Annotated in this window: 47 protein-coding genes, 4 tRNA genes and 1 pseudogene; 10 read left to right on the forward strand and 42 right to left on the reverse strand. The window is 45.9% G+C overall.

What is annotated here, in order from left to right; all coding sequences use genetic code 11:
* Positions 1 to 122: 122 nt before the first annotated feature.
* From NTW12_02650 to NTW12_02705, 12 genes are all read right to left on the reverse strand, one after another.
* A complete protein-coding gene (locus tag NTW12_02650) occupies positions 123 to 1,253 on the reverse strand; it encodes a DegT/DnrJ/EryC1/StrS family aminotransferase (protein MCX5845246.1) in 1,131 nt (376 codons plus the stop codon).
* A 207-nt stretch (positions 1,254 to 1,460) separates the two neighbouring features.
* Complete coding sequence (locus tag NTW12_02655; protein MCX5845247.1) at positions 1,461 to 2,492, reverse strand: GNAT family N-acetyltransferase; 1,032 nt, start codon at positions 2,490 to 2,492, stop codon at positions 1,461 to 1,463.
* A gap of 123 nt (positions 2,493 to 2,615) precedes the next feature.
* Complete coding sequence (locus NTW12_02660) at positions 2,616 to 2,963, reverse strand: four helix bundle protein (protein ID MCX5845248.1); 348 nt, start codon at positions 2,961 to 2,963, stop codon at positions 2,616 to 2,618.
* A 4-nt stretch (positions 2,964 to 2,967) separates the two neighbouring features.
* Positions 2,968 to 3,471, reverse strand: a complete 504-nt coding sequence (locus NTW12_02665; GenBank protein ID MCX5845249.1) for an acyltransferase — start codon at positions 3,469 to 3,471, stop codon at positions 2,968 to 2,970.
* Positions 3,468 to 4,472 carry a Gfo/Idh/MocA family oxidoreductase gene (locus NTW12_02670; GenBank protein MCX5845250.1) on the reverse strand — a complete coding sequence of 335 codons (1,005 nt, stop codon included), beginning with the start codon at positions 4,470 to 4,472 and terminating at the stop codon, positions 3,468 to 3,470. The genes NTW12_02665 and NTW12_02670 overlap by 4 nt, the downstream gene beginning before the upstream one ends.
* 130 nt (positions 4,473 to 4,602) lie before the next feature.
* Positions 4,603 to 5,736 carry a sugar transferase gene (locus tag NTW12_02675; protein MCX5845251.1) on the reverse strand — a complete coding sequence of 378 codons (1,134 nt, stop codon included), beginning with the start codon at positions 5,734 to 5,736 and terminating at the stop codon, positions 4,603 to 4,605.
* A 176-nt stretch (positions 5,737 to 5,912) separates the two neighbouring features.
* On the reverse strand, positions 5,913 to 6,788 hold the full coding sequence (locus tag NTW12_02680; protein ID MCX5845252.1) for a polysaccharide biosynthesis tyrosine autokinase: 876 nt from the start codon (positions 6,786 to 6,788) through the stop codon (positions 5,913 to 5,915).
* Positions 6,789 to 6,881: 93 nt separating this feature from the next.
* Positions 6,882 to 7,787 (reverse strand): glucose-1-phosphate thymidylyltransferase RfbA, encoded by a 906-nt coding sequence (rfbA, locus tag NTW12_02685; GenBank protein MCX5845253.1) that lies wholly within the window; start codon positions 7,785 to 7,787, stop codon positions 6,882 to 6,884.
* Positions 7,769 to 8,731, reverse strand: a complete 963-nt coding sequence (locus NTW12_02690) for an AAA family ATPase (GenBank protein MCX5845254.1) — start codon at positions 8,729 to 8,731, stop codon at positions 7,769 to 7,771. Before NTW12_02690 ends, rfbA begins: the two co-directional genes overlap by 19 nt.
* A 109-nt stretch (positions 8,732 to 8,840) precedes the next feature.
* Entirely contained in the window at positions 8,841 to 10,316 is a 1,476-nt protein-coding gene (locus tag NTW12_02695; GenBank protein MCX5845255.1) for a Wzz/FepE/Etk N-terminal domain-containing protein, read from the reverse strand.
* Between the two features lie 321 nt (positions 10,317 to 10,637).
* On the reverse strand, positions 10,638 to 11,903 hold the full coding sequence (locus NTW12_02700) for an outer membrane beta-barrel protein (protein MCX5845256.1): 1,266 nt from the start codon (positions 11,901 to 11,903) through the stop codon (positions 10,638 to 10,640).
* 76 nt (positions 11,904 to 11,979) lie between these two features.
* Positions 11,980 to 12,594 carry a polysaccharide biosynthesis/export family protein gene (locus NTW12_02705; GenBank protein ID MCX5845257.1) on the reverse strand — a complete coding sequence of 205 codons (615 nt, stop codon included), beginning with the start codon at positions 12,592 to 12,594 and terminating at the stop codon, positions 11,980 to 11,982.
* 374 nt (positions 12,595 to 12,968) lie between these two features.
* Here NTW12_02705 and NTW12_02710 point away from each other — a divergent pair, with 374 nt between their 5' ends.
* A complete protein-coding gene (locus NTW12_02710; protein ID MCX5845258.1) occupies positions 12,969 to 15,251 on the forward strand; it encodes a tetratricopeptide repeat protein in 2,283 nt (760 codons plus the stop codon).
* A 72-nt stretch (positions 15,252 to 15,323) separates the two neighbouring features.
* Here NTW12_02710 and NTW12_02715 read toward each other — a convergent pair whose 3' ends face one another.
* Positions 15,324 to 16,640 (reverse strand): PAS domain S-box protein, encoded by a 1,317-nt coding sequence (locus tag NTW12_02715; protein ID MCX5845259.1) that lies wholly within the window; start codon positions 16,638 to 16,640, stop codon positions 15,324 to 15,326.
* A 246-nt stretch (positions 16,641 to 16,886) separates the two neighbouring features.
* On the opposite strand from NTW12_02715, the gene NTW12_02720 reads away from it, so the two are divergent.
* A complete protein-coding gene (locus NTW12_02720; protein ID MCX5845260.1) occupies positions 16,887 to 17,633 on the forward strand; it encodes a lytic transglycosylase domain-containing protein in 747 nt (248 codons plus the stop codon).
* A 116-nt stretch (positions 17,634 to 17,749) separates the two neighbouring features.
* Here NTW12_02720 and trmFO read toward each other — a convergent pair whose 3' ends face one another.
* Genes trmFO through dprA form a run of 3 tightly spaced genes read right to left on the reverse strand, consistent with a single transcriptional unit; the run spans position 17,750 to position 22,471 of the window.
* Complete coding sequence (gene trmFO / locus NTW12_02725; protein ID MCX5845261.1) at positions 17,750 to 19,069, reverse strand: methylenetetrahydrofolate--tRNA-(uracil(54)-C(5))-methyltransferase (FADH(2)-oxidizing) TrmFO; 1,320 nt, start codon at positions 19,067 to 19,069, stop codon at positions 17,750 to 17,752.
* 7 nt (positions 19,070 to 19,076) lie between these two features.
* On the reverse strand, positions 19,077 to 21,320 hold the full coding sequence (gene topA, locus NTW12_02730) for a type I DNA topoisomerase (protein MCX5845262.1): 2,244 nt from the start codon (positions 21,318 to 21,320) through the stop codon (positions 19,077 to 19,079).
* A gap of 2 nt (positions 21,321 to 21,322) precedes the next feature.
* Positions 21,323 to 22,471 (reverse strand): DNA-processing protein DprA, encoded by a 1,149-nt coding sequence (gene dprA / locus NTW12_02735; protein ID MCX5845263.1) that lies wholly within the window; start codon positions 22,469 to 22,471, stop codon positions 21,323 to 21,325.
* Between the two features lie 158 nt (positions 22,472 to 22,629).
* Here dprA and NTW12_02740 point away from each other — a divergent pair, with 158 nt between their 5' ends.
* The 5 genes from NTW12_02740 to NTW12_02760 all read left to right on the forward strand — a co-directional run bounded on the left by NTW12_02740 (position 22,630) and on the right by NTW12_02760 (position 25,113).
* Positions 22,630 to 24,345, forward strand: coding sequence for a hypothetical protein (locus tag NTW12_02740; GenBank protein ID MCX5845264.1), 1,716 nt, complete (start codon positions 22,630 to 22,632; stop codon positions 24,343 to 24,345).
* Positions 24,346 to 24,605: 260 nt separating this feature from the next.
* A tRNA-Arg gene (locus NTW12_02745) sits at positions 24,606 to 24,682 on the forward strand.
* A gap of 10 nt (positions 24,683 to 24,692) precedes the next feature.
* Positions 24,693 to 24,769 (forward strand) — tRNA-His (locus NTW12_02750).
* Positions 24,770 to 24,797: 28 nt separating this feature from the next.
* Positions 24,798 to 24,874 (forward strand) — tRNA-Arg (locus tag NTW12_02755).
* 163 nt (positions 24,875 to 25,037) lie between these two features.
* Positions 25,038 to 25,113: transfer RNA gene (locus tag NTW12_02760), tRNA-Lys, on the forward strand.
* 84 nt (positions 25,114 to 25,197) lie between these two features.
* On the opposite strand, the gene NTW12_02765 is transcribed toward NTW12_02760, so the two are convergent.
* The 19 genes and pseudogenes from NTW12_02765 to NTW12_02855 all read right to left on the reverse strand — a co-directional run bounded on the left by NTW12_02765 (position 25,198) and on the right by NTW12_02855 (position 46,427).
* Entirely contained in the window at positions 25,198 to 27,138 is a 1,941-nt protein-coding gene (locus tag NTW12_02765) for an ASKHA domain-containing protein (GenBank protein ID MCX5845265.1), read from the reverse strand.
* Between the two features lie 82 nt (positions 27,139 to 27,220).
* Positions 27,221 to 27,640, reverse strand: coding sequence for a four helix bundle protein (locus NTW12_02770; GenBank protein MCX5845266.1), 420 nt, complete (start codon positions 27,638 to 27,640; stop codon positions 27,221 to 27,223).
* Positions 27,637 to 28,980, reverse strand: coding sequence for an acetyl-CoA decarbonylase/synthase complex subunit gamma (gene acsC, locus NTW12_02775; GenBank protein ID MCX5845267.1), 1,344 nt, complete (start codon positions 28,978 to 28,980; stop codon positions 27,637 to 27,639). The genes NTW12_02770 and acsC overlap by 4 nt, the downstream gene beginning before the upstream one ends.
* Positions 28,981 to 29,046: 66 nt before the next feature.
* Positions 29,047 to 30,195, reverse strand: a complete 1,149-nt coding sequence (locus NTW12_02780; GenBank protein ID MCX5845268.1) for an acetyl-CoA decarbonylase/synthase complex subunit delta — start codon at positions 30,193 to 30,195, stop codon at positions 29,047 to 29,049.
* Positions 30,193 to 32,367: pseudogene (acsB, locus tag NTW12_02785) on the reverse strand (acetyl-CoA decarbonylase/synthase complex subunit alpha/beta). Before acsB ends, NTW12_02780 begins: the two are co-directional and overlap by 3 nt.
* Positions 32,360 to 34,309 carry an anaerobic carbon-monoxide dehydrogenase catalytic subunit gene (cooS, locus tag NTW12_02790; GenBank protein ID MCX5845269.1) on the reverse strand — a complete coding sequence of 650 codons (1,950 nt, stop codon included), beginning with the start codon at positions 34,307 to 34,309 and terminating at the stop codon, positions 32,360 to 32,362. Before cooS ends, acsB begins: the two are co-directional and overlap by 8 nt.
* A 146-nt stretch (positions 34,310 to 34,455) precedes the next feature.
* The gene (locus NTW12_02795; protein MCX5845270.1) at positions 34,456 to 35,214 is read right to left on the reverse strand and encodes an AAA family ATPase; all 759 of its coding nucleotides are present in this window, start codon (positions 35,212 to 35,214) and stop codon (positions 34,456 to 34,458) included.
* On the reverse strand, positions 35,211 to 35,987 hold the full coding sequence (locus NTW12_02800; protein MCX5845271.1) for an AAA family ATPase: 777 nt from the start codon (positions 35,985 to 35,987) through the stop codon (positions 35,211 to 35,213). Before NTW12_02800 ends, NTW12_02795 begins: the two co-directional genes overlap by 4 nt.
* Positions 35,988 to 36,097: 110 nt before the next feature.
* A complete protein-coding gene (locus NTW12_02805) occupies positions 36,098 to 36,787 on the reverse strand; it encodes a hypothetical protein (GenBank protein MCX5845272.1) in 690 nt (229 codons plus the stop codon).
* Positions 36,775 to 37,062: a hypothetical protein gene (locus NTW12_02810; GenBank protein ID MCX5845273.1), complete on the reverse strand. Its 288-nt coding sequence runs from the start codon at positions 37,060 to 37,062 to the stop codon at positions 36,775 to 36,777. Before NTW12_02810 ends, NTW12_02805 begins: the two co-directional genes overlap by 13 nt.
* 158 nt (positions 37,063 to 37,220) lie before the next feature.
* Positions 37,221 to 38,906, reverse strand: coding sequence for a formate--tetrahydrofolate ligase (locus tag NTW12_02815; GenBank protein ID MCX5845274.1), 1,686 nt, complete (start codon positions 38,904 to 38,906; stop codon positions 37,221 to 37,223).
* A 2-nt stretch (positions 38,907 to 38,908) separates the two neighbouring features.
* A complete protein-coding gene (locus NTW12_02820; GenBank protein MCX5845275.1) occupies positions 38,909 to 39,448 on the reverse strand; it encodes an ACT domain-containing protein in 540 nt (179 codons plus the stop codon).
* A 237-nt stretch (positions 39,449 to 39,685) separates the two neighbouring features.
* Positions 39,686 to 40,099, reverse strand: a complete 414-nt coding sequence (locus NTW12_02825; GenBank protein ID MCX5845276.1) for a response regulator — start codon at positions 40,097 to 40,099, stop codon at positions 39,686 to 39,688.
* Positions 40,100 to 40,149: 50 nt separating this feature from the next.
* Entirely contained in the window at positions 40,150 to 41,073 is a 924-nt protein-coding gene (locus NTW12_02830; GenBank protein ID MCX5845277.1) for an ATP-binding protein, read from the reverse strand.
* A 94-nt stretch (positions 41,074 to 41,167) separates the two neighbouring features.
* A complete protein-coding gene (locus tag NTW12_02835) occupies positions 41,168 to 42,490 on the reverse strand; it encodes an ATP-binding protein (GenBank protein ID MCX5845278.1) in 1,323 nt (440 codons plus the stop codon).
* A 177-nt stretch (positions 42,491 to 42,667) separates the two neighbouring features.
* Positions 42,668 to 43,825 carry a prepilin-type N-terminal cleavage/methylation domain-containing protein gene (locus tag NTW12_02840; GenBank protein MCX5845279.1) on the reverse strand — a complete coding sequence of 386 codons (1,158 nt, stop codon included), beginning with the start codon at positions 43,823 to 43,825 and terminating at the stop codon, positions 42,668 to 42,670.
* Between the two features lie 202 nt (positions 43,826 to 44,027).
* On the reverse strand, positions 44,028 to 44,669 hold the full coding sequence (locus NTW12_02845; GenBank protein MCX5845280.1) for a prepilin-type N-terminal cleavage/methylation domain-containing protein: 642 nt from the start codon (positions 44,667 to 44,669) through the stop codon (positions 44,028 to 44,030).
* A 98-nt stretch (positions 44,670 to 44,767) separates the two neighbouring features.
* Positions 44,768 to 45,856: an ATP-binding protein gene (locus tag NTW12_02850; GenBank protein ID MCX5845281.1), complete on the reverse strand. Its 1,089-nt coding sequence runs from the start codon at positions 45,854 to 45,856 to the stop codon at positions 44,768 to 44,770.
* Positions 45,828 to 46,427, reverse strand: coding sequence for a response regulator (locus tag NTW12_02855; protein ID MCX5845282.1), 600 nt, complete (start codon positions 46,425 to 46,427; stop codon positions 45,828 to 45,830). The genes NTW12_02850 and NTW12_02855 overlap by 29 nt, the downstream gene beginning before the upstream one ends.
* A 157-nt stretch (positions 46,428 to 46,584) precedes the next feature.
* Between NTW12_02855 and NTW12_02860 the strand changes: the two genes are divergently transcribed.
* Both NTW12_02860 and NTW12_02865 read left to right on the forward strand, forming a co-directional pair.
* Entirely contained in the window at positions 46,585 to 47,130 is a 546-nt protein-coding gene (locus NTW12_02860; protein ID MCX5845283.1) for a lytic transglycosylase domain-containing protein, read from the forward strand.
* Complete coding sequence (locus NTW12_02865) at positions 47,127 to 48,215, forward strand: tetratricopeptide repeat protein (GenBank protein MCX5845284.1); 1,089 nt, start codon at positions 47,127 to 47,129, stop codon at positions 48,213 to 48,215. The genes NTW12_02860 and NTW12_02865 overlap by 4 nt, the downstream gene beginning before the upstream one ends.
* Positions 48,216 to 48,265: 50 nt before the next feature.
* Here NTW12_02865 and NTW12_02870 read toward each other — a convergent pair whose 3' ends face one another.
* From NTW12_02870 to NTW12_02900, 7 genes are read right to left on the reverse strand one after another with little or no spacing between them, the layout of a single operon-like run.
* On the reverse strand, positions 48,266 to 49,459 hold the full coding sequence (locus tag NTW12_02870) for an AAA family ATPase (protein ID MCX5845285.1): 1,194 nt from the start codon (positions 49,457 to 49,459) through the stop codon (positions 48,266 to 48,268).
* Between the two features lie 9 nt (positions 49,460 to 49,468).
* Positions 49,469 to 50,683, reverse strand: a complete 1,215-nt coding sequence (locus tag NTW12_02875; GenBank protein ID MCX5845286.1) for a type II secretion system F family protein — start codon at positions 50,681 to 50,683, stop codon at positions 49,469 to 49,471.
* Complete coding sequence (locus NTW12_02880) at positions 50,680 to 52,326, reverse strand: GspE/PulE family protein (protein ID MCX5845287.1); 1,647 nt, start codon at positions 52,324 to 52,326, stop codon at positions 50,680 to 50,682. Before NTW12_02880 ends, NTW12_02875 begins: the two co-directional genes overlap by 4 nt.
* Positions 52,327 to 52,366: 40 nt before the next feature.
* Positions 52,367 to 53,827, reverse strand: a complete 1,461-nt coding sequence (gene mshL, locus NTW12_02885) for a pilus (MSHA type) biogenesis protein MshL (protein MCX5845288.1) — start codon at positions 53,825 to 53,827, stop codon at positions 52,367 to 52,369.
* Positions 53,828 to 53,877: 50 nt separating this feature from the next.
* A complete protein-coding gene (locus NTW12_02890; GenBank protein MCX5845289.1) occupies positions 53,878 to 54,324 on the reverse strand; it encodes a hypothetical protein in 447 nt (148 codons plus the stop codon).
* Complete coding sequence (locus tag NTW12_02895) at positions 54,321 to 54,863, reverse strand: hypothetical protein (protein MCX5845290.1); 543 nt, start codon at positions 54,861 to 54,863, stop codon at positions 54,321 to 54,323. The genes NTW12_02890 and NTW12_02895 overlap by 4 nt, the downstream gene beginning before the upstream one ends.
* 19 nt (positions 54,864 to 54,882) lie before the next feature.
* Positions 54,883 to 56,235: a hypothetical protein gene (locus NTW12_02900; protein MCX5845291.1), complete on the reverse strand. Its 1,353-nt coding sequence runs from the start codon at positions 56,233 to 56,235 to the stop codon at positions 54,883 to 54,885.
* A gap of 293 nt (positions 56,236 to 56,528) precedes the next feature.
* Between NTW12_02900 and NTW12_02905 the strand changes: the two genes are divergently transcribed.
* The gene (locus NTW12_02905; GenBank protein ID MCX5845292.1) at positions 56,529 to 57,206 is read left to right on the forward strand and encodes a PilZ domain-containing protein; all 678 of its coding nucleotides are present in this window, start codon (positions 56,529 to 56,531) and stop codon (positions 57,204 to 57,206) included.
* The last annotated feature ends 465 nt before the right edge of the window (positions 57,207 to 57,671 follow it).

Here is a 57,671-nt window from a genome sequence, read left to right on the forward strand (position 1 = left end):
AACTTGCTACGAATATCCTCCAATATGATTTCAAGATGATCGTTTTCCATGATTAACCTCTTTTTAGGGGCAAGGGACACAAAATAGGTGCAAGGGACAAGGGGCAAGGAAAAATAATAGGTTCAAGGTTCAAGGGATACGCTTAGAGTGTTTACTACATAGGTGACCTGGTCGGAGGTTAGTTCAGGGTACATCGGTAGAGAAACAAATTCGGAAGCGCATTTTTCGGCAACAGGGAAGCTGCCTTGACCGAGACCGAGGAATCGATAGGCATCCTGGAGATGAATGGGAACCGGGTAATGGATGCCGCACGAGATTCCCTTCTCTGAAAGGGAGGTCATCAGCCGGTCTCTCTCTTTTATACGAACGGCGTAAATATGGTAGACATGTTTTGCATAGTCTGCAACGTGTGGTTTGATGATGCCATGTAGTGGAGAAAGCAGTTTATCATACTCCTGTGCATGTTTTCTCCGTGCTTCGTTCCACTTGGGCAGGTATTTTAGCTTAACGCTCAGAACGGCACCCTGTATTCCATCCATCCTGGCATTCCAGCCGATCATGCTGTGGTAATATTTCTTCGCCTGACCGTGATCCCGGAATATCCTCATTTTCTCGGCAAGGGAATCATCGTTTGTGACAACAGCTCCCGCCTCACCATAGGCGCCTAAATTCTTTCCCGGATAGAAACTGAAACAGCCCGTATTTCCTATTGATCCTGCTTTATTTCCTTTATACTCCGCGCCGTGTGCCTGACAAGCATCTTCGATTACATACAATCCATGTTTCCTGGCTATTGACATGATGGGGTCCATGTCTGCCGGTTGCCCGAAGAGGTGAACAGGGATGATGGCCTTTGGCCGAGGGGTTAGGGTAGGGGAGAGGCGCTTCTTGAGGCAATCTTCGAGTTTGTTGGGGTCCATGTTGTAGGTTTTCGGATCGATATCGACGAAAACCGGTTGGGCTCCGCAGTATGTGATTGCTTCGGCGGTGGCTATGAAAGTGTTCGGGACGGTAATGACCTCATCACCAGGTCCAATTCCTAAAGCAATGAGGCTCAGCCAGAGGGCATCGGTACCGTTTCCCACACCGATGGCATGCTTGCAGTTGCAAAAGGTGGCAAATTCCTGTTCAAATTTAGCAACAAAAGGTCCTCCGGCAAAGGCGGTATTTTCCATGACTTCGTTAATGGCTTCGTGGATTTCATTCTTTATGGTTTTATACTGGGCTTTCAGGTCTAAGAATGGAACATTCATGGTTTCCTCCAATGAAAATAGGGGCAAGGGGCAAAAAATAGGGTCAAGGGGCGAGGAAATAAAATAGGTTCAAGGGGCAAGGGGCAAGTTATATACAGCTCCGCCCTCTCGATTACATCGAGGAGTAAGGAATAAGGAACAAGGAACGGGTAACGAGTAACAAGTAACAAGTAACAAGGTGCAAGGGTCTAGTAGAACCAATATGAATTAACCCATGTGTTTATATAATAGTGTTCCTAAAACGTTCAGTAGTGGTATCGGCAATTTATTAAAAAACTTATGTTGGGAATCTGATATTTTTGGAGATTCTTTTACAAAGGAATCTTTCCGAAAATCGTATCTGTAATATTTAATAATGTGCTCCTTTGTTCCCCATCCTGATTTAAACTGTCTCAGCCCATCGTTGTCGGTTTCCGTTCTGCCGAAACACAAGCTTTTATAGCCGTTTTCACAACACCATTTTATGGCTTCCCACATGACAAGATTGTTAGCTCTCAGGCGCTGATAAGTCCTGTCTGAGGCGCCATACTTATATATCACTTTTTCTCCAAAAAGGAAGTAAACATTGCTGGCAATTGTAATATTATTAAATGTGGCCTGGGAAATAAATCCTGAATTTTTTGAGATAATCCGGTCATAGATGTTTTTGAAGAAATAATAGGGTTGAGGGGGAAGGCCATGATCCCTCCGGGTTAAAGAGTTGAGGCGGTAGAATTCATTCATTGCGGTTAATGAATGTGCAATTTCCATTTTTACATCTTCTTTTTCAGCCTTTTTTATGTTTCTTTTAGTTGAATCCCGCAAGTGAGAAAATATTTTATCCTGACCATCGGTAAGGTCGAGGGTATGGCCTAAATAGAACATTGATGGTTCTTTTTTTTCTAAGAAGGTTTCGCCACCTCTGATCTCGAAATACTTCCAGCCATGTTTTTTGCCGTAATCAATTACAAAATTGAACAGCGCCTGAAATTGTTCCGGTTTAGAAGTGATTGGTTCACAGTAATCGGTGAAAGGGAGGGAAACACCTCTCTTGCCTGTGAGCAAACTGCTTATTTCCATGACCGGCATTACTGCCGACAGGTTTTTTTGTTCATTCTCCATGAGATAAAGAGGTTTATAGCCGTAGGATTTGTGGAGGATTTCAGCCCAGGTTGAAGAGTGGAAGAAAGAATAGTCGGGAAAGGAAAGGAGCAAACTATCCCAGTTTTCGTGCTCGATTGGATTTGTGATACAGATCATATCAAAATATAGGGGCAAGGGGAAAGGGGCAAGGGACAAGGTTCAAGGACAAGATATAGGTTCAAGGGGCAAGGTTCAAGGTTCAAGGACAAAATATAGGAGCAAGGTTTAAGGTTCATGTTTTTATGTGAATTTGCGACGGGCTTTAATTAAACCATTTAGCATCGATGATATTTCTTGTGCCTCTCTTGACCATTCCTCACCGATTTCTTTGTCAATGTATCCGATATCTATTCCAATGTAAATTTGGGTTCGCAATTCGCCACATGAACCCTTTGCATAGGATAAAAACATTACACTTTCCTTGTGTGATTCTCTTTCGAAACCTTCAGCGATATTGCTTGGTATCGATAGCCCGGAGCGAGTAATTTGATCTTTGAAACCGTAATCTTTGAGATGTTTCAGCCCTCTATAAATATTTGCACTTAAATTGGTTGCACGTTTCCAGACCTCAAGATCCTCAAACCTCATTCCCCTAACCTTGTCCCTTGAACCTTGAACCTTGAACCTTAATTATTCTTAAAATTTTTGCGGGATTGCCGGCAGCGATGGTATTCGGAGGCACATCTTTTGTGATGACGCTTCCCGCGCCTAAAATGGCGTTTTCGCCGATGGTAACATTGGCAAGTATGGTACAGCTGGAGCCGATTGAGGCGCCCTTTTTCACGAGGGTAGGCGCTACAGTCCAGTCGGCCTCGGTTTGCAGTGAGCCGTCCGGTGCTGTCGCACGAGGGTACATATCATTGATAAAGGTGACATTATGTCCGACAAAAACGTCGTCTTCAATAATTACCCCTTCACAGATAAAGGTATGGCTGGATATCTTGCAGTTCTTGCCGACAGAGGCGTTTTTCTGTATCTCGACAAAGGCGCCGATCTTTGTGTTATCGTCAATGGTGCATCCGTAGAGGTTGATGAATTTCGAGAGTTTGACATTCTTGCCAAGCGTTACGTCATCGGCTATACAGAGATAGTTCATAGGTACACCATCTCTCCCTTATTCTTCAAAGATCGGGTAGATGCTTCAAGCAGTTTAACCACTCTAAGTCCTGCCACTCCGTCATTTATGATTCTTCCGCCGTTGCTTATATAGTCGACAAATTTTTCAACCATGAGCTTGAGAGCTTCGGTCTGTTCGACTCTGGGCGCCCACATGTCTCCGGAGCGATAGGAGACCAAGAGATTGTACTTACCTTCTTTGGTTTTTACCTGGACGCCTTTATCGTAAATTTTAATTTTTTCGTCCGGCTCTAAATCGTTCCAGACAAGCATCTTTTTTTGTCCCCCGATCAGGGTGGTTCTCACCTTGACAGGGGAAAGCCAGTTGACATTGATATGCCCGATAATATTGTCTTTAAAGTATACTGTCAGGTAAGCTATATCTTCCAGCCCACGGTTAAAGTGTTCGGCTCCGGTTGCTACAACAGCCTGTGGTTTTTCACCGATCACATATTCCATGATAGAGATATCGTGCGGTGCGAGATCCCACACCACATTGATGTCGTGCTGGAAGAGGCCCAAATTGACCCTGATGGAATCGTAGTAGAAAAGATCACCTAAGACGTGGTCCTCAACAAGTTGTTTTATCTTCCTCACGGAACCTGTGTAGAGGAATGTATGATCCACCATTATTTTCAGGTTCTTTTTCTCGGCTAACTCAATGAGTTCTTCACCTTCAGCGCTGGTGTAGGTGAAGGGTTTTTCGACGAATATATTCTTGCCTTCTTCTAAAGCCTTCTTTGCAAGTTCGTAATGGGTAAAGACCGGTGTTGCAATAGCTACGACGTCGATATCAGGGTCTTTGATCAGCTCATTGAAGTCACTTGTGACCTTGATGCCGGGATACGTCTTCCGGACTTTTTTAAGGGCTTGCTGATTCATGTCGCAAACCATCTCCACCTGAGAACCTTCCGCCGTGCTGAAGTTTCTTACGAGATTGGGTCCCCAGTAACCGTATCCGATTATTCCTACTCTAATCATAATGTGTTTCCTTCAATTTTAAAGGTTCAAGGTACAAGGGTCAAGGGTCAAGGTGCAAGGGTCAAGGGTTAAGGTACAAGGGTCAAGGGTTAAGGTACAAGGTTCAAGGTTCAAGGTTCAAGGTTCAAAGTTAATAGGCTCCCTTACCCGTCAGTATTACCCATGGGGTCTTCAGGAGAAGCTTGATGTCAAGCCACAGCGACCACTCATTTATGTATTTGAGGTCGAGGCGTACCATTTCATCAAACGTGGTACTGCTTCTGCCGGTTACCTGCCACAGCCCTGTAATACCCGGTTTGACAGAGAGTAACCTCCGTCTGTGCCATATATCATAAATTTCGCACTCGTAGGGGATAGGAGGCCGTGGCCCGACAAGCGACATTTCACCCTTCAATACATTAATGAACTGCGGGAGTTCATCAAGACTGGTTTTTCTCAAAAAGTGGCCGATGGCGGTAATCCGGGGGTCGTTATTTAATTTATAGACGCCCGGCGTGTTCGCATCGCCTTTCCCCTTAGCGATATATTTTTTAATGTAATCCTTGTGGCGATTTTGATCGCTGTTCGTATACATGGATCGGAATTTCAGGAATGTGAATATTTCACCGTTGAGCCCCATTCTTTCCTGTTTAAAAAATACAGGTCCGTTAGAGGTCAGTTTGACTGCTGCGGCAATAATCAAAAAGATCGGGAAAAATAACAGAAGGGCAAACAGGCTTCCTGTTATATCTAAAATCTTTTTTAGGGATGATGTTGTCTGTCTGGAGATACTCGGTCTTGAAAGATCGGGATAGAGGGCTATATTGAACAGACTGTTGTTGATTACGGTGTTTCCATTCTCCTCGGGAAATACGTGGAAAGATACTTTGATCTTCTTGACATCCTCCGCATCAAGATTCTCGCCAATTTTGTTTTGCAGCTTGCGGAAAATTTTTTCTATCGAACTTTCTTCAACCGAGGCCATCTCCGTAAATATGGCGCCTATGGTCTTATTGTGTTCGTACCATCCTTGCAAATCCGTTTCTCTTGAACAGGAAACAATGACCGATTTTACTTTCTCATACATGGAAGCATTGCGATTTTTTGTTTTCAACCCTGAGAAGTCAAGGAGGATGAGGAGAAAAGGTTTTTTCGATCGCTCCGTCCTTTTCCGCTCGATCCGGAGCATATGGTGAAAGTGGGGTGCACTGTAAAATGTGTGGTCTCCATCATGTGAAGGTTCCATGGCCGTTTCCGAAGGTTTCACAAGGAAGTTAGCTAACATTTTGCCATTCAACCCAGGTATATTCATGACGACACCTATAGATTTGCTGTTTATAAGGTTTGCGATTAATTAAAAAGTGACCGTCGATAACCTGGACTGAAGTATTTCTTATTTTAAAATACATTTCAAGAGTAAAAGAATTTTACGAATAAAAGGTATTTACAGGTAAAGATGCTTTACGGATTTCTCTTGAAAAATTCTTTCGGTTTTTTCAAACGCGATATAATTTTGTCCTTTAAGTTTTGAGGTTCTTTACTGCTTCTGTAACGATAATCATAATAGTAACGGTGTGTTCCAAAATATCGTGAATGAAGCGCTGATGATTTAAATTGCATATCATTTAACACAACACCGATAATTTTCTCTGTTTTAAGTAATTTAACGGCCTGCTGAACAGATTCTCTGGGTGTTACGCCCGCCCTGACTACAAGGATAATACCATCGACCATTTTATCGAGGACATTCGGTTCCGTTGTAGCCAACACAGGTGAAGAATCAAGAATGATGTAACGGTCACTGTACCGCGATTTTAGTTCCTGAACCAGGGCTTCCATCTTCTGTGAGCCTATCAGCTCGACAGGGTTATCCTGAGAGCTCCCACCACAAAGCAGACTGAGCTTATCGACATGGGTTTTGACCAGGAGTTCAGGTATTTCAATCTCTCCAAGAAGGTAATCGGACAGACCCTTTGCTTCTTGCATTCCAAACCAACGTGAAAGCGTCGGATTGCGGAGGTCACAATCCACGAGCAAGGCATGGCTATGCAATTCGATGGCGATACTGATTGCCAGGTTTATGGCAATGAGGCTTTTGCCTTCTCCACTGAAAGCGCTTGTAACGAGGATCGTCTTCGTTTGATTTTGCAGATCAGGTTTGAAAAGGTATGTTCTCAGTTTGCGAAATTGCTCCGCGACTATGGAGCCAGGCTGAAAAAATGAGACCAACTTATTGTCTAAAACAGCATCGTCGGATGCGGTCTTAACAGAATCTTCCTGAGGTTCCTGTATTCTTTCCTTCTCCGCCTTCTGAAGCGCTTCAAACATTTTACCCATAGTCACTCACACCTTAAATATTCGTAGTTAACATCGGTTCTTTCAAAAAAAACTTGAATGAGCATTGTCCATTCCCCTTGAACCTTGGACCTTTTACCTGTTTTTTATAATTTGTAATAAATACTCCCCATATCCATTTTTTTTCAAAGGTTCGGCAAGACGGCGAACCCGGTCTGCATCGATATAGCCCATTCGAAAGGCAATCTCCTCAACACAAGCGACTTTGAGACCCTGGCGCTTTTCTATAGTCTCGAAAAACATACCTGCTTCAAGAAGCGACTCATGTGTTCCCGTATCGAGCCAGGCGAAACCGCGACCAAGAATTTCAAGCTGGAGTGTTCCTCTTGCAAGGTATTCTTTATTAAGATCCGTAATTTCAAGCTCTCCCCGGGCTGAAGGCTTTAACCTGGACGCGATTTCTATCACGTCATTATCGTAGAAGTATAAACCGGTCACCGCATAGCTGGACTTGGGGTTTGAGGGTTTTTCTTCAATGCTCAGCACTTTTCCCTGCTCATTAAACTCCGCAACACCATATCTTTCCGGGTCCCGGACCCAATATCCGAAAATAAGAGCGCCTTTATCTATTGTCACCGCTCTTTTTAAAATCTCAGGCAGGCCATGGCCATAGAAGATGTTATCCCCCAGGACGAGACAGGCATTGCTGTCACCGATGAAATCTTTTCCAATAGTAAATGCCTGGGCAATGCCTTCAGGTTTCCTTTGTTCGGCGTACGAAAAACTGAGGCCCCACTGTTCGCCATTTCCCAAAAGACTCTCGAATCGTGGGAGATCTTCCGGGGTCGAGATGATCAGAATATTTCTGATTCCTGCCAGCATGAGTACAGAAAGAGGATAATAGATCATGGGCTTGTCATATATGGGCAATAACTGTTTGCTGACCACTTTTGTAATCGGATGGAGTCTGGTACCGGCGCCGCCCGCCAGAATAATACCTTTGTAACTCGATTGATGAAAATTTATTGATGAATAAACCATTTGTTTATGCTCCACGCCTTAAAATTCCATATTTCTGAATGTTCAGGAAAAAGTAAAATTAGAATGATCCCTGCGCACAGAAACAGTATAAAAATAATGAGTAATATGGGTAACAGTTTACTCTTTTTAATCGCGTGTGACCCTTCTAAATCTTTGATCACTTCCTGAATAATTGATTTCCCGATTCGGTCTTCCTCACGTGAAAATCCTGTGAGCAGGGCATTGTCGCATAGAATATTGATCAAACGGGGGATCCCTTTTGAGTATTTATATATTGCCTTTATAGCGCCTTCATCGAATACGGAAAGATTCCGCGCTCCTGCTCTCTTCATCCTGAACAGAATGTATTCTCTCGTATCCGCAAAATTCAGAGTATTTAAATGGTAACGAACGGAAACCCTCTGTTTTAGAGCCCGAAATCTCTCATCGGCAAGAGTCTTGTTCAATTCCGGTTGTCCCAGAAGAATGACGTGGAGAAGTTTGTTCTTCGATGTTTCCAGGTTGGTAAGCAACCGGACTTCTTCAAGAAGTTTCGTATCCAGGCTTTGGGCTTCATCGATAATTAAAAAAACCCGTTCGTTCTGAGTATAGCACGTCAGAAGAAAATTATGCAATAATGTGAGATTCTGTCCCCGTGACTTGACGCCATCTGATTTTAATCCTAAATCTTCGCAAATATAATTGAGGAAGTCATCCGGATCCATGACGGGATTGAAAATGTAAGCCGTTCGCACATTCCCGTCTATTTTATTTAAGAGTGTATGTACAAGTGTCGTTTTGCCGGTACCCACCTCTCCGGTAATGACGGTGAACCCCTTTTCTTCTTTGATGGCATATTTCAGGTGTGCGAGAGCTTCTTTATGATTCTCGCTCAGATATACAAATTTAGGGTCGGGCGTTATATTAAATGGCTTTTCTTTAAAGCCATAAAACTTTTCGTACATAGAGCAATATAATTTCGTTCCCGCGAAAGTGGGAATCTGTCATGCTTTGAAAATACTGGATTCCCGTCTACACGGGAATGACAGATGATTAATTGTATTTTTATAATGGTTACGCCGCTTTTTGCTCGATATTGGGAATAGTTGCCAGCACTCTGAGCCCGAGAGTGACTTCAACATCTCCGGCATCGTGGAATGATCTGTCCATTTGCTCCCGAATAATTGCCGCCCCAAAACTGCAACCTATGCTCACCACAAAACCAATGAGAAGGACTTTCGGTATATCCGGGGAGAATGGCTTTTCAGGGACGCGGGCAGGATCAATTACCCTGAACTGTTCTCCCTTTTGCCGCCGTTCCAGATTTTCCGACTGCTGAGCTTCCTGGCTCTTTTTCAAAAGTTGTTCGTGCGTTTCCTTGGTATTCTGGTATTCCCGGGACAATGATGCCATCTCCTGCTCCCGTGAGGGAACGTTTTCAATACGTGCCCTGTATCTGTTGATCTGAGATCCTATGTTTGTTTCTTCCGTCCGGAATCTCTTTATTTCCATGTCGGTCATTGCCAGTTGATTTTTCAATTCCCTGTATCGTGGGTCGCTTTTGACATTGTAGGTGTCCTTTTTTGTTTCCAGGTCGGCGAGTTTCTTCTTTGTCACAATTACGTCAGGGTGGCTTTCCGTGTATCTTGACCTTAAGTCATCGAGTTGTCTTGTGAGAGAATCCTTCTGAGATTCATAGGTTCCGGCTATCTCAGGGCCTGTAGAGGAATATCCCAGTACGGATGATGAGGTGGACGATCTGCCTGGCGCTCTTGAAGTAACAGTGGTACCTGAGCCGGTTATTGGCAATTCAAGGTCGGAGAGTTGCTTCTGTAGAAATAATTTGCGGTCCTGTGCAGCCCTCAGATTTTCCCCGACCCTCTGGTATTGCATCTGCAATTGTTCTAAAATTTTCAGATTGGTATCCCGTTGCTCAGGCAGTTCACCCATGTGGTGTCTCTTATACTGTGTCACTGCCGCCTCAAGCTCCTCTAACTTTGCCTTCTTAGCAGTAAGTTCACTGGTTAAAAACTCTGTCGTTCCCACTGCCTGCTGCTCCCTCAGTTTCAAATTCTCTTCGATAAAAAGGGAAGCCAGCCGGTTGGCAATGGCGGTAGCCATATTCGGATCTTTGCTGATATAGCCGATCGTAAAATAGCCCTTTTCCTCTTTTTTGGTGGGAAGCTCAACCTTGATGTCCTTCTGCATCTTTTCCACGATCTCTTCCCGGGTGAGATTCTTGCTCTCAGACTTATAAAGGCCGAATTCATTAATAACCTGTTCCAGACGTGTCCTGCTCATTACCTCCTGTGAAATCGATTGAAGGCGCTCTTCGATTCTTGAAGTTACTGTGGAGGGAACAAGCGACTCCGGCACTTTTTGCGGTGTTACGAGAACGAGTGTCGAGGCTTTATAGAGCCGGGGGGCAAACGTTACATAGAGAACGGTTCCAATTATAATTACCAGAAAAGGAATCACGAGATACCAGATTCTTCTGTGTAAGATTTCCAGGTAATCATCAATGTTATAGGATCGTGCAGGATTGATCATAGTTATATTTACTCTTTCAGTAAAACATTTTATCTTGTCATTAATACAAAAATAAATCCATACGGGGTTAGAAAACCCCGTCTATCGATAGGCGGTACATTCCTGTGCCGCCCGTCATGCATAATTTTCATGATTCGTGGCGCCCCACGGGGGCAGGATTAATACGAAAATACCCCCTCCCTTTCATTCCGCCCACCAGGGGAGGGAGAAGAGAGCATAATATCTGGATTCCCGCCGCAGTTTATCCCCGCGAAGGCGGGGACGGGAATGACTATTGTGGGGCGGGAATGACATATTTTAAGGAGCGGGAATGATCAATAATCAGTATGTTGCGGTGATTCTTATAATTCCCCTGTTTTCGGTGTAATCGTTCGCATCTATGTTCGAAGTTCTTTCCCTGTGTGAGATCTCCAATGCCAATGTCAGCCATTTTAACGGCGTGTGAGAGAGTGTGCCGCTCGCTCCCCAAATCCAGTCTTTCCTGTCCTGGTCAAATTCTGCCCGCTCCACGTTGCCGGAAAAACCGACAGACGTTCTCTTTTCCAGGTAGTGTGTTATTGACCCCGTCAACCGGTGGTATCGGTTAAAACCCAGATTTTCTGAAGTAAAATAATCTTCCGTATACCCACCCTGCAAGCTGAGGATGTAGGTTGTCCGGACGTCAAGATTTGTGATACTGGCTTTATAACTTGGGCCGTCTGTTTTCTCGCCGATTTCAGGTTCTTTCCAGAAATATCCAACCTGTGCCGATGCATTGAAGGTTGGACTAAACGCGTATGTTATACCCACAGACGGTTCATGGATGTCGTAATCTGTAGATGGGGGATCAAAATTGCGCTGTGAAAACGTGTATTCTGCAAAGATGGATGATTTTGGACTGATACGATTCGTATAGCGGCCATTTGCCCTGTGACCGGTCATGTCGGGAGTAAGGTTAAAATCCCCGATTGTATAGCCATACTCAAGGTGGATGCCATTTTTCTGGTTAAACCAATAATCGAAAAAAGGATTAATATAATCTTCCCGGCTGTCCTGTCCGACTGTGCTTTCTGTTCTGTAAATGTTATTACGATAGTTGAGGCCCAAACGATTATCCGGCCCGAATTGATATTCAATCGTTGGCGCTACAACGTTTCGCCAGTAAATAGACCTTTCCGTTCGTGTAGAGAGTACATACTTGTTTTCCTCTGTAGTAGTGAAGTATTCCCGTTCTCTCTGCTCGTCAGATCGAATGAAGGATTCCTTCAGATAAAAATTAAAATGCTCTTTTGTGAGGTATTTAACATTTAACGATCCATTATGACTGACATATTTACTATCCGTTTCTTTTCCATAATAGACCAGGCCAAGGTTGTAATCAAAATCCACACCTGACACTTTGTCCATGTTCGTATACTTCAACCCAGGTTTCACCGTCGTAATGTAATCATCCTTTTTATTTGTAGAGGCGAGATTGATGTTATCATTGTATTCTTCCTCAACGGAAATGTAAGGGTGGAAACCGGGTTCAACAGCTCCACTCTGGGCATGAACCGAAACCGGTAAATATATGCACAAGAACGCAACGAAAAAGAAAAATATTTGCATAATTAGCCTCTATAAAATCTTTCGAAAAACCTCAAAAAAATATTTTGACAGGCGGGACGCCTGTCCCACGGATGAATTATGGTACAATCACCAAATCTCCTCGTTTAATAGTGACATCCGGTTCTTTTCCATCGATTATTTTCTTGTAATTGACCGTTATTCTTTTTTCAGCACCTTTTTCTTTTCTGATGATTAAAACTTTTTTCTTGTCGGCCCAATCCGTAAAACCTCCGACCATAGTCATGAGCTGGACGAATGATGTTTCACTGCGAAGCCGGTGAACGCCAGGTTGTTTGACCTCGCCGGAAACGAATACCTTGAAACTGTTTGCCTCCATGACCGTTACGGAAACGGTCGGGTTGTCTATGACGGTCTTCAGTTTTTTGGTCAAAACCTCTTTCAACTGGAGCGGTGTCATATCGGCTGCCTGTATATCATCGATAAGAGGCAGGGATATCTTGCCATCCATTCTGACCGGAACGGTTTTCGACATTTGCTCTTCTCTCCAGACGAAAATGTGAAGGACATCTTCGGGTCCTATTATATACTGGTCGCTGTCGGTGGCAACTTCACCCTGAGTCTTTTGAGGTGGTGTGACATCTTTACTCTTTTGGGGATAAGCCGACGTCGGCAATAACATAAGAAGAAAAAATAATGCCAATATAAAAATCCGCGTTTCCCTTTTTTTCATCTTCCGAAGCTCCTGATTGGAATTTAATAATATTAAGAATATGACAATATATCAAAAAAAAAGTATATGTCGAGATATTTTTATTTATTAGCAGGCTTTGAAGATATATCTTGAAATATACGAAGAACATCGCTATGATGCGTCACCGTATCACCGTTGGAATGAATTTTCTAAAAAAGGTAACGTCAGACATTGTAATTGATAGATAAGGGAAAAAGTCATCTCACATGTTCGATAGAATAAAAAATTCACTTACAGGACGGGATTCTCTTCTTGGGCAAGAGTCAAATGATAACCCACCCGTAGGACAGGCGTCTCGCCTGTCATTTGATTGAATATTGATAGTATGTTTGAAAAAATAAAGGAGATCGGCAATGCAATTTTACAGGAACAACTCATGGGTTTTCGCTTCTCTCATCCTTTTTTGCGCTCTTTTTTTAACGCTCTCGGGGTGTTCGCCAGAGGCAAAGAAAGAGAGGCACATGAAGAAAGGCGAGCAGTATTTCTCGGAAAACAAAATACAGGAAGCTATTTTAGAATATAAGAATGTCATTCAGATAGATCCGAAAGATGCCAAAGCTCATTACAAATTAGGGCAGGCGTATTTAAAATCAGGATTATTCCGGGAGGGATTCGCCGAGCTTTCAAAAACCGTTGAAATTGATCCAGGCATGATGGATGCGCAGCTCCAGTTAGGTAATCTGTATCTTTTATCAGGAAATCGAAAAAAGGCAAAAGAACAGGCTGAGATTGTACTTGCAAAAGAGGCAAACAATTCCTCGGTACACCTTTTACTCAGTAATATCAATATCGCAGAACGGAACCTTGACGGGGCTATTTCAGAGGCGAAAAAAGCCGTTGAAGGGGACAAAAAGCTTGAAGCATACCTGCATCTGGCTAACCTTTATATTATGAAAAAAGATCTTCCCCAGGCAGAGGAGATGCTGAAAGCCGCAGTCAAAGTCGATGAGAAAAACCTCAGGGCACGGTACTCTCTGGCCGAGTTTTATCTTCGAACGGGGAAGAGGGATTTGGCAGAACGTGAGTACCTGGAAGGTGTAAAAATTGCGCCGGAGGATGCAAACGCGTACATGACCCTGGGAAATTTTTATGCCGCCACGAATAGACCTGAAGAGGCGGAGAAGCAATTTTTGAAAAGCACGGAATTATCACCGAAGAACATTCCTATCCGTATCCACCTGGGAAACTTTTACCTGGCATGGGGTAAAAAAGACAAGGCCGAAGCGGTATTTAAAGAGGCTGTTGATAAAGATTCCAAGAATATCCAGGCCCTGGCAAGATTGGCCGATTTTTCCATAAATGAAAAGAAGTACGACGAAGGACTCCAGTTAACGGAAAAAATTATTCAGATTAATCCCAAAAGCCCCGAAGGGCTGCTCTTAAAAGGAAGGATCTATTTAAGCAGAAATCAATTCAATGAAGCTCAAAATCTCTTTCAGGCTTATTTAAAAGACAATCCAAAATTCCCGATGGGGTATTACCTCCTTGCTATGGCTCATTTTGGGAATCGGGACGTTCAACAGGCGAAAGCGGCTCTGGCTGAGGCAACAAAACTGAGCCCCAAATGGCAGGAACCAAGACTTCTTGCTGCCGACATCAATATAAGAGAAGGAGCTTACGATCAGGCCGTAGATGAGGCAAAAGCAATCCTGAAAGACTACCCTAAAAGTATTCAGGCTTATATGGTCATGGGCAATGCATATCTGATGAAGAGAAATATTCCCGGTGCTTCAAAAACCTTTGATGAAGTGATAAAAATTGCGCCTAATAATCCTGTGGGCTATACACAAATGGGCCGGATACTGCTCGTTCAGAAAAAGGAGAAAGATGCCCTTGCAAAGTTCGAGAAGGCTCTATCGCTGCAACCGAATTATATAGAACCCCTGCAGTACATAATAGCAGTCTATATGAACAAGAAAGAATATAGAAAAGCATTCGACAGGGCAGCAAATCAACTTATGATCGCACCCAATAATCCCTTCCTGTATGGCATGCTGGGAGGTCTCTATGAGGCGAACAAGGATGTGGCGAATGCGGAAAATTACCTGAAAAAAGCAATCGAACTGAATGCGAATATACCGGCTCTCCACATTTCTCTTGCAAACTTTTATATGCGTCAGAGGCTGGTCGACAAGGCAAAAAATGCATACATGTCGGCAATTGAAAAGGCCCCTGATTCTCTCGGAGCTCATATGGCTCTGGGAATGATTTATGAGAGCGAGAAAAACTATGATAAGGCAAAAGACCATTATATCAAGGCTCTGAAGGTTAATCCCAATTTCCCGCCTGCCGCGAATAATCTTGCCTATATATATGCAGAGAAGGGTGGAAATATCGATGAGGCGCTCAATTTAGCACAGAAAGCGAAAGAGCAGGTTCCGGACGATCCTCATGTATCGGACACACTGGGATGGATATACTACAAGAAGAATGTTCCGAGCAGGGCCATTGTGTACCTGAAAGAGGCAAACGAGAAGGTTCCGAACCAGCCTATGATAAAGTATCATTTGGGGATGGCGTACTACAAAAACGGGAATTTCGATCTGGCGAAGAAAGAACTCAATGAGGCATTGAAGATAGATCCTAATTTTGAAGGCGCTGAAGAAGCAAAGGCTACACTAAGATCAATTAAGTAATTGAACGGGGGGACAGGCGAGACGCCTATCCTGCGGGTGGTTGTAGTGATATCGGCCTTTTAATGGCCCATGTTACATACGTTTTTCAGCCTGTTTGAGAATATCGGACAAAGAGCATCCTTTTTGACCGGTAGCTACCCCGAAGGACATGACGGGCAGAGGGCCACGGTACTCTTTAGACTGCATTGTGATGGCATCTCTGAGACGGGCTATCGCTGTTTCGCCGATTTTTTCATCCGATAGCGGCAATATGGCGGCAAATTTATTTCCCCCGATTCGTGAAACGACGTCTTCGGTGCGAAAGACCTTAAGCGCCTGAGCAGTACGTTTCAAAAGCTCATTTCCCGCTTCAACTCCATGGCTGACATTGACTGATATAAGGTTGTCCACGGTAATAACAACGATACTGACCGGAAACAGTCTGCCGCGCTCATGTCTGACCATTTCCTCTTCAAAATAGGCACGGTTGTATAGACCGGTAAGCACATCATGAAAACTGAGGTACCAGAGCTTCTCTTCTGTTTCTCTGAACTCGCTGATGTCGATAGATAAACTGATCACGCCTATAATGGAGCCGTCGTCACTACGATAGGGCATTTTGTCGGTCTGTATCCATCGGTGCCCTCGCGCGGATGGGTACATCTCTATAATACCTCTTTTTGATTGGTCTAACGCCATGACGCAGTTGTTGTCTTCATGGTAGTGGGCTACCTGATGCGCGGGAAGGTTGGGGAAGAGTTCTGAAATCGTCTTCCCGAGAATTGATTCAATCGGTCGACCCAGGGATTTAGCAAACGCTTCATTGACCTGGATAAATCGATGATTTTTATCTACGTAGAAAATACTCGTAGGAATAGAGTTTAGAACGAGTTGTAAATCTTTTCGCTCCCTCTGAAGTTCTTCATCGATTCGCTTGCGCATGGTTATATTGCGAAGGATTCCATGAACGGCAATTCCCCATTTATACGGTATAAACAGGAGGGTCGTTTCACATTCTATTTTCCTGCCATCTTTTGTCAGTGCCGCTAATTCAAATTGTTGGGACGAGAATGCTCCGCGGGATCCTTTCTGTATTTGTTCAATTACATAATTACGGCTCTCGGGTGCTATGAGGGTTATCGTGTTAAAGTCGGGGCTGCATACTTCTTCCGCTGTTATACTAAAAAGTTCCTCAAAACGCCGGTTGACAAACTCGAACTTTCTGTCAAAAATAACGAAAATGGCATCAGTCGGCTGGTCTACGAGCGCAAAGTAGTGCCCCATTCTTTCATTGAGATCCATTTGTTCCTGCTTCCAGGTGGCTTCCAACTTTTCCAGTTCAGCCACCCGTCCACGCAGGGAGGATATTTCTTCAATGAGGTCTTCTTTTGTTCTTTTTTTATCTTTCATTGTTTCAGTACCTGCCTTTATTATCACATTAAATCGAGGATTCAAGGATTCGAGGGTTCAAGGGTTCAAGGGTTCAACGGAGATGAACCTAAATTAATAGCTTATTATAATGCAGGGAATGTGAGATAAATATTTTACTTTGTCAAGTGTATTTTATTATTTTTGCAATTAAAGATTGCGACTAACAAATAAAGTTGGCACAGGTTTTGATTGTATATAACGATAATTTATAGTCCGGAGTCAATTATGACTGTTCCCATAAGAAATAACATTGACGTTCTTACATCAACTTCCAGGGACATTCTGGAATACAAATTGAAAATGCAAGGTCAAGCAGGTGGTAAGGATGCCGTTACGTTTGACACTATTTTGAAAGATGCCATGTCTTCCGCGCCGACACTGGATAAAGAGCAAATTAACATGCTCCTGTTCATGATGAAAATGCAGATGAATGAGCGGTTATTTCGTGTTGTCACGGATGATAAAAAGGGTGGTGATCTTCATAGACCATTCTATGGACTGATAAACAAGAATATTGCCGGTCCTCTGCCGGAACCGTCAGCGTCAAAATTACAGCACCAGCCTCAAAAAAATGACAATATTCCACCCAATGGCGATATCGATGCGATTATAAGTCAAGCCGCGGATAGATTCAATCTCGATCCTGATTTGATACGAGGAGTTATAAAGGCTGAAAGTAATTTTAAAATTCACAGCACATCCTCCAAAGGGGCTATGGGTCTTATGCAACTCATGCCGGCCACTGCCAAAGATCTTGGTGTTAAAGATCCTTATGACCCTTATGAAAACGTTATGGGAGGGACGCGCTATTTGAAAGGACTCCTGGATCGATATGATGGTAATGTTGATCGTGCGCTTGCTGCATATAACTGGGGGATGGGCAATGTGGAGAGGTACCCGGACAGGTTACCCCGGGAAACCAGAATGTATATTTCGCGGATCAAACAGTATTTCTTTGAAGCAAAGGCTTAGTCATATTCAGACAGGCGAGAAGCCTGTCCTACGTGATAATTTTTTCCATGCAAAGTGATTTTTATTCTACCGGTAGGGCAGGCGTCTCGCCTGTCACCTTTGAAGAAGAATTCGCATCAGAATCCCATTTCTCCTTTCCATCCTGCGAGTGCTTCAAGGGAGCGTTGCGCAAAAAAGCGTCCCCTGTCTTTTTTCGGGACTTTTTCTGGAAGAGCAGGGAAAAGTCCGAAAGTGATATTCATCGGCTGAAAAGTCCTTTGATCGGCATGAAGTATATAGCGTAGGAGGGCGCCCAGGGCTGTCGTTACGGGTGGCGGCGTCATTCCTTTTCCTGACAGGTAACAAAAAGCACTCAAACCCGCAATAAGACCAATTGCTGAGGATTCGACGTATCCCTCTGCACCCGTAATCTGACCGGCGAAAAAAATGTTGTCATTCGATCGTATTTGAAGTGATTGCCTGAGGAGGGCAGGGGAGTTGATAAATGTGTTGCGATGTATGCTCCCGTATCTCGCGAACTCCGCGCTTTCCAGACCCGGAATCATTCTTAATATACGACGCTGCTCGGGCCATGTCAGTTTCGTCTGAAATCCCACCATATTAAAGAGTATTCCATTCCGGTCCTCCTGCCGTAGTTGCACCACAGCGTATGGTTGTATTCCTGTTTTCGGGTCTATTAATCCTACCGGTTTCATCGGTCCGAAGGTGAGCGTTTGTTTTCCGCTTCCGGCAAGAATCTCAATAGGAAGGCAACCGCTGAAGAATTTCAGTTCTTCAAAAGGTTTCAGAGGAACCTCTTCACCCTCTATCAGTGCCTGCCAGAATCTTTCATATTCATCTCTATCCATGGGACAGTTTAGATAATCACCTTCACCACTGTTGTCATATCTTGATGCCCTGAAAATCTTTGTATAATCGATAGAATCTCCTTCAATGATCGGCGAAATAGCATCATAGAAGGAGAGGTAATTACTGCCCGTCAAAGCGGCAACTTCAGTCGCCAGAGCATCGGACGTTAGGGGACCGGTGGCAATAATGACTATAGCATCACGAGGGATTTCCCGCACTTCTTCCCTTACGACCTTCAGCCGTTTATGGGAGAGGAGTATTTCTTCGATGGTGAGTGAAAAAAGTGTCCTGTCTACGGCTAACGCCTTGCCTGCGGGAACGGCAGTTCTATCTGCCGCCTCTATGATGAGAGAGTTCATGATGCGCATCTCTTCCTTGAGGAGACCCACAGCGTTTTCCGGCATATTGGAGCGAAGTGAATTACTGCATACCAGCTCCGCCAGATGGGGTGATGTATGGGCAGGGGAAAACACAGTGGGTTTCATTTCATAGAGGGTAACCGGGTGGCCCTTTCTCAATAACTGCCATGCTGCCTCACAGCCGGCAAGGCCGCCGCCTATTACAATGATGGGTTTATCAGGAGTCATTTTTTAATTATAGAGTGGCTTTATAACGACAATCCTTGGTGCGGCAGGCTTTATAATTGTCCCCTCGCGAGGAGTGCTTTTCAACAAGAAACGGCGCACCGCACTGGGGGCATGACTCCGGCACAGGTCTGTCCCATATGGCAAATGTACATGAAGGATAGTTGGAGCAACTGAAAAATACTTTCCCTTTTTTTGTCCTTTTTTCACAGAGTGCCCCGGTACATTCTTTTTCCGGACAAGGTATCCCAAGGCTGATTGCCATGGTATTTTTGCATTCGGGGTATCCGGAACATCCTAAAAATTTTCCAAATCTTCCCTGTTTAATGGCCATATTTTTACCGCATTGGGTGCAAAATACATCTTTTTGCAGGGTCTCAGGCCGGCTTGCTTCTTCATGACCACTTTGAGGGATGTTCATAGTGTTTTTACAGGAAGGGTAGTTGGAGCAGGCGATAAACTTGCCGTTTCTTCCCCATTTTATAACCATAGGACTGTTGCATTTGTCGCATATAATGTCAGTAGGGGTTTCTTCACCCTTGATATTTTTCATATGGAGCTTGGCATTGTTAAGTTCATCGGTAAAGGACGCATAGAAATCATCTAATGCATCAAGTTTATTTATTTTTCCTTCCTCAATCATGTCTAACTTATTTTCCAGAGATGCCGTAAATTCAACATCCAGTATTTTAGGGAAATTTTTCACCAGCAACTCTGTCACCAGCGTCCCTAAATCCGTCGGGATAAATCTTCCTTTATCCAGACGGACATATTCTCTATCCTGAATCGTGCTCAAAATAGTCGCGTAAGTGCTCGGCCTGCCGATACCTTTTTCTTCAAGTTCCCTGACCAGTGATGCTTCCGAAAATCGCGGCGGCGGCTGTGTGAATTTCTGCTCCGGTTTCAGGGAGAGAAGTTTCAGGGTTTCACCCACCGAAACTTCGGGAAGAATCTTTGCGAATTCACCTTCACCTTCTCCGTTTTCCTTGCCTTCCGTGTAGACAATCGTAAATCCGGGGAATTTCATAACTGATCCCTGTGCGCGGAAGAGGTATTTTCCGGCTTCACTATCGATTGTCGTCTGGTCGTAGACAGCCGGGTTCATCTGGCTTGCCACGAACCGGTTCCATATGAGCTGGTAGAGTCGAAACTGGTCACTACTGAGATATTGCTTTATATCTTGTGGTTTATAGGCTATGGACGATGGCCGAATTGCTTCGTGGGCATCCTGGGCTGATGCGGTATTTTTATAGGTTCGAACCTTTGCCGGAAGGAATGCGGGATCGTAATTATCTCTTATGTAGTTTCTTATTTCTTTTAAAGCTTCCTCGGCGATGCGGACAGAATCGGTTCTCATATACGTGATCAGCCCTACGGAGCCTTCCGCCCCCAATTCTATTCCTTCATAGAGCTTTTGCGCAACGCTCATGGTTTTCTTTGCAGGGAAACGCAGCCATCGTGAGGCTTCCTGTTGTAGTTTGCTCGTTGTAAATGGCGGCAGGGGAGATCTTTTTATCTCCTTTTTTTCCAGTTTCGCGACGGTAAAGGGGGCTTGCTTTAAAAGCTCTAATATTTCGGACGATTGTAATTCATTACTGATATTAGCCTTTTTCCCGTCAATTTTAATAAGGCGTGCATCAAAGGGAGGGGGATTTGCTCCCTCCAGATGGGCGGTAATATGCCAGTACTCTTCGGGTGCAAACTTCCGGATTTCCTCCTCCCTGTCGCAAATTAACCTCACCGCAACAGACTGCACACGTCCGGCGCTTAACCCCCTTCTTACTTTTTCCCACAGGATCGGGCTTATCTTATATCCCACAAGCCGGTCGAGGATGCGCCGCGTTTGTTGAGCATCGAATTTATTGAGGTCGAGTTCCCGGGGATTGCCCATTGCTTCCAGAATGGTTTTTTCTGTAAGGTCATTAAAGAGAACCCGATAGATGTGTTTATCTTTCGTACGTATTTCTTCAGCAATATGCCATGCAATTGCTTCGCCTTCCCTGTCGGGGTCAGGTGCAAGATAGATGTGTTCGGCACTTTTTGCCGCCTTTTTCAGATGCGCGACAACCTTTTTTTTGGATTCAATGACGTTGTATGTTGCCTCAAACTGCTTGTCCGGATCTATTCCCAGTTTGCTTTTGGGGAGGTCCTTAATGTGTCCCATCGAAGCACAGACTTCAAAATTAGGACCAAGATATTTCTTGATGGTTTTCACCTTTGTTGGCGATTCAACGATGATGAGGGAATCTGGCATTGTTACTCCTTACGTATAAACTTTTTTCCCGGGAGCTGCTTGATAATCCCTCTCAGCTCCAGAGTCAACAGAATATTTAACACATCGGGGGATTTTAACCCCGTAGCGGCGATTATACCGTCAACATTTTCTGCTTTTGAAGATATGACGTTTACTATAGAATTTTCTGTTTCGGTCAATTTTTCAATGAATGGCTGTTCCTGCGTTTTTTTCTCTTCGCGGCTGTTCCGTTTTAATATGTGAGCTTTTGTGGAATGCTCTTTAGATACAATGTCCACCTGGGGAAGGATCTCATCCAGAATATCATAGACATTTTCTATGAGTTTTGCACCTTCCTTGATCAATTTATGTGTCCCACGTGATCCGGCTGAATCAATGCTGCCCGGCACGGCAAATACTTCACGTCCCTGTTCCATGGCCATTCTGGCTGTAATAAGAGATCCGCTCTTTTCATTCGCTTCAACCACGACTACACCCAGGGAGATACCACTGATAATTCTGTTTCTCGCGGGGAAATTTGGTGCGTTCGGAGGTGTGCCAAAAGGGTATTCAGTAATGACGGCGCCATGAGCAATGATTTCCCTATAGATATTTTCGTTTTCGGAAGGATAAACAATATCAAGGCCGCATCCTAAAACAGCAATAGTTCGCCCCCCGCCGGTGAGGGCGCCCCTATGGGCGGCAGAGTCGATTCCTCTGGCCAGGCCGCTTACCACTGTTATGCCATTCAAAACAAGCTCACGGCAGAGCCTTTCTGTTGAAAATTTGCCATATGTGCTCGCCAGCCGGGAACCGACAACAGCAATATTAATATCATCTTCCTTCAAAAGTCCCTTAACGTAGAGAAGAACAGGATAATCATAGATGTTTAAGAGGTATTTTGGATAGTGAGGATCTTGATACGTGATGATGTGAGCATCATGCTTTTTTATTAACTCAATCTCTTCTTCACTTTTTTGCCATGCATTAAACTCCTTAATGTTTCCGGCTGTTTTACGACCGATTCCCGGAACGACCATAAGGGCATGAAAAGATGCATTGAATACATTTCCCGGATTACCGAAAGCGTCAATCAAGTTTTTAAAACCGACATTTCCCACGCCTTCGACAGACTTCAATGCTATCCAGTGTTTCTCGTTATTTTGATTCATCTTTATAAACAAAAGTGCCCTTGGATAAGTTCCAAATAAATTCAACTCGGAAACGATATATCGGATATCAAAGGGGTGTCAAGATTTTTCATTATTAAAATATTGCGTTCCTATCAACTTTAGGTTAGAAAATGGTCTATTATGTTTAGGAGTTATTCATGATCCGTTACTTGTGCATGGTCGTTATCGCAATTTTCATGTTTGTAATGCCGTTTATGAATTCCGATTTGGTGTCCGCCCGGGAAAATTCGTCCAATAGAGAAGTCAAAAAAGAGGTCACTCCTGATCAGGGAAAGGCGAATGCTCAGAGACCCGTACTCACTGTTTCACCGAAAGAAATAGATCTTGGTGTCATTGGGCACGGTGAAGGTATTAAAGGGAATTTTGTTCTCAAAAATGTCGGTTCAGGTAATTTGAATTGGTCTGTTAATGGACCGGAGGGGTGGTCGTTTCTCGATGATAAAAAGATATCATGTGTGCTGAAAAATAGCACAGATAATCTGCGGGTTCACGTCAGTTTTTTAAAAAATGATTTAAACTCAGTGAGTCTGAACACTGAAGGTAAAAATTTAATCCAATTGAGTTTTGAAACGGACAAGCGGATCAATATTTATCGGAAACATTTATCATTCGGAACTCATAGGGAAATGGTGAAATTGATATCAAACGGAGGAACGAGGACCGTTTTTATAAGATTTGAATTAGCTTCCGGACATTCAGAACCTCAGATTGATGCAGATCCTGCCAGAATGGATTTTGGTGTTGTTCTGCCGGGAGAAAGTTTAACGAAAAGGATTAAAGTAACAAACAAAGGGAGAGAAACCCTCCGGTGGCAAGTAGTTGCTCAAAATAGTGCGGTTGATGGTATATCCCCTGTGGCGGGACGATATATTTCGTTCTATAATGAAAACATCAAGGGAAGCGGGGTCTATGTACCACCTTCTCATTTGAAGGAATTTCTAGAAATAACTGATAAATTATCGGAATACAATGGATTTCCCTCAAGCGTTGTGCCGTCGAATGCCATACGATATCGTTTTTCTGGAACGGGTATTGCGGTATTTTTCTTAATGGAAAATGATGAAGCAAACGTGGCCGCTTATGTGGACGAGAAAGATTCAATCAATCATGATTGTCGTGCCGGGCAAAAAGAGATGGCAGGGTGCCAGGTTGCCGAGGGTCTTCCCTATGGTTCGCACGTTCTTACCATCCTTAATAAAGGAGGCCGTTTGGTTGTTGAAGGAGTAAGAGTCTTTGGCAAGGAAGTGAGAAAGGGGAATCCCGGTTGGATAAGTATATTTCCCGATTCAGGTTCAACGACAAAAGAAAATGATTATGTCAATATAATGGTAAATGCGAAAAAGTTAGATCCGGGTTTTTATGGTGAGAATATAATTTTCAATTCAAATGGCGGAACAGCAATCATTGAGGTATCTTTTGAAGTATCGGCAGATAATCTTCCGAAAACTATCGATATTTATCGGTATGCGAGAGGGTATGATTATCTGTATACGGCAAATCCGCAGACAGAAATAAAAATATTACAAAGTAAAGGATATATAAAACAAGGCATCGCATATAGACTGTTCAGTTCTGGAACACCCGGAACAACTCCTTTTTATAGATGGTATAATCCTGAAAAAAGAGATCACTTCTACTCGTACGACATGCATGGAGAAGGAAAATCGCTGAGGGGTTACCTTTATGAGGGATTTATAGGAAATATAGCAACTTCAAGGCTCACAAATACGAGGGAACTGTATCGCTGGTACAATCCTTCCACGGGTTGTCACTTTTATTCAACTGATCCAAACGGAGAAGCCATCATTAAAAAGGGTTATCGTTTTGATGGTATTGCCGGCTATGTCAGATAGTATATTTTATTTGATGTATTGATAGCATTTGATGGTTTTGTAAAAAGCCTGATTAAGTCTTTATTTGTCATTCCCGTGAAAGCGGGAATCCAGTATTTTTATATAGTTACATGTAATGCGGATTCCCGTCACAGTTTATCCCTGCGAAGGCAGGGACGTTTATGACTGCTTTTTGCGAGGGTCTCAGCATTTCGCTTGACAAAATTTTTCAAAGGGGTTATTACGATCAGCCTTATACGGTTTAGATGCAGCTGTATTATGCGCCTGTAGCTCAGCTGGATAGAGCAACGGACTTCTAATCCGTAGGTCCTGGGTTCGAATCCCCGCAGGCGTGCCAGATATAAATGGTGGGTGTAGCTCAGTTGGTTAGAGTGCCGGGTTGTGGCCCCGGAGGTCGAGGGTTCAAGTCCCTTCACTCACCCCATTTTTTGAGATCATTGAAATAAATAAAAGCGCCCGTAGCTCAGTTGGATAGAGTCGCAGACTTCGAATCTGTTGGTCGTACGTTCAAGTCGTACCGGGCGCGCCAGATTATTGGTTGTTATACTGAATATTCAAGTCCCCCTTTGTAAAGGGGGATTCAGGGGGATTTTAATTGCATTTTGTAAAATCTCCCCCAACCCCTCTTTAGAAAAGAGGGAGGTCAAAGTGCTTAAGTCAGTGACATTGAATGAATATTTGAAGAAATGTATGGGCCCTTAGCTCAGCTGGTAGAGCAACTGACTCTTAATCAGTAGGTTGCCGGTTCGATCCCGGCAGGGCTCACCAAGAAAATCAAGGGGTTAGCGATTAACGTTGACCCCTTTTTTAATGATTCGTCTGATTATATCAGCTTGCAATCCGAGCTATATGTCAATCGATATATTTTTGGTGAAAGCAGGACGGATCGGTATGGGGGAGAAACAGGGCCGCGGTGTACTGATTCATATAGGCGGGATCCGTTATGAGTTCCAGATAGGTCATCCGCCGGGCTTGCTCACGCTGTCTTTCCCGGTGTTTGTGTGATACCATGGCCATATGGCTCCCTGCGAGAGAAGAATTACCGATAAAATGAAACCGGTCCCGTGGCAGATCCGGAAGGAGGCCGATCGTTATGGCTGCATCCATGTCCAGAAATCTGCCAAACCCGCCGGCGATATAGACCTTCCTGAGATTGTGAAATTCCATTCCTACCTGTGTCAGCATGAGTGCACAAGCGGCATAGAGCGCCGCTTTGGCGCGGATGATGTTTTCAATATCCTGTTCATTAACAGTGATCGCTTGTCCGGTGGCGCTTTCATTTGCGGAGACTAAGGTATAGGAGGCACGACGACCGGCGATCTGAATTGACTCCGATGATTTTGAACGGTTCAATTTTCCGGCGGCATCGATCCAGCCCGTTTGCAACAGTTGAGCCAGCAGCGAAATCATTCCGGAGCCGCAGATTCCGCGAGGCCTGACCTGGCCGATAGTTCGGAAGATCGACAGGCCAGTTGCCGGATCAACTTCCACTTTTTCGATAGCTCCGGCAGCGGCTCTCATACCGCACTTGATCCCACCGCCTTCAAAGGCCGGTCCGGCAGAGCAGGCACAGGCCAGAAGAAATTCCCGGTTGCCTAAAACTACTTCGCCGTTGGTGCCGATATCCATAAAGAGATGAACATCTTTGCTTTTGTTGCATAGATCAGTGCAGAGGATACCTGCGGTGATATCCCCGCCCACATAGCTTCCCACTGCCGGCGAAATCATAACAGGCGCCGGATCATGGATATCAATGCCGATCTCAGACGCAGTGAAGAAAGGCACGTCGAGGAGCGTCGGTGTATACGGATCGAGCCGGATGTATTCGGGATTCAGGCCCAGCAGCAGATGGGTCATCGTGGTATTGCCCGAAATGACGGCGCATGCAATTTCAAGGGGTTCCACTTGGTTGTGGCATGCCGACTGGCGAATGAGACGGTTGATTGTCTTGAGGACGCGACTACGGAGTTCCTCACGACGGTCCGGCCGGCGGGCATAGTCAATACGGCTGATGATATCGAGTCCGCAGGCGAGTTGGCCGTTGTAATCGGTACAGGTGGAAAGAATCTTCATATTGGACAGATCAACCAGTTGCACTGCCACGGTAGTTGTGCCCACATCAATGGCGATCCCGTAGTGCCTGCCAGTCCCGTCGTTTGCTTCAATGGCCGTGACCCGGTATCTTCTGATTTTTCCGGAAAAATATTCTGAGGTGGACATTTGTCTGGATGGCATTCCATTGGCAACCGTGACGGTTACATTCCCTCCGGCGACCCGTAAGGCATCGGCTACCTGACGGATGACAGCAAACGGAATAATGATCTCTTCTTTACCAAGCCGCTGTTGCAGTGTGCGTATGAGACGGTCCAGGTCTGACAGACCATCGGCTTTTTGCGGGGGCGGCACATAAATGTTTATTTTTTCGGTCAACGGGCGGCAGTCCTCCGGAGTCGGCAGTAAGGCCGGATCGATAAGCTCCATCCCGTCGTCGTCACTGAACTGGCCGCCGAAACGTCCGGCCTGATCGGGCACCTCAATGATAACATCGGTATCCTGGATAGATGTTCGGCAGGTCAGTACAAAGCCCTGATCTATTTCCGACTGAGTCAAAATGCCGAGGCTTTCACAGTCAACCCGGCCGGAGATGATGCGGACGGCGCAGTTACCGCAGGTCCCCTTGCCGCCGCAGGGGGCGTCGATCTCTACACCGGCCCGCCGCGCCACGTCCAGCAGCGTTGTCTTCGCTTGAACCTCGAGAGTGATCCCCAATGGTTGAAAAGTTACAGAAGGCATAATTTAATGCAAAAGTCAAAATGCAAAGTGTAAAATTAAAGATGATGAAACCATTAAAGAATGCAAAAGTCAAAATGCGAAATCAACTACTAAGAATTATTTTGCATTTTGCATTTTGCATTCTTTTCGCTGTTATAATAGATTTCCCTATGATTTTTGATAACTCATTACATTCACATGAAAAACTTTCAATTTTTATTTTTTCACCTAATTCTGCCTTGCAAAGCAACTTTAACCAATATTGAGTTTCTTTCAATTCTTTCAGTACGATCTGAAGCTTATGAACAAAGTCCGCTCTACTTTCTGCACCGCAGGCCTCTTCATAATTAGCGCCGCATGAGGTTACAGAGCGCGTTAGTTGCTTCGCGATATGGGCCTCTGCATACGATATCTTCATTTGCCCGAAAAGTTTAATACCATCAACGGAAAATTGAAGAAATCTCTCCGAGAGGTCACGTTTTATCGAACAATTATCTTCCATACTTGATTTTGCATTTTTCATTTTGCATTTTTCATTTTGATAAAGCTTTCAATATCTGCGGCATCCTGGGGACCGACGAGCACCTTCCAGCCCGGCAGGTTTTCCTCCAGTTCCCCGCTGATCTGGGCGACGTAGCCGGGAATAACGATCTCGCGCGTGGATACCTGGTTCTCCAGGCCTACTTCCTTAACGAATTTGGCGATGGAGGCGCCGGAAAACTTTCCCGCCGCCCATGCTGTAAGCACGCTCATTCCCTCACATTCCGGGACCACCAGCCAGCCGCTTGTCCCGCTGTTTTCGATTTCGCCTGAGACGGTGAAATAAGTGAGTGAGAAGTTGGTCGTCACGAAAACCGGAGAATCGGGCTGGGGGTCGCCGATGGGATAGACCTTCGGCTCCACCTGGATGGGCTTCTGGGGATCGGTGTAGATATTGAGACGGAGCGTCATGAGTGTGGCCATGAGCGCGGGATCAAAGGCGGGCAGGACGCAGATACCGCCGTATTTATTGATTTCCGTGATTGCTCCGGCAGCTATTTCTAATAGATCAATGCTATGATCCAGAAAGCGTAAAAAGGGATACCCGAGGGGCTTGACAGCGTCTTTCAGGGCGGCACGGCGGACAGCAAAGTTCGTCTGGAAGTGTTCGGCCAGAGATGATGTCCGAAACTGGAGAAGGACATCATGGAAGCCCGCCTCCCGGAGCTTCGAGGCACACTGGAACAGGCCGTCCAGGTCGGGGGCTGTCACAGCGAGGACATGGTCATTTCTCTTCGCGGAGTTGCACAGTTCTTCCACCGTTTCCGGCGTAGCAGCGGACAGGACGCTGCGAGAACCTTTCACGGCCACAGAGGCGGCCTCCAACGCCGCCGGGCTGTCGCTTCGGAGCACCAATGGTCGTCCGGTTGTTTCCCATGCTTTTTCAGCAAGAGAAGCAAAACTATCCATGTCCCTGCCCGCATGGGTTACGGCAACCATGTCAATTCGGAATGTTTCGCCAACCCTTTCCAGCCGGTAATCGCGGACGGCCTTCAGCGTTTCTTCGATCATCGCAGAAGGATCGGTATCATTGATATTAACGGCAAGGGCTGTCTGGCGGAAGAAGGTCTTTTCGTGCCGGTAAAGGACTGTTTCCTCACCCAGTATCAGGGTCCGGTCTGGTCCTAGTACAATTGCCCGGACAGGCGGCTCGCTGGCCGCACCGAGCACCCGGATCGCCTCTTCAGAGGCATAAGGGCATTCGGTAATCGCAGCTTTCTTTGCCGCTAATTTCATAGCAAAGGCCATACAGGTATTTGATCCGCATTCTCTGCAATTTGTCTTAGGAAGCAGCTTCTGAATCTGCAAACCGGTCAATGCCATAATAACCTCAAAGAAAATGTAAAATGCAAATTTCAAAATGATTCTTATTCAGTACTTTTGACTTTTTCATTTTTCATTTTGCATTAGTCTAAGGATCGTCTTTTTCAGCGACATCGCTGCTTCGGGATGATACATGATCAGCAGGTCGGCGCCGGCGTACAGGAGGCTCACAGCTGTAGAAAGCTCCCAGAGGGCTGTGCGGTTTTCCAGATTTCCCCAGGCCGGGAAATCGGTTTCCGTTGCCCTGTACTCCTTGATTCTGGCGCATTCCTGTCCGGGTGAGACGATCATCGGTGCAGCCAGCATCATGTCCCCGCCCAGTCCGGTAAGACGAATCCGCTCCATGACGGAGCAGGTATATTCGATCCCGTAACCGGTCGCACCCGTCATGGGATCCATGACGATCCGCTCAGGCTTGACATCCATGTTTGTCAGCAGGATGTTCATCTGCTTGCCGATGTTTACATCGATGGGACTCTGGGCGACGACGCTGTGACCATAAGCTATGGCCGCACCGGCGATGGTGCGGTAGTTGCCCTGTTCCACCCAGTTGAGGAGCAGGTTCTCTCCGGCGCAGGCCTGAGCTAAGGACTTCAGGACTTCGTTGTTCTTTTCGTAATGACTGTGGCCGGTTATAATCAAGGGCACCTCCACAGCATCAAGAACCGCCTTGATGAGGTTGACGGCCTCATCCGGCGTGCGGTTCCCCTTTTCGGGATGGGTTCCGTCGAGACGCACGCTGATGAGATCGGCGCCGTATTTTTCCACACAGAGCCGGGCCATTTCCGCCGGCCGGTACAGCAGTTCTCCATAGATATTTCTGAGGACAGCGGGATATTTCTCGGAGATAACATCAAATACTTCCATGGCCACAAGGGGGCGATTCGGCATTCTGCCTTCCCATAGGTGGAAGGGCATGCAGTCGGCCCCGCCGATGGTCAGGGTATGGCCGCGGGTGCCGCCCGTTTTCTTCGTAGTGCCCAGTGTGACCTGCCAGATGGGGAACTCGCAGGTTTCCCGGCGGATGGGAAAGGAGGTGACGGCGTTCAAACGGTCACTAACAGCGGGCTTGATGGGCGATTCCTCCTTTTCCTCTATTCCCACCGGTAAAGCCGGCTTTTCCAGAGCCTCAACGGGTCGCACCTCAAATACAGGACGCTCTGTCGGGGCTGGGGATGGGCCCGGCGGCGGGGTCGGCAGGGCGTAGACGGCCATGTCTTCCATTTCCAGGGCCGGGTGCTGGACGCTCTCCAGGTATTCCCGGATTGCGTGCGCATCGATACCTACGTTCTCATCGGCTATCTTGTCCAGGAGATCAGGCGCCCCCTGCTCGGCGAAGCGTTTATTCAGATCGAAAGCGAGGAGTTCCTTGAGCGCCTTCGGCATCCAGACGAGTCGCCGATAGCCCCCTTCCGCCGCGAGGAACTTCCGGGAGGTCAGGAAGACCTTGCCCACACCCATGAAGCCGGGGGTTTGCTGGCCGCCGCCAACCGAGCCTGCCAGGCTGGAGAAGGTCATCCCTACAGGCGTTTCGCCCTGGTATTCCCGGTTGACAACCATGACGCCGTTGCATTCGGGAAGATAGGCCAGGATCGCCTCGAAGCAGCCGCAGCTTGTCATGGGCCGGTCCATGAGGGAATAGCAGCAGAACTCCGTCACGGTCTTGTGGCTGTTTGTATAGACGTAGTCGTTTATGCCATGAAAGATGCCCTTTACGGGATCGATGGTTTCGCCTTTTTTTACAGGCTGGTTAGGCCCCGTCTCGTTGATCTCATAGGCCGCCTTGCCGTCCAGCCAGTTGTAGGCCCCGCAGAGCCCCAGCCGCTCCGGTGTAATTATGCAGACGTGATTGGGAGCGAAGGACTGGCAGAGGAGGCACGAGTAGAAGGTATCCACCGCTTCATCCGTCATGGCCTCCAGGCGGCGGTTTCGCTCGTCATAGACGCGGCGGGCGACGGACAGGCGTCGTTCCACCTCTGCCTTGTCGGTGATGAGCATCACTTTCACCTTGTCCACTATGGCCGGGTAGTCGGAGATGAACTTGGTGTGTATGATATCCCCGTAATGGCGAAGCCTGAGCCCCCGTGCGAAGCCGTTCTTTGAGATGCGCGTCCAGACGATGTCCCTTTGTCCCATATGCCAGATACCCTCGGCGCCGTTGACAAGGTGGTGGATCTGCCGCTCGAGGATAGGCTCAAAATCGGCCTGCATCTTCCGGCCCGCCACCTCCACCCAGATGGCAAGGGGCAGGCTGCCACCGGGTGCGACCTGGTCTATGTCGGGTCCGACGACCTCGATCTCTCCGTCGTTGATCTGATCCATGTCCACGCTGGTCACGAATTCAAAAGCAGTAGTCAAGTTTCCGCCAATTTCCACTTGTGCATCGGCCTTGCGGATCAACTCCCCTTCGAAGGCCGGGCCATAGGGGACGGGAATGGGAACTTTTGTGACCTTGATCTTGCATCCCCTAACCTCCAGGGCTTTCTCCACCATTGTTTCATAGGGCACGGAGGAGACGACATGCTCGTACGTGCAGACGCCTGTGGGCAGAATCTGGGGGATGTCCGTATCGGCAATTGTGGGGAAGCCGTAGTTGATGGCCCCGGCGGCAATGGCGTACTTATCAGGTGTCACCTCACCGAAGGCCAGCACAAAGGCAAAGATGCGATTCTTGTTGTACCGGAGATTCCTTTCATAATCGCCGGGCTGAACGCCGCCGAAAGAGAGGGCTACGCGATTGGCGAATCCCAGGGCGTAGATCAGGGCGGAGACGTCCCGGCCAAAGGGGATGAGGCGCGTCGGCCAGCCGAGTTGCACGCCTTCCTCGGCCAACTGTTCAGCAAACTGCCTGCCGTTGGTACTCCCCGCCATGAATACATAGAGGTTTTTCTCTTGGAGCTGCCGGGCGATGGCGACGGCGATCTCATTGTTCGGCGCCGCACCGGTAATGGCGGCAAAGCCGGGGGCCGTCCCGTCAACGAATTCGATACCCCTTTCCCGCAGGATAACGTCATTTGCCGCACCCAGCCATATACCATCCACGGGATCAGGGCCCACGGCGTACTTGCAGGTCTCGATGATCTCACAGGCAAAGAGGGAAGCCACGCCCGCATCCAAAGCGCTCCCCAGATAGGGAAGCCAGACCTCATCTGCAGGACGGAGAGGCAGCAGCTCTTTGGCGTGCCGGAGGATGGGCCGGAGATCGCCCAGTGTCCGAACCTTCTCGCCGGTGAAGGCATAGATAACGGGGAGAAAATAGGCCGTCCCCGGAAAGGCCGCAGGCCACGTCTCGCCCCTTTTGTGGATGGCATGATTCAGGCGGTCGTCGGCTTCGGCGATCCAGTCCCTGGCCCCATCGATGGCGCTCGCGCAGATGATCTTAGACATCGAGTTTCCTCCGATCCTCCATGTCGTAGAGCTTCCGCTCGGTTTTTCTGTTGATTCCGAGGCGCTCGCGTTTCTTATCGAGGAGATCGATCACCATGTCTGCAGCCCGGAGAGGGTCTTCGCAGACATGGAAGGAGGCGTTGAAAAGTTCGGTGGTCTCCTCATTGAGGAAGCGGGTCACATTATCGGATCCGCCGATATGGAAAGGATGTCCCAGCACCACGTCGATCCCCGAGGCTACGAAATAGCAGGCGATGGCCACGGCCTTTTCACTCATCCATTCGGGGGCCACACCCACAGCCGGGATTTGAGACAGATCGTCTCCCAGGCCGCCCTCCAGGACCACTTCCGTTCCCGCTTCCAGGATGCGGGAGTTGTCCACGCAACTTCCCATGTGGAGGACCGGGGGCATCCCGATTGCTTCGCAAACCTCTCGCAGCCCGGCGCCCGCTGCCTCCAGCGCTGCTTCCGGCCGGAGCATTCCTTCTTTCGCCGATGCGATGGCCGCGCAGCCCGTCTTGAGGACCAGTACATTTTGTCCGATCAATGCCCGCGTCAGGGTGTTGATATAGGCGTCCACACGTGTCCGGGGATTGTTGCAGCCTACGATCCCTGCGATGCCCCTGATCCGGCCCTGGATGACTGCATCGTTCAGGGGGCGGAAGGACGCCCGGAAACGGCCGCCTAACATATACTTGATGGCATCCACGCTGAATCCCGCCACGAGCGGCTTTTTGATATCCGGGATAGACGCCTTCTGCGGATCGCGGTTTTTGAAATTGTCGATAGCCCGGCGGATCAGGATTATTGCCGTAGCCAGAGGGTTTTCCCGGTTGAGTGTGATATGCGTCGACCCGATGGTTTTCGCGATATCCGCCGTGGAGATAATTTCCGTATGGTAGCTCCTGGCGACATCGGGCAGGCTCGGCATGCAGCATTGTACATCGACAAGCATCATCTCCACAGCGCCCGTCACTATGGCGAGCTCCTGCTGGAGGAAGCTTCCCGCCACGGGGATGCCGTGCCGCATGAGTATCTCATTCGCCGTGCAGCAGATCCCGGCCAGTGTGATCCCTTCGGCGCCGGCCTCTTTCGCATAAGCCTGGATTGCGGGATCGCGGACGGCGATAGCCAGCATCTCGGATAGTTCCGGCTCATGGCCATGGACGATGATATTGACCGTCTCTTTTCTGAGCACACCGAGGTTGGCGTTACTTCTTACGGGTGAGGGTGTTCCGAAGAGGATATCCGAAACCTGCGTGGCAATCCTTGACCCGCCCCAGCCGTCGGCAAGGGCCGTGCGGAAGGCCTGGAGGAGAATGTTCCGGTAATCGTGATCGACACCCATATGCGTTCGGTGGAGCGATTCGACCACCATCCGGTCAATGCCGAGCGGCGTGACAGCCTGGCTCTGCCAGATGGCCTGCTGCCTGAGCGGTGAGAGGCGGAGCGTCAACAGAGATTCTTCCTGAAGCATGAATTCTTTTAGTAGCAGGTCGGCGAGTTCCAGGGCAACCGCCTCCTTTTTGCGTCCCGCTTCTTCAATACCATAGCGCTTCGCCGTTTGGCGGAGGGCCCTTTCATCCCTGATCACGTAATCGGCGATACGGCCTTCCGCCGCCTTTTTCAGCAGGAGAACGAGATGACGGCCGTGATCGGAATGGGCCGCCGTTCCCCCGGCCACCTCGCGCAGGAAATTGCGTGCCACGATCGTGTCGGCATCGGCCCCGCAAACCCCGCGCGGGGACTTGTTCGTAATCCGGCATGGTCCCATGTAACATATCCGGCAGCAGAGGCCCTCGACGCCGAACCGGCAGGGGTTCTGCTGGGTATCCAGGCGGGTGAAACAGGTATCGACGCAATCCCGCTCCGCCTTGATCAGTGTCAGAATCGACGCCTGGTCCCATACACGGTCTTCGGGTTTTATAGGTTTCTTTGCCATCGAATTCCTTTTAGGTTAACATTATTTTCTATTTCTTCTCCCAGTTAGTTGTAACAAGGGTTCCAGGATTTAAGGAGTCAGGGGTTCAAGCGAACTATTCACTGGAATCCTTGACTCCTCGACCCCTTGAATCCTGAAGATGGTGCTCATTTTATCATGTTCAGCAAGCACTCTATTCCAACAAACACCGGATTGTCCGCTGAAAGAAGTTTCAGATTTCCATTTTGCTCCGATATTGCTAAAATATCTTCATCTTCCGGCAGGCCCACAACCATATTTGCTCCCGTGGCGATTCTGATCTCTTCTGCGATTGCAGGCAACTCTCGCTGCCGGAGGCGGTTGACGACAATGGCAAGGCTGTCGTAGGCAATGTCCATATCGCCGGCCAGGGCATGGAGCCTTCTTACGGTCTCAAAACCGCGGCCCGTCGCATCGGTGACCATGACCAGGAGACTGACTTTATTAACAATGCGTCTGGAGAGGTTCTCCAAACCCGCTTCGTTGTCCAGGATCACATAGGGATATTGTTTGACCATCTCAATAAGAACGGCCTTCAGGACGTTATTGGCATAACAGTAACATCCAGGCCCCTCACATCGCCCCATTGCAATGAGGTCAAAATCATCACTCTCCACGAGGCTCTCGGCGATACGGAGTTGCAGAAAACGCTTTTTGTCCATGCCCCGGACCGTGCCATTCTGGGCGAATTTACGGGCGTCCTCACGAATACCGCCGACGGTCTTCACCACCTTAACCCCCAGGGCCGTATCAAGGCAGGTATTGGGATCGGCATCGACGGCCAGCACGGGACGGCATCCCCGGTGAATGAGGCGCATTACCATGAGCGCCGCCACTGTCGTCTTTCCCACACCGCCTTTTCCTGCAACCGCGATCAGGCGATTCATTGCTGGACCTCAAGCCTGTTCAGGATGTCTTCGAAACAACGAAGTAAATCATCGGGCAGGCCGTCCAGGACAGAGCTACCGTCTCGGTCGGTACGGCGGAGTTCCTCCCGGTAAGGGATAATGCCGAGAAATGTGTTCCCCGGAAAAGCCTCCCGGAGGAACCGTTCATCCTCCAGGCCGTTTATCTTATTAGCCACAAGGCGGATATCCTGCAAGCCGATATCACGAGCGAGTCGCAGGATGCGCCGGGTGCTGTCTACAGCCCTCTGGCCGGGCTCAACTACGATTATCATCCGATCCACGCCGCTGGCCGTGGCCCGTCCCAGATGCTCTACACCGGCCTCCATGTCCATAACCAGGACGTCATCCTTATACAAAATGCAATCCGTAACCAGGGCACGTATAAGCACATTCTCCGGACAGGCACAGCCGCCGCCTCCCCGCTCAACGGCGCCGAGGACGAGGAGTGCCACACCTCGATGATGGTAGGCAAAACTATCTGCAATATCGGAAACCTCCGGATTGAGTTTAAATATCTGCCCGTACTGCTTAACTTTTGCCCCTGTCCTCGCCTCGATCAGTGCCGCCTGACGGGAGATGGGGATGATACTTTCCTGTTCCCGGGCGGGGATCCCCAGGGCAGCCGCAAGATTGGCGTCCGGGTCGGTGTCCACCGCCAGGACCTTCCTGCCCCGGCGAGCCATGAGAAGGATTATCGCGGCTGCCAGCGTCGATTTACCGGCGCCCCCTTTTCCGGAGATCGCAAGCTTCATATAATAATCCATATGGATTTAATGCAAAAGTCTAAATGCAAAGTGTAAAATTAAGGAACAAAAAATCATTTTGAATCTTTCATTTTAAATTTTGAAATTTGCATTTTGCATTATTTGTATTTTTCTTTCATAAAAGCGGAAAGGTTTGCCAGACTGTCGTATACCAGCTCTGCGTCCTCAGGTGACAGGGAGCCGGTGCCGCAGGAGGGCGTTAGAAGGGCCTGATCGGCAATGAGGCGTTTTTCGATGCCCCTGGAAGCCAGGTGATCCATCATGTCTTCGAGGCGCGCCGCGAGGCTCTCCACAGTCTGTTCCCGGATGGCCGTCGAGGTGGGTACAATCCCCCAGGCAAGCGCACCGCCCCGTAACAGATGTGTTTTGACGGCCCCGGCGTACATGGCGATTGTCTCACCGTACTGGAAGGCGTCGAAGCTGATGATATCCACACCGGCATCGATGGGGATGCTCCACTCCGTGTTGCCGCAGCAGTGCATACCGGCGTTGCCGCCTTCGGTATGTACGGCATCGATCATGTCTTTGAGCAAATTGATCACATCATCCCGGCGGACGGACACATAAGTGGAACTGCCGAAAGCAGAAAGGATCGGCTCATCGATAAAGCATATAACATGACCGGCATATGGCTTGAATTTCCGGACCTGCCAGCGGGAGATCATGGCCAGCGTTTTGGCGATCATATCCCGGAATTCTTCATTATAATAAATCGCCCGCTTTTTTTCATCAACGACTGTCAGGGAAAAGCTGCACGGACCTGTAACCTGACATTTTACAAAAGGCATCTTTTTACCCTGCTGCCGCAGTCTCTCTTCCAGTGCGTGAATCCCCCGGGAGAAGGTCGGGCTGACGGCCACCGCCGCACAGTTGCCGTCTCCCTCTTCGGGGTCCATGGCCAGGAGGTAGGTCTCGTAGAATTGGGCAAAAGCCTCAGAGTAATCGCCGGATGTATCGAAATAGAGGCCGGCAGCTTGGATAGGATCAGGTCGACAGCGTAGCCCGGATCATCAAAGGGCATGCTGCCGATGCCGGTCGCCAGAAACTGTGGTTTAACGATCATTGTATGTTAACTCCTCCGCGAATATTTACTAAGAAAAAGTCCCCCTTGGCAAAGGGGGATTTAGGGGGATTTGACAAAGGTTGACGCTCTTTAAAATCCCCCTATGCCCCCTTTATGAAAGGGGGGAAATATTTGAGGGTTAATAAGGTTAATAATGGTCAGGCATTTCCAGGGTTAGAAATGCCGGTGATATTCCCCTCGTCGTCGATATCAATGTGATAAGCCGCCGGTGCTTTCGAAAGTCCCGGCATGCGCAGGATTTCGCCGGTTATGGGAATGAGGAAGCCGGCCCCCGATGCAATCTTGATTTCCCGCACGGTGACAATGAAATCTCTGGGCAGTCCCAGGAGGGCGGGATTATCCGAAAGTGACTGCTGGGTTTTGGCAATGCATATCGGGAGTTTGTCAAAGCCGAATTTCTTGATGATGTCGAGATTTCGCTTTGCCAATGGCTGGTAGTCAATGGAAACAGCGCCGTATATCTTACTGGCAACAGTGAATATCTTGTCTTCCACCGGCTGATCCCATTTGTAGAGCGATCGGTAAGTGCTAGACGACTTTGCGATGAGATTCACCACTTTTTCCGCGAGCTCCAGGCCACCTTCGCCGCCGAGACGGAAAATGTCGGCAGATGCGATATTCATCCCTTCATTTTCCGCCGCACTGATGACGGCCTGTATCTCTTCATCCGTATCGGATGGGAAACGGTTCAACGCGATGATACAGGGGACGTTGAACTTATCAATGTTCTCGTAGTGCTTCCTCAGGTTGGCCATGCCGAGGACCGCCAGACGGGGATTGGGCTCATTGAGAGCCTCGCTGGACACACCGGCATGATATTTCAGGGCGCGAACCGTTGCCACCAGGATAACGATGCGGGGGTTCAAATTTCCGTAAGGCGCCACGATATCGAAGTACTTTTCCGCACCCAGCTCAAAGCCGAATCCCGCCTCGGTCACTACATAATCGGCTAAACGGAGGGCAAGGTCGGTACCTATGATGCTGTTTGTTCCCTGGGCGATGTTGGCAAAGGGACCGCCGTGAATAATGGCGGGCACACCCTCTGTGGTCTGCACCAGATTGGGGAGAAGTGCATGTTTCAGAAGGGCCGTGACGGCGCCCTCGACCTTCAGATCTCCGGTAATGACCGGCTTGTCGTCATACGTAAAGCCCACCAGAATTTTTCGTATCTTGTCCTTCAATTCCGCATACGATCGTGAGAGGCAGAGAATCGCCATAATTTCACTGGAAGGAACGATGTCGAAGCCCGTCTCGCGGGGTACGCCGTTTGTGGAACCGCCGAGACCGATGACGATATCCCGGAGGGAGCGATCGTTCATGTCCATCACGCGGCGCCAGGTGATCTTGCGCGGATCGATGTTCAGGGGGTTGCCGTGGAATATAGTGTTGTCAATAATGGCGGACAGGAGATTGTGGGCGCTCTCCACCGCCGGAAAATCATTCGTAAAGTGGAGATTAATTTCGTCCATGGGCAAAACGCAAGAAAGACCGCCGCCCGTAGCGCCGCCTTTGATGCCGAAAACGGGTCCCAGGGACGGTTCGCGGAGGGCTACAATAGTTGGCTTTCCCAGCCTGGCGAGGGACTGTGCGAGCCCGATGGATACAGTGGTCTTTCCTTCACCGGCAGGCGTTGGGGTCATTGCGGAAACGAGGATCAGGGAGGCATTTGCCCTGCGCTCGAAGCGCTTGATCGCCTCGATCCTGACCTTTGCCTTGTAGCGTCCGTAACATTCCAGATCGTCTTCCGCAAGGCCGATAGAGGCGGCGATTTCGGAGATCGGCCTAATGCCCTTGACGGCGCGTTGTTCTTTTACTTTCCCCATGGCTACTTGTTGATCACCGCATCGAACCGGATATCGATATTGTACTCGTCACTGATACGGGTGATAGCATTCTTGAGGTCGACAATCTTGACGGCCGGCGGCAGAGAAAAATAGCAGATCATTTGAAAAACGTTGGCGCCAGTTATAGGATCATGGTCAACGTTAGTTGAGATATCTTCGATGTTGATTCGTCGCTCATGCAGGACCTTGCAGATTTGATGGATGATTCCCGGACGGTCGATGGATATGGCGATGAGCTTGTAGGGAATCGATGGCATGACCTCTCTGTGGAGGGGCGCCTTTGTCTTCCGGATGTAAATGTCAAGACCGGTTTTTTCACGGAGGATGTCCAGGTCATTAATCAGTTGTTCGACATTATCGTTGTTACCCGATGTCAGGATAACCATGCCGAATTCATTTCCCAGGACGCAGCCGCGCGAGCGCTCGATATTGATGCCGCGCGCCGAAAAAAATTCCGCAATTTCTCTTACCAGACCGGGACGGTCAGGACCCATGGATGAAAAAACGACGTATGATCTCATAAGTCAACTCCATATTTTTTTCGTTCATTAACAATCCACTTCAAACCTGCCGGAAAGTTGCCTTCATAATGATGATAAGGATGCAATGAGAAGCAACGCAGGCATATAGTAACATACCTTGTGGAGCCGATAATGCATCCGAACGAAGGAGCCTTGAGGTCATCATATAGCTGTATTACGATGAAGTGTCAAGAAAAAGAGGGCAGTGAGTTCTCCGTGGATTACCTTATTAGACCCTTATCTCGCATACTTAAAGACTCCGTCTAATTTAGCCATTAATTCTTCGGGTGTTACCGGCTTGGCAATGAAGTTTCTTCCTCCGATAACTCCTTCCTGTGATTGAACTTCTCGTCTCGATGCTATGGCAGTAATAAACAGCACGGGGATGTTTTTTGTTTTTTGATTTTCGAGCAGTAGCTCCGCTACCTTCCCTCCACTGATTTCCGGCATGATAATGTCCAGAAGAATTAAATCAGGTTGTTCCTTCGATGCCATTATTACGCCGCTGGTTCCACTTGTGGTCGTCAGTACTTCAAATCTTCCGGTCTTTTCAAGATTGAGCTTGACAAAAAAGCAGAAATCTTCTTCATCATCAATGAGCAGTATTTTTTTCCTATTAGATGGTACTTCTGTTTTCGTTTCTTCGTTCATGATACCCTCCCCCAGGATGGAATGAAATCGAATATTATTCTCTTTTTATTTTAATGGGGATTGCTTTCAGGCAATCCGATGACGACCTGTGTGCCTTGTCCGGTCTCGCTTTCGATCCGGAGCGTCCCATTATGCTTATCGATGATTCCTTTTGCAATAGAGAGCCCCAGTCCCGCATTACCGGATCCGTCCTTAGTTGTATAAAAAGGATCAAACACCTTTTCAATTTCATCTTTAGGAATTCCATCTCCGGTGTCTGCAAAAATGATCTGAAGATGCCGTTCTCCGGATGTACTCTCTAACGGTTCAGCGCTGATGGTGATTGTTCCGCCATCCCGCATCGCATCAACAGAATTTAAAAGGAGATTGAGAAATACCTGTTTTATCTGGTTTATGTCCATAGTTACCTTCGGCAATCCCGGAGAGAATTGCTTGACAATTTTTATATGTTTGAGTTTAAGCTGATGTTCTATGAATGACAGCGTCTCTTCGACGACGGGTTCAATCTCCACTTGTTCGGCTTGAATCGGCATCTGGCGGGTAAAACTCAAGAGTCCCTTTATTATGGAATCCGCCCTGAAAGCGGATTTCTTAATTCTCTCTACGATATCAATGAGGAGAGCATCAGAACCGGTTGACGTCCGCAGGTATTCTACCCCCTGGATGATGATTGCGAGGGGATTTTTCACCTCATGGGCAATACCGGCAGCTACGATACCCAGAGCAGCCAATTTTTCGGCCTGGATCAGTTGCTTTTGTGTCCTTTCCTTTTCTTCAAGTGCATCCTTGCGGGAGTTAATGAGGGTTTGGGTGAAGATACCGTATATAATAACAAAGAAGGCAATCAATATCCGTGTCAGTACCTGATCGGATGACAGAGAATCAATAATCCAGTATATTAATACCATGAAAAGTGCAATTAAAACCAACCCATTACGTTCTATTTGCTGACGAATCATGTGTTCTTTTTTCATTGTACAGTTCACTCTCTGTTTAGACATAAAGTGCTACATAATGAGGTAGCAGCAACATGACTGTATTTTATGTATGTGTGTTTCCCGGGATCTCCTAAAGGAGGTTTATTACCGGTAATCCAATAATAACCAGCGTTCCCTCTTGAATCTTGCTTTCTATCCGGATTGTGCCGTGATGCTTATCGATGATCCCTTTTGTAATGGAAAGTCCTAAACCCGCATTTCCACGCTTATCCTTTGTTGTGAAAAAAGGATCAAACACCTTTTTGATTTTATCCTCGGACATTCCATACCTCGTATCGGCAAAAGATATCTGTAAATACTGTTGATTGGATTCACTTTTTATCTTCTCGATGCCGATTGTTACAATTCCAGAATCCTCCATGGCCTCGACCGAGTTCAAGAGTATATTAATAAATACCTGTTTGATCTGGTTGCTGTCAATATTTATCATTGGTACGTCCGAGGGGTATTGTCTGACTACAGTAATATGTTTGGAGTTAAACTGATGTTCTATAAACGACAGAGTCTCCTCAATAATGGGGATAATCTCCGCCTTCTCTGTTTCAATCGGCATCTGGCGTGTGAAACTCAGAAGCCCTTTCACTATGGAATCTGCCCTCAGAGCGGATTTCTTGACTCTCTCCACAACGTCAACAAGGAGAGGGTCGGAACCGGTGCACGTTTTTAAATATTCAATTCCCTGGATAATGATGGCAAGAGGATTTTTCACCTCATGGGCAATACCGGCGGCGCATGCACCCACTGCGGCCAATTTTTCAGCCTGCATGAGTTCCTCGTGAAGTATTTCCTGAATTTCTTCCGCCCGTTTCCTTTCAGCAATTTCCTGCTCCAATTTGATATTGCGCTCTTCTACGTCTTTTATATAATCCGTGATTTGTGATTGAAGGAGCGCATTTTCCAGGGTTAATCGTATCTCAACAAGCATAGTTGATAGAATATTTTCATCACTTGTGTCAAAAGTTCCTCCTGCTTTTTTATGAGACAGGTTCAAGACAGCGGTAACATCGCCCTTTTGTCCCATATAAACGGGCATACTGAGAAATGAGGGGGACCCATATTTGGGGTTGTTTTTTTTCTGTATTCTCGGGTCTTTTTCGATGTCTTTGACAAGAAGCGGCTTTTTATCAGCTATTACATGCTTTATTAGAGAGTCATCAAGATTAATGTAAGTTCCCTTTTCCATGCCTTCGATACCCCTCGATCCAATGAGACGAAGGCGATTTGATTCGGAATCAACCACAAATGATGATCCGATTTGCGCATTCGTCAAGGCAAGGGCCTTGTCGAGTAAATTGTTGAGCAGCTCTTCAATATCTTTGTTCAGAAAATTAATTTTGGTGATATCTTTCATGGAGTCGGATTCACCAGTTCTTTTATGTAAATTATTATCCATAGAACATTGCTCTTGCCAGTGAATTAATAATGACTGTTTTTAGCTTAAAATGATGCGAGACGCAAAGTATTTTGTAAAAAATATTTCCGTAGTAGAGCAAATATTGTAATAATTATCAAAAACGGGGGAATGGTTCGAAGGAAGGATATATCCGGAGTGAATTAAGCATTATCGGGCTTATGGGGTAGGTGATGTATTATCTCTTAATGCACATGGGCTTGGTACGTTTGTTATTTGAACCCTACCATCCCTGGCTATTCCCCCCGGGACACTCCAGTCCGTTGTCCCAGCATCAACAGAAATCGGTGGATTATTGGGCGACATGTTGAAGGTGATAGGAGTACCGCATTGATTTGTTGTACACTGAGGAGTAGGTAGGAGTTGATAATCATAAAAAATAAGTGTACTTCCCTGGTAAATTTCAACATAACTTCCATTATTTATAGGTATTGATGGCCCACTTGATATGCTAACACACTTCGTCAATGTCGTATAGTTCTGTATCCTGATCTTTGTTTTCTGTGTCGTGCATACCTTATTGTATAAGTCACCGTACGTGAGTTCGCCAACCAAATCTCCATATGCAGTGCCATTTTGTCTGGTGGCCATTTCATATTCGCGTGGTGAACCTGCAACGTTCTTACCGCTCAATCCGGGCGGAGCATTGAAGACGTTGTCGACGGATGTCTGGCTGATGACACTGGCGGCAACACCGTAGCCCTGACCTGCTGCACCGATCTGGCCGTTATCCGCGGCGTCGTTCTGGTTCGTAACGCAAGGCACCCTCAGGACACCTGTATCCGTCGCATGATTCAAATATTCAAACAAAGCACCGCAAAATGTATCCAGTGTAGTGTTAGTCAGCCCCCCCTGTGCTCCTCCCACGGTGTCGTAACTGACATCGTAGAAAAATACGTTGCCGAAGGAATCCTTGCCTCCCGGCAACTGGAGCTGCAGGGTCTGATAAGGCAAGAAGCATGGCGGGTTTGCGCAGGTATTGCAACTGCAATTCGTGCCACAAGTCGCAGGGTCAGGGTTTGATACACCTGTGTTGTTCGGAGGGATTGTTATATCGGGACAGGGGAGCCTGCCGTTTGCTATGGCAAAATATATGACGGAATTTTTGATATTATCCAGGTTGGTTTTCGTCGCAGATAATCTTGCACTTCCGATGGAAGATCGCCAGATTGTAACACTCGCCCCCAGGATCAATCCGATGATGACCAGGACTATGGAAATCTCGACTAATGAAAACCCTTTTTTCTCCCGGAACAACCGCGACAAAGCATACACTTTGGTGATGGTAAGGATTTTGTGAAACACTGCAGTTGTCATTATAGCTCCACAACGATCATTAAACAGTTATTATATTAACCTCAGAAGGTTAACAAAGTCAAAGAAATATCATTATAAAAAAAGGGAAGACGAATCTTCCCTTTTTAATTTCATGAGGAATAAAGAGTTTAAGTCTCTGTCTTTAGACTTGAAATGTTTACAGCTTTAATCCTATCTGAAAGAAATCTGTCGTTACAGCAATTTAGAGCTTGAAAAACTCACTCATAGTGGTTTCAGTTACCGGCGCCGCAAAAGCTTGGAGACAACGAATCGATCCGGTTAATGCATCTCCGTCATCATTTTGTACATCAAGGATTTGCGCTACGTTTTCAGGGGTTCTGGAAACTCCAATCCAGTTCACCGTCAGGCCCTGGACGGCGACATTGGCTGCACCAATGGTTCCGCCGTATGGGTGAGTTGGATTCAAACGGCTTGTACCGGCAACAGCCGGTCCGGAAAGTATTTGGGAAAGTCTTAAATGCTCCCATATAGCGCAGGTTTCAGATGCAGTTCCGGCAGCACAGGTAAACATTGTGCCGGGAGCTGGATTTGTTCCCACGGCGCCGCCATCAATAAGGCCGTTTCCGTTTCCGTTAAATGTTCCCGGCCATCTGGTTGTCGCCGTATTATCATCGCCCGGATACTTTTGATACCTATCGTAATAAGTATAAATGGCGGCTGCAATTTCCTTTTGAGAATTGTACAACCTTTTCATTTTCGCGTTGTTGATAAGTTCCTGGCCTTTGATGACACCTGCAAGAATGAGCCCGATGATCACCAGTACGATAGCCAGTTCAACAAGGGTAAACCCCCTGTCATTCCTGAGTTTTCTAAAATTGAACATTATTCGTCTCCTTTTTTTCTTTTGTTATATATCGGCGGTTATATTTTATTGCTTTAATTTTAAGTCGTTAAAGATGACTTTTCAAGAGTAAAAGAATTTTACATCTCTTCATGTGTGGGGAGAACAACCTCAAACGCCGCGCCGATTGCCTGAGGAAGAACATGGATGTCCCCCTTCATGGCATGAGCCATGTTTTTTGCCTGAAACAGGCCGATACCAAGCCCTCCTCCCTTTGTGGAGTAGAAGGGTTCAAATAAACGGGTACTGTCTTTTATAGAACTTCCCGTATCCGAGATCATGATTTTTACATTATTTCCGTCCGCAGTAATATCGATATAGCAGTTTAGATCAGGCTCCTCGAGAGATTTATCATAGATATTCTTAAGAAGGTTATCGAAAATAGAGATGACCTTGTATTCCTCGGCAGTGATTGACCCTTCTCCTTTTATCGTACAGGTGAGATGGTAGTGTTTTGTGAGATTTTCCAGCAGGGCTTTTACGTCAATTGATATTTTATCGGATTTCTCGATATCGGTTTCCTTTTTCATTTCCAGAAGGCTGATAATCTTAGCCCCACGCCGGGACTGCGCGGGAAGGGTTTCCCTCAGATAAGAAATAAAGCGTTCCTGTCTCTGGGGAGTTTCTAAATGCTGCACGTTGTACGACAGAAACTCGATGAACTGAGCGATGTTTTTAACGTCATGGAGAATAAAAGTTTGGAGTTGTGAAAATTTATAAAAGGCTTCATGAATAACTTTAATCTTAATGAGGACATCCATTTCTATGAGGAAAGAGAGTATTTCAAGGATAATCATATTCAGAAAATATTGTTCGCCCTGTGAATGACGCGGGACGATTCCTATCATTATCCGGTAATCACCTCTCTCAATGTTTTTCTTCATTGAATCATTGCTCAAGGTTGCCTTGTGCGTAAGAGAAGCATTCAGGTAGTGGATATCATAAAATATATCGTCAATTTTTATTTTTTTTAGCACAGGAACGACATCCGGTAAAAAGCGGTGGAGGTCGTAGTCGAGTTGTGTGTTAAGATCGATGAATTCGAGTATGCCACGGATGGCCTTTTGAGTAAGGCGCCGGATATAGATAAGGACGCCGATGATAACGAAACCGGCGAATATAAAAAAAGGATAGATATACTCAATCGTCATCGGTTCTTTTAACGCCAAACTTTCTCAAGAAATAATAGAGGCTTTCTCTTTTTACGCCCAGGATTTTCGCTGATTGGTAAACATTGAAGTTTGTATCCCTCAGTATCCTCAAAATAATGCTCTTGTCTGCCTCATCCCGTAACGTCTGGAGACCTTTTCCCATCTCCACATCTAATGAAATCTTTTTAATACCCTGCTTTTCAAGTTGCTCTTCCGTTTCCTTAAAGAGCAGAGCCCTTTCGACAGAGTAGTGAATTTTCTCCATGTTGGCAGGTTTCAAGAGGTAGTCGAAGGCTCCTGATTTAATAGCTTCAAGGGCAATACCTTCCGTCCTCTGTCCGGTGAGTATGATCACCTTGCACGTGTATTTACTAAGTATGTGATTGAGAACTTTTAACCCTTCATCCGGTGTACCTTCATGTGGCGGCAATCCCAGGTCAAGGATAACAACATCGATTTTATTGTTTTTCAGCGCGTCGATGGCCTCCTTTTGATTTCCGGCCTCTACTATGCTAAAGGCGCTTTCCAGCGAAAAGCAGATCTGCTTTCGTAGGGCTGTATCATCTTCCACTAAAAGGATAGAAACCATGATTTACTCCGTCAAATGAGTTTTAAATAGTCTGCTTAAATAACTAATTGAAATGAAAATATTTTGCAATTATAATTTTCTATGGTATCTTGCCTCGGCAACTGATACAAATCTGAACCCCGTTGGAAGTATGCGTGTACAAAAGAGCTTTTATAGAATGATTACCCAAACAGCACCGGTACTGATAGTTACAATCTGCGTCCTTTTTCTGATCCTTTTTCCGATTACGGTGGAAGCTTTCTGTTTTGAGGAGGCCGGCAGAGCGCATGGCGTGAGTCATGAGCTTCTCCAATCGATTGCCCGGGTTGAATCCGGCTTGAATTCTGAGGCTGTAAACATCAATAGAAATGGTTCAACAGATTTGGGGCTTATGCAGATAAACTCTGCATGGATTGATGTTATGCACCTGAACAGGGAAGAACTTATTTCCAATCCTTGCTATAATGTTAAGGTCGGCGCCGGTATCCTCAGGCAATGTATCGACAGAAATGGTTATACGTGGGAAGCTGTTGGATGTTACAATGCGAAGAGCAAAGGCAAACGGGTCGGTTATTCATGGAAGATTTTTCGTGAACTGAAGAAAGAAAAGGCACGTAAGATAGCAAAGAAGAGGGAGTCTCAGCCTGAGAGCTTACGCTCAGGTCAATCACTGCATTTCAGGGTGAGAGATGTGGAAAAGCCTATAGTGAATGGAGAACCATGAGTCTCATTACGGACTTACTTTCTAAAGTCAAGCAGCATGAATCTAAAAGGGATGTTCCGCCGATCCTGAAAGATGCCGTAGTTCAATCAACGGCAGAGAGGCGAACCAGAAAAAAGCTGACGCTTGCTCTTGTTATTGTGCTTGTATTTGTTGCTGTGGGATTTGGAGCAGTCTACCTTATCGAGTACCTGAAAGAACCATCAGCAGTTACACGTATGTCCGTGAGGACCGCGCCAGCCGTTCAGCCGTCTCCACAGATAACGGCGCCATCGCAACAGCCTCAGTCTGAAGTCAGGACATTTGCAGCAACCTCCGTGGATCAAAAGGTAACGGAAACTGCAGTTACGCCTGAACAGAAAAGAGATTCTTTAACGCATTCTCGTGGAAAAAAAATCATAACAAAAAAATATGCCCAAGGGATTAACCCGAAGACGGCAGGCAAATTGAGGGAAATGAAACAGCATAAGGCAACATCCGGTATGGATAGACAAGAACAGGAAGAGGGAGTCGAAAAAATATCCGGACAGGACAAAGATGCTTATCTTTATGGCGCAAGGACTTATGAAATGCAGGGGAAATATCGCCAAGCCCTCTCATACTATAAAAAAGTACTCACGGTGGAACCGAATAATTATGTCGTTATGAATAATATTTCCGGTATGCTCATTTATTTAAGTTCATATGAGGAAGCCATACGGTATGCCCAAAAGGCACTTAATATCAAAAAAGACTATGTTTCTCCTTTGATTAATATGGGCATCAGTTACGGCCACCTTGGCAAATATTCCGAGAGCGAGAGTTATTTCCGAAGGGCCTTAACAGTGGAACCGTCAAACAGCCTTGCTCTGTTGAACCTTGGGCTCCTCTATGAAAAGCAGAGTATCTTCGATAAAGCCAATCAGCACTATATGAAACTTACTGACGCGGGAGATGCTCAGGGTTATTTAGGTCTTGCGCGAATTGCCGAGAAACAAAAAAAAGTTACGGATGCAATTTATTTTTACAGAATGGTTATATCGACGGATACTGTAGATCCTCAAATTGTAAATACGGCAAACGAAAGGTTATTGCAGCTGACGAAGTGATAATCGGTAAATAAGAAATAAACGGAAATGGCGGCTTATATACAAAGTCGTCATCGAAGGGAACTGACGCTGACTATGTACGATGCAATCCAGTACTCGCCACTATCAGGCACCCGTAATTTGTACCACTTGTTTCCGCCCGATTCGGTCCATTCCTCGATAACCTCAAAACGATCACCCTTGGCGACGATACTCGCTATACCTGCCTGAAGAGACGGCCCTTCCCGCAATCGGGCGGCCCGCACAGTTACGGTTGCCATTTTTTGACGAGCGACGGTGCTGTCTGGTTTGATAGATGATTGTATCGGGGTTTGAATCGAATTACCGTTGCGTTGAAATGTATTATAGCCGAAGAGTAAAACCAAACCGGCGCAGATCAGTAGAATAATAACGGCAACTGCGTATTGAAACATCCTATGCCGGGAGGACATTTTCAGTTGGGTATCCAGAGTATGTTTAACCGTATCCAGCACGTGTCTCTTATGAATATGGTGGCTTGTACCGATATAGGCTATCATCATGGCCCTTGAGGCGGTGAGATTGATTAATCGAGGAACGCCACCGGAGAGCTTATGTGTTAACTTTTTTGCTTTTTCGTCGAATATGGCGGAACCTTTACCTGCCTTAATCAACCTGAAGGTGATATAATCGTACGTTTCCAACGCTGTGAGAGGCCTCAATGTTGCCCTGATCGAAATCCTCTGGTCCAACTGCCGTAACCCTTCGGAATGTAATCTTCTTTGAAGCTCGGGTTGCCCGACAAGAATAATTTGCAGGAGTTTTTCCTTTTCAGTCTCTAAATTTGACAGCAGTCTCAACTCTTCCAGAGAACCGTCGGATAGATTCTGGGCTTCATCCACAATTATGATTACTCTTTTACCTGCAAGGGATTGATTTATGAGGAAGTCTCTAAAAACTTTTATCATTTCGTTCTTGTTTGTTGTTTCAAGATAAATATTTAAATCATCCAGGATAGCCTGCAACAGTTCCTCCGGGGAAAGCCTCGGTGTCATAATCAGGGCAATTTCCGCCTTTTCCTTCCACCGATCAATAAATATCTTGAGGATCGTCGTCTTTCCCGTTCCCGGTTCACCGATGATAAGAGAAAAACCCTCCTTCTGCTCCACGGCATAATCCAGGGATGCCAGAACATCATTATGCATTTTTGAGGGGTAGAAGTAGTGTGAATCCGGCGTAAGTCCGAACGGATCTTCGTTGAGATTAAAGAACTCTAAGTAATCCATAATCAGTTACTATCCGGCGAGTTTGGTAAAAACATCATACATGGGTAGCAGAACGCCTGCAACCATAAGCCCCATGAGACATCCCAGGGTTATTATGAGAATGGGTTCAATCATCTTGCCCACTTTATCGGAGAAGTCATCCACCAGTTTGTAGTAGTGTGTAGCGAGAAAACCAAACTGCTTGTCGAGGTTACCACTTGACTCACCGATAGCTACCATCCTGATGAACAATGGTGGGAATATGCTGTGGGCGCTCAACGAATCCGAAATTCTATTTCCCGCCACAATGTTCATCTTTGAGTCAAGTATTGCTTTTTTGAAGACTTCGTTTCCCATGACCTCAGCGGCAATCTCTAAAGATCGATCAATTGTAATTCCCGCTGTAATCAGTAATCTTAATTGTTCTGAGAAAAGAGCAAGCAGTTTATTATAGGTGAGGAGTCTGATAATGGGGGTTTTTATTTTTATGTAGTCCAGGTAGTATCGTGTTACAGGCCTCAATTTCATGGCCTGCAGGACGAAAAAAATCAATACGGGAATGATTGGGAAGATGTACCAATACTGTTCGGTAAATTTGCTCAACTCGTAGAGTATTTTTGTTAGCAGAGGCATTTTGACACCTAAGTCACGAATAACCTGCATGATTTTTGGCAAGACATATGCAAGCCAGAAAATGACGGCAGCACCTGTCGTAATTAATGAGAATAAAGGGTAGATGAGGGCCCGCTTTACTGTGGAGGCAAGATCTTGTAACTTCTGAAGATGCTCAGCGACTTCCGAGAGGCTTTCTTCTAAACGTCCTGTTTCCTCTCCGACTCTCACCAGCCTGATTAAAATGTCAGGAAATACCGCTTTATGAAGTTCCAGGGCATCGGAAAGTCTGGCGCCCATTTCTATGTTTTTTTTGATATCACTGATGGTGGCCTTTAAGTGTTCATTATCTATTGTGTCGATAATGTCATCAATTGCGGTAAGGATCGGAACGCCGGCACGAATCATGATTGAAAGGTTCGATGAAAATTCAATAATATCCTTTCTCCGGATTCTCCATGTGATGAATCTGTCAGTTATTTTTTTAAGTATTACGCTTGATTCTTTAACGTAAAGAACATATAAGCCTCGGGTTGTGAGATTTTCGTGTACTGAAGAGGTATTATCCGCTTCGAGGACGCCCCTAATGAGAGCGCCTTTGGCGTCCAATGCCTTATAGGAATAGCTGTTCATCCCGTCACCCTGAGTAATTCCTCGAAAGATATTATTCCCTGAGCAACCTTTCTCAGCCCGTCTTCTTTAAGTGGGACCATGCCCTTCCGTATGGCTGCTGACTGTATGGCAGTGATAGGAATATCAGAATAGATCAATTCCCGTAACTCATTGTCGATGGTCAGAATTTCTCCTATAACCAACCTTCCTGCATAGCCGGAACCGCTACACTTACTGCATCCAACACCCCTGTATGACTTGTCGATCTGTATGTTGTATTCTTTTAAAAGTTCATGATCTTCGTCTCTTAGGGCGTGCTCTGTTTTGCAGTACTGACATATCTTCCTTGCCAGTCTCTGTGCGATGATGGCAAGAAGTGATGATGATACGAGGAATTTATCCACCTGCAGATCCAGCAGCCGTGGTATGGATGTTACCGCATCATTTGAGTGAATGGTGGAAAGGACAAGATGGCCCGTGATTGATGTACGAACTGCTATCTTTGCTGTTTCTTCATCCCTGATTTCTCCGATAAGCATGACATCAGGATCCTGTCTCATGAAATTTCTTGCGGCGAAGGCAAAATCATATCCGGCCTTCACGTTTACCTGGGTCTGTCTCGTAAGACTTAACTTGTATTCAACGGGATCCTCGACGGTAATAACATTTCTCTCCAGGAGGTTAATTTCTCTGAGGGCGGCATACAGTGTGGTTGTCTTACCGGAACCTGTTGGACCGGCAATGAGAATAACTCCATAGGGTTTTTGAAAAAGCGACCTTATTATTTTCACAATGTGCTCGTCAAATCCGAGTTTGTCAATCCTGAGAAGGGGCCCTGTGCCAGCAAGAATCCTCATTACTACATTTTCGCCGTAGATGGTGGGTATAGTAGATACCCGGATATCGTATCCTTTATGAAGGAAATCAAATGTGAAAGAGCCGTCCTGAGGAAGTCGTGTTTCTGCAATATCGAGCTTGGATAGAATTTTTATCCTCGATACGCTGCCCGTATGAACGATGCGCGGAAGGGCATGCCCGTATTGTAATACCCCATCTATTCTGTAAAATATGTGAATAATATCTGATGCCGGTGTAATATGTATATCTGTCGCATTTCTTCGAATCCCGTCCATGAAAATGAGGTCAGTTAAGGATGTCACGGCTGCCCCACTCGCAGTTCTTGATTCTTTTATTTCTTTGAGGATTCTTTCTCTGTTCTGCTGGATCGGATTCTCGAGAAAAAAGTAGCCTTTCTCCAGAGACTCACGGAAATTGTCAGGGTCAACCATATATACTTTCGGTTGATTTTTAGTAATTGACGCAACTTTGTCAACGGCCACAATATTACTCGGATTGGTTACACCAATGCTCAACCTTCCTTCTGTGATTTCGATGGGAATGAAACCGGTTGTTTCCGCGACTTCTTTTGGAAAAAGTATCAGGGCGTCTTCCGAAATAGGGTACTGACTCAGGTCGATGTATTCAACGCCCGCCTGTTCGGCTAAAGCCTGACCAAGTTCTTTCGATGATACAAAGCCTAACTTTACGATGGCATCACCGAGAAGCTCGCCGGTAATTTTTTGCTGGATAAGGGCAATCTGAAGCTGGTTTTCATTAATCAGGTTTTTTGACTGAAGGATTTCTCCAATCTTTACTGCTGCCATACTGTTTGCATCCTTATTGTTATGGTAAAGTACTGTTTTTTTATTTAGATACAATCATGGGCTGAATTAACACGACAAGTTCGGTTTTTGTTACCGATTTTGTCCTGCTTTTAAATAGGTAACCCAATAGAGGGATGTCTCCCAGCCCTGGGATTTGGCTATCCGCGATCTCTTCCCTGTTAGAGATAAGCCCCCCGATTATGACCATCTGTCCATTTCTGACCTTTACAGTCGTGCTCAGTTGTCTGAGATTAACGGTGGGAAGTTGAATGAGGAACGGATAGTTTCCCGAGCTATCCGGTGTGCCGAGTTTCCGTTCATCTAGTTTTACGAGGTCTGAGGTAATAGGAGTAATACTCAGGGTTATCTCGCCGCTCTCACTGATAAACGGAACAATCCCGATCATGATGCCGGAAAGCAGGCTGCTTGTGTTAACCGTAAAGGTAATGACAGGGGGACTGCCCGTTGTGGTAGTTGATTCGATCTTTGAAATATAATTTTTATCCTGCCCCACACTTAAAATTGATGTCTGTCCATTCATGATACTTACACGGGGATTTGACAGGATTCTTGTTTCCCCCTGAGTTTGGATGGCGCGAAGAAGAGAAGTGAAATCAGATGCCACTGTCGCTATGCTGAAGTTGGGGGCTGCTGCAGAAACTCCATCGGCAAATTGTCTCGTTGCAAAGGTTGCGCTTTGGCCCTCTCGTGTATTTAAAACATAATTCCAGTTAATGCCGAATTGGAGGCCGTCGGACAGGCTGACCTCGATGATCTTCGCCTCTACCAGAACCTGCCTGTTGATAACCTTTTTGATTGTATTGAGGTAGTTCTCAATTTTTTCAAGGTTTTTTTTCGTTGACGTGACAATGATGGTTCCGGTTAGACGGTTAACCGTAATGTTTTGTGCTCCAGTTGAGGCGCCTGTGATTTTATCGAGGGACTTTTCAATGACATCCCAGAAGTTGTACGCAGATTTATCGGTTTCAGATTTTTGAGAAATATTTCCCTTGACGGTGGTGCCCCCGCCGGTTCCCGAAGTTACGCCGCCAAGCATGTCGCCGCCTAAGTCTGTGTGATAGGTTTGCACAATTGCAGGGAACCCCAGTTCGAAGGTTTTTGTGGATGTTGCTTTAATGAAGAGCATGTTATCTTTTACCGTGTAAAAATAGTCAGCGGAAGCACAGACCCTGTTTAAAGCATCCTCTGCGGTTACATTTTTCAAATTGAGTGTAATCGGAGTTTCAGCATTTACATCGGTATCCATTACTAAATTAAGTCCGGTTGCCTCTGCGATAATGAAGAGCGCATCCCGCAAGGGCGTGTTTCGTGCGGACAGATCAACTATTCTCGTCTTGAGCGGTGATATGTCGTCATGGACAGGAACAAAATCGGGTGTTTTTACCGGTGTGGCAGGGGAAGGTTGTGCACCTGTCGATTCTTTAGCTTCCTTTGGAATCTGGATTTCTCTTTTAATTTCGAGTGCAGAACAAGATATCATGCATAGGAAAAATCCCAGAAACAAAAACAATTTTAACACAGAACAATTGTTTAATCTAACTTCAGCCATTTTTCACCTTCTCTGTTTTTTAATAAGATCTTGTCTTTTTCAATCCTTGCGATTGAATGATTATCCATTTTGTCACCTTCATGTACAAGCTTGCCGTCAATAATAGCAAATTTTCTTTTCTGATTGACTAAAATAAATGAAACCCTTTTTTCCGCAATGGCCGGCGGAGGTACGATTTCTGCGAGTGATGTCTTCGGGAATTCACTTTCCCGGCTTTGTGTAAGGTTGATCGGGCTTTTTAGAGAACCGAAAGACAATGATTTTCTCTCCGTAAGCTTGGGTGTACGCTCATCGGTAAAGGTGAAGACTTTTTGCTCAGCGGGAGAAAATGATGGTGCAAAATTTACCCTTGAAATAAGCAAAATAATGATTATGGCAATTACAGGAATCGATAAAAGGAAGATGATAATTTTATTATTCTCGTTCACGAACTGCCGCCTATATTTACTGACTGCATTTTTACTATTCCTTTGATCTCAATACTAATTACCGCATTTTTTGCATCTGATCGGTTTGAGATAGTTACATCATTGATAAAGAAAAAGGGTGAAACGAGAGACTGCAGATAGCCTATGTCGTTAATAAATACTGTATAGTCCTGAATCGTACCGATTATAGTTACCGGTAGTGCGATTTCGTCCCCCTTTTTTTCAAAATTTGCAATGGCTATATCCGCACCTTTAATACGTGACTTAATAGAATCAATTGCTGTCAAGATCGCGCCTTCCATCGCTTCCGTTTTATCATATGACGGGAAAAGCGCCCTGATATTTACTATAGTTTCGCCTACATTTTTCGACGTTTCTTTCATCTTGACACTATTTATTTTGAGAGTTTGAAATTTATTTAACGTATCTGATAGGCTTGTTATGTACGTCTCTGTGAGAATTGCACCAGAGATGAGCACCGTAGCAAAGAGTGCGGAAACAGCATAATATAATAGAAGCTTTTTAAGCTTTGCGTCCATGGGTAAGCGTTCTGCAGAATTAGATCTTGTTTTCAACATCTATTTGAAAGTTTCCATTTTTTAGATCAATGTTTTTTGAAATAACCGCCATACCTGAAACATTAGTGAAATTAGCGAGGAGCTTTGTAAAGACTCTGTGCATTTCTCCGTAGTTTTTATGTGTAATAATGCCGGATACCTGGATCAGCAAAGAAACGTTCTTATTGTTTAATTGGATGGTTTGAATATGCACGTTTTCCATGGGCAGGAATTTTAATGAAACGAGCGCCTTTTGTATGTCGGGGCTTGAGTTTGCTTCGTTAACGAAATTGATTAAAGGGAGAAATTGCTGCATTTTTTCGGTTTCTTTTTCATATGCTGATGTTGCTGCATCAATTCCTGAGATATCTTTTCTCAGTAAATTAATTTTTTCATTTATCCGGGATATTTCTGATAGATTGATTAAAATGTGACCAAGTCCAATGAGGGAAAACAGAAGAAAAAAAACAACGGCATAAGAAGCTATGCTTCTCTGAGTGTACAACATTTTGTATTTATGAGGGAGAAGATTCTGATTCCTGAGTTTTTGTCCGAAAATGATAGCTGATACCGGTGCAGCAAAATTTGTGAGTGTTTCATCGGAGGCAAGGACGTTTGAAGGGTGCTTGACAGATACCGTAGGAATAATCGTGTTAAAACCCCCTTCTTTTTTTACAGCATTCATCAGTATTATCTGTTCGGGATACAATCGTAATTTCTGCCGGCAGTAACTGACAGTCATGTTGATATTGTCGATATCAATATCAGCGACTTCATGCCCCAAAGATGGCGTGACTCTGATAAAGCAAATCTGCCCATTTTTGATGAGAAAAAGGGTTCTGTCTGTTTCTGAATTCAATAAAGAAAGCACCGTTTTACTGCTCCAGTCATCAGATGTCTTTATTAAGTGGGAAAGTGCGAGAATATCTGGGTAAATGTATTTGACTGATTTACCATATTTATTGAATCGCTCTATAATTTCAGTGAGCTCACTATTGTCAACGGCAAAGAAAAATATTTCCCTTGTTCCCTTCTCAGTTGACGATTTTTCCGTGAGATCGCAGTAGAAATAGGATAAGTCATTCAATACTGGAAAACGTTTTCTTATTTCAGTCTCAATGATTTTTTTAAGATATGCAGGTTTTGCAGGGGGAGCAGCTATAATATCGCTATAAAATCTTTTGAAGTGGCAGAGCACCGTGAGATCAGGTAATTTGGCAGTTTTTAAGAAAGAGTCAAATTCCTCTTCCTGAAAAACGTTTGTCTTATGGACGACCGTCTTTTCCCTTTCGTACGATGCGTAAACCACCTTAATCAGGTTATCTTCAAAACTGACTACTACTTGTTTGCTCAATACTTTTCCTTCCTGTCAATTCCCATCCACTATGAGTGAGAATTCTCGTTGCGTTGTATATACCCTGAATTTCTCTCGCTTTCAAGTATTTTTGGAAATTATCACAGTTACTTACCAAATGATTCTGGTGGAAGATGGTATCAGCTTAATATTTATGGTAAAATGAAAAAAATGAAAAATATAATTGGCTTCAGTAGCATAATAATTTGAAATAACTCTCTTTCTTTGCTAAGGTTGAAATACGGAAATTCCGCATTATTAGATTTATTCTCATGTGATGAAACGGCGTTAAAGTGGAAAAGTTAAGTGATATCAGACCTGGAATGAGTGTCAATCTCGTCATGCATATTGACATCGAAAAGGAAATAACAGATGTCAGAAATGCAACAGTGTACGATACCGACGGTGTTAATAGTATATTGTCTCAGACAAATCCACCATTTACAAGGTATCATGTTGGTGAACACATAACAGTCACCTATCTTATAAAGAAAAAGGATAATATCAGGCGTATTGGTTTTTCTGGTAAAGTGGTGAATATCGTGAATGATTATAATCTCTATTCATCAAAAACAGTCCAGGCCATTACCATAATCCGGGGCAGTGAGCTGAATATATATGATTTAAGAATGCACTACAGGGTGAAACCCAGGTCAGATAATGGTATCCATCTTTATGTGAGAGATGCAAAAGTTAATATCCTAGATATCTCTATTGGCGGCGCTCGTTTTTGCCATTCAAATAATCATCCCATCGAACCGGGAATAATGATCAAAATGATTTTAACCCTTGATTTACACAAGTTTAGTCTTGAAGCAAAAGCAGTAAATGTATGGTATCCTTCTGAAGCCGAAAGGCGGGCTGATATAGAATATGTGTCGGTTCATTTTTTGAAAATGGATAAGAAATGTAGCTATTTACTGGGCGGAAAAATCCTGGCAATTCAGAGAGATCTTCTATCAAAAACGTAACAGGAATTATATCCTCATCCTCCTCGCATGCATATCTTCCAATCCCACCCTTGTATATGTAATTAAATTTCGCCATTCATTGTCCTTGATAAGAAACACACAGTATAAGTTTGGTCTTTAAGGCGAATCAGCGCCTTCCTTCAGGGCGTCAGTTCCTGCAGCAGTCACTTATCCATAAATCAGCAGCGAGTACATTCCCCGATGACTGCTTCAATATTTTCATGTTTATGTTTTAAAAATGATGAACTCGTAAAAAGTCAAAAACCATGTCACTCCCGCGGAGGCGGGAGTCCAGAACTATTTAATATTACTGGATTCCCACATCAGCATGAATGACAATTTGAGACGAAACCCGACTTTTTACGAAAACTTTAAAAATACATCTTTATACCCTTTTTATATAAATTTGTTTATTAGTTATCGTTGGTATCAGAATAAAGTTTTCAGAGAAAATGACGATAAATA

The organism is Deltaproteobacteria bacterium (genome assembly GCA_026388545.1).
Lineage (GTDB): Bacteria > Desulfobacterota > Syntrophia > Syntrophales > UBA2185 > JAPLJS01.

Bases quoted from the DNA above. Each gene is read 5' to 3' on its own strand.
- NTW12_02695 (MCX5845255.1), bottom strand. From the start codon at position 10,316: ATGATCAATCCTGCACGATCCTATAACATTGATGATTACCTGGAAATC.
- NTW12_02680 (MCX5845252.1), bottom strand. From the start codon at position 6,788: ATGGGTAAAATGTTTGAAGCGCTTCAGAAGGCGGAGAAGGAAAGAATA.
- rfbA (MCX5845253.1), bottom strand. From the start codon at position 7,787: ATGGTTTATTCATCAATAAATTTTCATCAATCGAGTTACAAAGGTATT.
- NTW12_02835 (MCX5845278.1), bottom strand. From the start codon at position 42,490: ATGGATAATAATTTACATAAAAGAACTGGTGAATCCGACTCCATGAAA.
- NTW12_02740 (MCX5845264.1), top strand. From the start codon at position 22,630: ATGATCCGTTACTTGTGCATGGTCGTTATCGCAATTTTCATGTTTGTA.
- NTW12_02810 (MCX5845273.1), bottom strand. From the start codon at position 37,062: ATGATCGTTAAACCACAGTTTCTGGCGACCGGCATCGGCAGCATGCCC.
- NTW12_02765 (MCX5845265.1), bottom strand. From the start codon at position 27,138: ATGCCTTCTGTAACTTTTCAACCATTGGGGATCACTCTCGAGGTTCAA.
- NTW12_02880 (MCX5845287.1), bottom strand. From the start codon at position 52,326: ATGGCAGCAGTAAAGATTGGAGAAATCCTTCAGTCAAAAAACCTGATT.
- NTW12_02710 (MCX5845258.1), top strand. From the start codon at position 12,969: ATGCAATTTTACAGGAACAACTCATGGGTTTTCGCTTCTCTCATCCTT.
- NTW12_02670 (MCX5845250.1), bottom strand. From the start codon at position 4,472: ATGATTAGAGTAGGAATAATCGGATACGGTTACTGGGGACCCAATCTC.
- NTW12_02805 (MCX5845272.1), bottom strand. From the start codon at position 36,787: ATGCCTTTTGTAAAATGTCAGGTTACAGGTCCGTGCAGCTTTTCCCTG.
- NTW12_02800 (MCX5845271.1), bottom strand. From the start codon at position 35,987: ATGAAGCTTGCGATCTCCGGAAAAGGGGGCGCCGGTAAATCGACGCTG.
- NTW12_02720 (MCX5845260.1), top strand. From the start codon at position 16,887: ATGACTGTTCCCATAAGAAATAACATTGACGTTCTTACATCAACTTCC.
- NTW12_02700 (MCX5845256.1), bottom strand. From the start codon at position 11,903: ATGCAAATATTTTTCTTTTTCGTTGCGTTCTTGTGCATATATTTACCG.
- NTW12_02705 (MCX5845257.1), bottom strand. From the start codon at position 12,594: ATGAAAAAAAGGGAAACGCGGATTTTTATATTGGCATTATTTTTTCTT.
- NTW12_02780 (MCX5845268.1), bottom strand. From the start codon at position 30,195: ATGGCCGTCTACGCCCTGCCGACCCCGCCGCCGGGCCCATCCCCAGCC.
- NTW12_02830 (MCX5845277.1), bottom strand. From the start codon at position 41,073: ATGAAAAAAGAACACATGATTCGTCAGCAAATAGAACGTAATGGGTTG.
- NTW12_02870 (MCX5845285.1), bottom strand. From the start codon at position 49,459: ATGGATTACTTAGAGTTCTTTAATCTCAACGAAGATCCGTTCGGACTT.
- NTW12_02855 (MCX5845282.1), bottom strand. From the start codon at position 46,427: ATGGTTTCTATCCTTTTAGTGGAAGATGATACAGCCCTACGAAAGCAG.
- NTW12_02690 (MCX5845254.1), bottom strand. From the start codon at position 8,731: ATGTACGAAAAGTTTTATGGCTTTAAAGAAAAGCCATTTAATATAACG.
- cooS (MCX5845269.1), bottom strand. From the start codon at position 34,309: ATGGCAAAGAAACCTATAAAACCCGAAGACCGTGTATGGGACCAGGCG.
- NTW12_02875 (MCX5845286.1), bottom strand. From the start codon at position 50,683: ATGAACAGCTATTCCTATAAGGCATTGGACGCCAAAGGCGCTCTCATT.
- NTW12_02840 (MCX5845279.1), bottom strand. From the start codon at position 43,825: ATGACAACTGCAGTGTTTCACAAAATCCTTACCATCACCAAAGTGTAT.
- mshL (MCX5845288.1), bottom strand. From the start codon at position 53,827: ATGATATCTTGTTCTGCACTCGAAATTAAAAGAGAAATCCAGATTCCA.
- NTW12_02675 (MCX5845251.1), bottom strand. From the start codon at position 5,736: ATGTTAGCTAACTTCCTTGTGAAACCTTCGGAAACGGCCATGGAACCT.
- NTW12_02820 (MCX5845275.1), bottom strand. From the start codon at position 39,448: ATGAGATCATACGTCGTTTTTTCATCCATGGGTCCTGACCGTCCCGGT.
- NTW12_02815 (MCX5845274.1), bottom strand. From the start codon at position 38,906: ATGGGGAAAGTAAAAGAACAACGCGCCGTCAAGGGCATTAGGCCGATC.
- NTW12_02845 (MCX5845280.1), bottom strand. From the start codon at position 44,669: ATGTTCAATTTTAGAAAACTCAGGAATGACAGGGGGTTTACCCTTGTT.
- NTW12_02895 (MCX5845290.1), bottom strand. From the start codon at position 54,863: ATGGACGCAAAGCTTAAAAAGCTTCTATTATATTATGCTGTTTCCGCA.
- NTW12_02795 (MCX5845270.1), bottom strand. From the start codon at position 35,214: ATGAATCGCCTGATCGCGGTTGCAGGAAAAGGCGGTGTGGGAAAGACG.
- acsC (MCX5845267.1), bottom strand. From the start codon at position 28,980: ATGGCATTGACCGGTTTGCAGATTCAGAAGCTGCTTCCTAAGACAAAT.
- NTW12_02660 (MCX5845248.1), bottom strand. From the start codon at position 2,963: ATGAGGTTTGAGGATCTTGAGGTCTGGAAACGTGCAACCAATTTAAGT.
- trmFO (MCX5845261.1), bottom strand. From the start codon at position 19,069: ATGACTCCTGATAAACCCATCATTGTAATAGGCGGCGGCCTTGCCGGC.
- NTW12_02770 (MCX5845266.1), bottom strand. From the start codon at position 27,640: ATGAAAAATGCAAAATCAAGTATGGAAGATAATTGTTCGATAAAACGT.
- NTW12_02715 (MCX5845259.1), bottom strand. From the start codon at position 16,640: ATGAAAGATAAAAAAAGAACAAAAGAAGACCTCATTGAAGAAATATCC.
- NTW12_02655 (MCX5845247.1), bottom strand. From the start codon at position 2,492: ATGATCTGTATCACAAATCCAATCGAGCACGAAAACTGGGATAGTTTG.
- NTW12_02825 (MCX5845276.1), bottom strand. From the start codon at position 40,099: ATGAACGAAGAAACGAAAACAGAAGTACCATCTAATAGGAAAAAAATA.
- topA (MCX5845262.1), bottom strand. From the start codon at position 21,320: ATGCCAGATTCCCTCATCATCGTTGAATCGCCAACAAAGGTGAAAACC.
- NTW12_02865 (MCX5845284.1), top strand. From the start codon at position 47,127: ATGAGTCTCATTACGGACTTACTTTCTAAAGTCAAGCAGCATGAATCT.
- dprA (MCX5845263.1), bottom strand. From the start codon at position 22,471: ATGAATCAAAATAACGAGAAACACTGGATAGCATTGAAGTCTGTCGAA.
- NTW12_02860 (MCX5845283.1), top strand. From the start codon at position 46,585: ATGATTACCCAAACAGCACCGGTACTGATAGTTACAATCTGCGTCCTT.
- NTW12_02665 (MCX5845249.1), bottom strand. From the start codon at position 3,471: ATGAACTATCTCTGTATAGCCGATGACGTAACGCTTGGCAAGAATGTC.
- NTW12_02650 (MCX5845246.1), bottom strand. From the start codon at position 1,253: ATGAATGTTCCATTCTTAGACCTGAAAGCCCAGTATAAAACCATAAAG.